The organism is Brachybacterium sp. UMB0905 (assembly GCF_002871795.1).
Taxonomy (GTDB): domain Bacteria; phylum Actinomycetota; class Actinomycetes; order Actinomycetales; family Dermabacteraceae; genus Brachybacterium.
Genome location: NZ_PNHL01000002.1, coordinates 231934 through 289604 on the forward strand (window position 1 = coordinate 231934; position 57671 = coordinate 289604).

The following is a 57671-nucleotide window of genomic DNA, read 5'->3' on the forward strand; positions in this document are numbered from 1 at the left end:
TTGGGCACCCACTGGCCCTCCTCGCGCGAGTAGTCCAGGTACAGCATCGAGGCCACCGCATCCACGCGCAGCCCGTCCACATGGAACTCCTCGAGCCAGTAGCAAGCGTTGGCCACCAGGAAGTTGCGCACCTCATTGCGGCCGGTGTCGAAGATGTATGTGCCCCAGTCAGGGTGCTCACCGCGCCGCGGATCCGCATGCTCGTACAACGGGGTGCCGTCGAAGCGGCCCAGCGCCCACTCGTCCTTCGGGAAGTGGGCGGGAACCCAGTCCATGATCACGCCGATGCCGGCCTCATGCAGCGTGTTGATGAGGTGCCGCAGCTCATCGGGGGAGCCCAGACGGGAGGTGGGGGCGTAGTAGCCGGTGACCTGGTATCCCCAGGAGCCGCCGAAGGGATGCTCCGCCAGCGGCATGAACTCCACATGCGTGAAGCCCATCTCGCGCACATAGTCGGTCAGCTCCGTGGCGAGCTCGCGGTAGGACAGCCCCGGCCGCCAGCTGGGCAGATGCACCTCGTAGATCGACATGCGGGAGGAGACCGCCTCGCTCGCGGCGCGCTCGGCGAGCCAGTGGTCATCGGTCCACTCGAAGTCACTGGCGGTGACCACGGAGCCGGTGGCCGGCGGCACCTCGGCCAGGCGCGCCATCGGATCGGCCTTCTCCCGCCAGGTCCCATCGGCCGCGAGAATCCGGAACTTGTAGACGGCACCGGCGCCGACTCCGGGGATGAACAGCTCCCACACCCCGGAGGACCCGAGCGAGCGCATGGCGTGCCCGCGGCCGTCCCAGCCGTTGAAGGAGCCGATCACCTGGACGGCGCGCGCATTGGGCGCCCACACCGTGAAGGAGGTGCCGGTGACCGCCTGCGGGCCCTCACCCAGGGTGCGCACATGCGCCCCGAGCGCCGTCCACAGCTCCTCGTGACGGCCCTCGCGGATCAGGTGCAGATCGAGCTCGCCGATGGTGGGCCAGAAACGGTAGGGCTCCTCGAGATCCACCGACTCCTCACCCTCAGCCCAGGTCACGCGCAGCCGATAGGCGGGTACGCGCTCCAGCTCGAGGGTGGTCGCCCAGATGCCGTCGTGCTCATGCTCCATCGGCACCTCGGTGCCGTCCTCGAGCAGCACGGCGACGGCGCGGGCGAAGGGCTTGAGGGTGCGCACGGTCAGGCCGCCGTCATACTCGTGGGCCCCCAGCACTGCATGGGGATCATGGTGGCTACCGGTGGCGGTGCCGCCCAGCTCATGCAGCCCCAGCGGCATCACCGCGGGCCGCGAGGAGACCGGCCCCGGCGCATCCGGCGGCGGGACCGTGCGCGGCATGCGCGGAACGTCGTCGTCACGGGTAGGGGTCATGTCAGTCCTCCTCGGGATGGATGATCCGCAGGATGTGCGCGGGGCGATGCTCGGGATCCAGGATCACGAAGGGGTCCCGGCCCCAGGTCCAGCGCTCGCCGGTCAGCAGGTCCTCCACGTCGAACACCTCACCGGCACCGAAGGCCGCGGGATCCAGGTGAAGGGTGCTTGAGCTGCCGCGATCATGCGCGGTCAGCGACACCACCAGCACCGAGTCCGTCGCGGCGGTGGGGGAGTCCGCGGCGTCCAGGTGCTTGGAGTACACCAGCAGCTGCGGGTCATCCGACCCATGGAAGCGGATCGTGGTGAGGGTCTGCAGAGCCGGATGCTCACGGCGGATCCGGTTCAGGTCCGTGAGCAGCCCCTGCAGGCTCTCGCCGCGCTCGAGCGCTCCGGCGAAGTCCCGCGGCTTGTACTCGTACTTCTCATTGTCGATCTGCTCCTGCGCCCCGGGCCGCGGCACATCCTCCACCAGCTCGTAGCCGGAGTAGATGCCCCAGGTGGGCACGAGGGTGGCGGCGAGGATCGCACGCAGCACGAAGGCGCGACGGCCCCCCGAGGTCATGAACGGGGTGAGGATGTCATGGGTGGTGGGCCAGAAGCTGGGGCGCATGTACGGCGCCGCCTCCACCAGCTCCTCCATGTACGCGCGCAGCTCCTCGGGGCTGTGGCGCCACGTGAAGTACGTGTAGGACTGGTGGTAGCCCACCTTGCCCAGCGTGTGCATCATCGTCGGGCGCGTGAACGCCTCGGCCAGGAAGATCACCTCGGGGTGCTTCTCGGCGAACTCCGCCAGCAGCTCCTCCCAGAACCGCACCGGCTTGGTATGCGGATTGTCCACCCTGAACAGCGTCACGCCGTGGGAGACCCACAGCTCGAGCATGTCGCGGATCGCCGCGTACAGCCCCTCGTAGTCGGTGTCGAAGCTCAGCGGGTAGATGTCCTGGTACTTCTTGGGCGGGTTCTCGGCGTAGGCGATGGTGCCATCGGCCCGCACCTCGAACCACTCGGGATGCTCACGCACCCACGGATGGTCCGGAGAGCACTGCAGGGCGATGTCCATCGCCACCTCAAGCCCCAGCTCCCGCGCGCGGGCCACGAAGGCGTCGAAGTCCTCCATCGTCCCGAGGTCCGGGTGGATCGCATCGTGCCCGCCATCCGGTGAGCCGATCGCATACGGGGATCCGGGGTCCCCGGGCCGCGTCTCGAGCGTGTTGTTGCGGCCCTTGCGGAAGGTGGTGCCGATGGGGTGGATCGGCGTGAGGTAGGCGACGTCGAAACCCATGTCGGCGATGCGGTCCAGCTCGCCCATCGCGCTGCGCAGCGTTCCGGAGGTCCAGCCGCGCTCCGGGTCAAAGCGGGCCCCCGCGGAGCGCGGGAAGAACTCGTACCACGAGCCGTACAGGGCGCGCGGCCGCTGTACCACCAGCTCATAGGTGGGGGATGCGGTCACGCCATCGCGCAGGGGGCGCTCCGCCAGCACCCCACGCAGATCCGCCCCGAGCGCCCGCGCGACGCGCACGTCGGCCGGGCGCGACCCATCGCGCAGATCCGCGATCGCGGCGGCGGCCAGCTCCCCATCGGTCACCGGGCGCTCACCGGAGCGGGACTGCTCGCAGATGCGCTCAAGCACCCGCACGCCCTCAGCGCACACCAGGTCCTCATCGAGCCCAGCGGGGATCTTCACCTCCGCGATATGGGCCCAGGTGTCATACGGCGCGGAATAGGCCTTGATGCGGAAGGACCAGCGGCCCTCCGTCTCTGGCCGGATCGTGCTCTCCCACAGGTCCAGACCCGGGTTCGTGCAGTGCAAGGCCTGCCGACGCGCGGCGCCGTCGGGGGCGGTGAGCACCAGCTGCACACCCATCGCATCGTGCCCCTCGCGGAAGGCGTTGACGCGCACCGGGACCCGCTCCCCGGCGACGCACCGGGCGGGAAAGCGGCCAGCGTCCACGACGGGCTGGACATCCATGATGGGGATGCGCCCCACCCCGGCCCCGGATCGCGTGCGTTCGGTGGTCTCGGACATCGTCTCTCCTACCTGAGCGCTGGTGGTCCGCGTGCGGCCGACGGCGGACGCGGTGACGGCTCTCACGATAGCCGCTGCGAGGCACCTTCCCAGTCCGCGGAGATCCCGATCACCACCACGCTGCCGGGCTGCACCGTCACGGTGCGGTCCGCGATGGGCGCGCCGCTGAGCTCGGCAGGGGATTCCAGGGCCGTATCGAGCAGCACGCGGGCGGTGCCCTGCGGCCACGGCGCAGCGGGCAGGCGCACCTGCCAGGGGTCCGGTTCGGTGGAGTGGATGATCAGCAGATGATCGGAGCCGTCGCGCCCGTGCACCCCGGGTCGCAGCATCACCAGCAGGTGGCGCCGGGCGTCCATCCACTCGGCGTGATCCATCGGCTCGCCGTTCTGCGTGAACCAGGCGATCTGCCCGGCATCCAGGGCCTGAGGATCGGCGGGGCGCAGGAAGTGCGGGGCGCGCAGCTGTGGGTGCTCGGACCGCAGCCGCAGCAGCTGCACGACGGTCTCCTGCACCGCTTCGGCGTGGGGGTCGGGTGTCCAGTCCACCCAGGAGATCTCGTTGTCCTGGCAGTAGGCGTTGTTGTTGCCGCGCTGGGTGCGCAGGCGCTCATCCCCGGCGGTGAGCATCGGGGTGCCCGAGGCCAGCAGCAGCGTGGCGAGGATCGAGCGGGCGGTGCGGCGGCGCATCCGCTCGATCTGCCCGGCAGCTTCCGCCGTGAGCTCCGCGTCGATGCTCAGCTCGCCCTCGTAGCCGTGGTTGAAGGAGCGGTTGTTCGTGGTGCCGTCGCGGTTGTCCTCGCCATTGGCTTCATTGCGCTTGGTCTCATACACGGTCAGGTCGCGCAGAGTGAAGCCGTCATGGGCGGTGACGTAGTTGATCGACGCCCAGGGGGAGCGCAGAGAGCGGCCCGCGGGCAGATGCGGCGGATCATGCTGGGTGAACAGATCGCTTGAGCCGGCTAGGCGTGTGGCGAGATCCCGCACCCCGCCAACGGCGTCATCGCCGCTGCGCTCCCGGTGCCCGCGATCGGCCAGCCAGAAGTCACGCACATCATCGCGGAAGGCGTCGTTCCACTCGGTGAACGGGACGGGGAAGGCGCCGGTCTGCCAGCCGCCGGTGCCCACATCCCAGGGTTCGGCGATCAGCTTGACCTGCCGCAGCACGGGGTCGGTGGCGATCGCGCGCAGCAGCGGGTGATCGGGCCTGAACCCCCGGTCATCCCGGCCCAGCGTCGCGGCGAGATCGAAGCGGAAGCCGTCCACGTGGACCTCCTGCACCCAGTAGCGCAGGGAGGCGAGGATCAGGTCCATCACGTGCACGCTGCGCGGGTCGAAGGTCGCGCCGGTGCCGGTGACATCGAGGATCCGCCCGTGGTCGTTCCAGTAGTACTCCAGCGAGTCCAGGCCGCGGAAGGACAGCGCGGGACCGTCGGCCCCACCTTCGGCGGTGTGGTTGTACACCACATCCAGCACCACCTCGAAGCCGGCGGCGTGCAGGTCGCGCACCATCGTCTTGACCTCGTCGAGCACCGCTTGCGCCCCGCGGCGCTGTGCCGCCGTGGTGGCCAGTGACGGTTCGGGGGCGAAGAAGCCCATCGTGGAGTAGCCCCAGTAGTTGCTCAGCCCCAGGCGCGTCAGGTGCGGTTCATCCATCGCCGCGTGGATGGGCAGCAGCTCCAGGGTCGTCACCCCGAGAGAGCGCAGATAGGAGGTGACCGACGGGTGGGCGAGCCCGGCGTAGGTGCCGCGCAGCTCGGGCGGCAGATCCGGGAACAGCTGCGTGAAGCCCTTGACGTGCAGCTCGTACAGGACGGTGGAATCCCAGTCCACCATCGGCCGCAGATCGTCCTGCCAGTCGAAGCGGTCGCTGACCACCTCGGACCACACGGCCTCATGCCCGTTGTCATGATCCGACGGGGTCGGGTGCTGCTCGATCGGGCGCAGCATCGCATCCACCTCGAAGGGGAAGAAGGAGCTCAGCAGCGACGAGGAATGGGAGATGCCGCGGCCCCAGGGGTCCTGCAGCAGCTTGGCGGGGTTGCACCATAGCCCCGAGGCGGGATCCCAGGGGCCGGAGACTCGCAGTCCGTAGCGGGTGCCGGGCGTCATGCCGGTCACCTCATCCCAGCGCAGACCGCCGTCGAAGTGCCGCAGACGCTGGGTGCGCTCGGCGCCGCCCTGACGGATCACGAGGTCCACCGCCTCGGCACGGGGGGCGGCGACGGCGAAGGTGCCGCGGCCCTGGGCGTCCACGGACAGGCCCGGGGAGGTGGGGGCGAGCGGGGGTGTCGCACGGTCGAATCGGTCTGGCTGCACCGCGATATCCTCGCACCTTCTGACTGCTCAGTAGCAATAAACGCGCCCGCGGGTGCGCCCGATGGGGCTATCGTCACTCCTGCCGTAGGATCGGCACAGCGGTCACGTTCGGATGGCCGCCGACGCACCCGGCTCGTGCCGAGACGCGGCCCGGGGACCACAGCAGTAGACCGCCAGACGGGGGAGTCGCAGCGCATGAGCATTCCAGCCAGCCCGCAGCAGGGCAGCAGCCGAGGCCCGCAGTCCCCGCCCAGCGGGCCCGCCCCGCAGGGCCCCGGAGGCGGCCGCGCGCCGCAGGGCCCCGGAGGCGGCCGCGCGCCGCAGGGCCCCGGAGGCGGCCGCGCGCCGCAGGGCGGATCCCCGCGCCGGGGGACGAGCTTCACCCCGGCCCAGCGGGCGATCTCCGAGCAGGACATGGAGCGCAGCACGCAGATCGTCCGCACCATCACCGGGGTGTTCCAGTCCCGCGTGGTGGGCCAGGAGAACCTGCGCCTGACGCTGCTGGCGGCGCTCGCCGCGGGCGGCCACGTGCTGCTGGAATCCGTGCCGGGCCTGGCCAAGACCACGGCCGCAAGCGCCCTGGCCTCCGCGATCACGGGCTCCTTCGCGCGTATCCAGTGCACCCCGGACCTGATGCCCAACGACATCATCGGCACCCAGATCTTCAACTACGGCTCGGGCACCTTCACCACCCAGCTCGGTCCCGTGCACGCCAATGTGGTGCTGCTCGATGAGATCAACCGTTCGAGCGCGAAGACGCAGTCCGCGATGCTCGAGGCGATGCAGGAGAAGCAGACCTCGATCGGTGGCGAGGTGTACAAGCTGCCCGAGCCGTTCATGGTGCTGGCCACCCAGAACCCCATCGAGGAAGAGGGCACCTACGTGCTGCCCGAGGCCCAGATGGACCGCTTCCTCATGAAGGAGATCCTCACCTATCCGCGGCCCGCGGAGGAGCACGAGATCCTGGATCGCTCCACCGCCGGCAGCCTCACCGGTCCGCGCGAGCCCTCCGGCACGGTGACCCTCGAGGACGTGCGGTTCCTGCAGGCCATGGTGGATCAGGTGTACGTGGACCCGGTGGTCAAGCGCTACATCATCGACGTCGTCTTCACCACCCGCGGCTCCGGCCCCAACCCGGTGGCGAATCTGACGCAGTCCGTGCGCGTGGGGGCGAGCCCCCGTGGCTCTCTCGCGCTGATGCGGGTGGGGCAGGCGCACGCCCTGCTGCACGGTCGCGACTACGTCACCCCGGATGATGTGCGCGCGATGCGCCACGGGGTGCTGCGCCACCGTCTGGTGCTCACCTTCGATGCGCTGGCCAGCGGTATCAAGCCCGAGCAGATCATCGACGCGGTGTTCCACGCCGTGCCGATGCCCTGATCGACCGGGAAGCTCAAGCGCATGGCGACCTCGCTGATGACCCGGGTCAAGGCCCGGGTGGACCTCTACACCTCGAACCGGGCGCGCGGCCTGATCCAGGGCCGCGGCCGCTCGCTGTTCAAGGGCAGCGGCGAGGACTTCGATGACCTGAAGTACTACCAGCCCGGGGACAAGATCTCCGATATCGACTGGAAGGCGACGGCACGATCGGGCGAGCCGCTGATCCGGCAGTTCAACGAGGAGCGGGTGCGGCACCTGTCGATCGTGGCGGATACCTCCGCCGGAATGTCGGCGACCGCGGCCGATGGCACCTCGAAGCGGGAGGCGATGATCCTCGCCGCGGGGATGATCTGCTTCCTGGCCCAGAAGAACGGCGACCTGGTGGGTCTGGTGGCCGGCAGCGAGCAGCATCCGGTGCAGCTGCCGGCCCGCTCGAGCGACGGTCACCTGGAGCTGCTGCTGCGCAGCATCCAGCAGGGCACCACCACCGCCTCCGGCCCGGCCCGCAGCGACTGGCTTCTGGAGCGTGCCTTCCGCGTGACCGCCCGCCCCACGCTGATGACGATCATCACCGATGAGGCACATCCGACGGTGGATGACTTCTCAGCGCTGCGACGCCTGACCACGCGGCATGACGTCATGGTGGTCCGCATCGCCGATGGGGATCCGCTGCAGGCCACAGCGATGGACATGGATGTGGTGGATGTGGATGACCCGCGGGAGGTGGGCTCGCTGGCTCGCACCTCGAAGCGAGTGGCCCAGGATGTGGCGGCGTATCGTCGGGCCCGAGGGGAGGGGATCTCCGAGATGCTGGAGCGGCTGCATATCTCGCATGTGCTCACGCGCGGGGAGACCACCGTGGTCGATGACATGATCGCCATGCTGCGTTCGAGGGAGTACCGACATGGTCCGCACTGAGGTGATGGCGGTGGGGGATCTGGCGGTGCGCACCGAGTTGGCTGCGGTCCGGGAGGTGCTGCCTGCGGCCCGGGAGGTGCTGCTTGCGCAGCCGCAGGGCCCGACGATCATCGATCCGCCGCAGTATTCGATCGCCTGGCCGATCCTGGCGCTGCTGTGTCTGCTGGTGATCTTCGCGCTGGTGTTCGCCACGCTGCGCATCACCCGGCGGATCGAGGAGCGCGCCGCGTACCGTCGGCGCCCCGCGGAGACAGAGACGCTCAAGGCCGAGTTCCTGCGCGCCGTCAACGACATCGCCGACCGGCACGAGGCGGGGGAGCTGGAGGCGCGCGCCGGGCATCACGAGCTCACCGGGGTGATGCGCCGTTTCGTACGTCGTACCACGGGACATGACGTGACCAGCCAGGATGTGCACACGCTGCTGGCCGATCCGCGCACCCACGATGTCGGGCGCCTGATTGGCGATCTGTACGAACCGGACTTCGCACCCTCCTCTGACCGGGAGCTTAAGGAGTCGGTACGCCGCGCACGAGGGGTGATCCGCGCATGGTCATGACGTTCTGGTGGGTGACAGCTCTGCTGCTACTGGCCGCGATCGCGGTGTGGGCGATCGCGTTCTGGAACCGCCGCGCGATGCGACGCTCTCCCGTGCTGGTGGCCAACTCCCAGTACCTGGAGCGCATTCCGAGCTTCCGCCGCGCCCAGAACCTCGCGCGCGTGCTGCGGGTCGCGCAGGTGGCGATCGCCGTGCTCGCGGTCATCTTCGCCTCGGTGCTCTCGGGGCGCATCGCCACCGAGCGGATCGAGACCCCGGAGTTCGCCTCCCGCGACATCGTGCTGTGCCTGGACGTGTCCGGTTCGATGTACGAATACGACGCGGAGATCCTGGACACCTTCGCGCAGATGGTGGACACCTTCGAGGGGGAACGGATCGCGCTGTCGATCTTCAACTCCACCTCCCGCACCGTGTTCCCGCTGACCAACGACTACGACCTGGTGCGGCGGGAGCTCGAGAACGGCGCGGAAGCGATCGACTTCGACGAATTCGGGTATCGCCTGGGCATGCGGGACTACTCCGATGAAAAGGTCCGTCAGTACGTGGACTTCGTGGACGGCACTCGCGGCATCCCCGATCAGGCATCGGTCGTGCCCGACGGGCTGGCTTCGTGCGCGCAGATCTTCGATCAGGCGGAGAAGGACCGTTCGCGCTCGATCATCTTCGCGACCGACAACGAGGTCAACGGCTCCCCGATCTTCACGCTGCAGGAGGCGACAGAAGCGGTCGCCTCGCGGGACATCGACCTGTACACCTTCTACCCGGGCGCCTATGAGTGCGGTCCGGCCTGTTTCGAGGAGCTCGAGCAGGCCACCAAGGATCAGGACGGGGAGCTGTATGAGTCCTCGGATCCCGATGCGATCCCGGCGATCATCCAACAGATCCAGAAATCGCAGGCAGAGATCCTGGGTGCGACCCCCACGGTGCTGCGCACCGATCATCCCGGGGTGGCATTCACGCTGACGTTCCTCAGCCTGGTGGCGATCATCGTGCTGGGATGGGGGGCGCGCCGATGAGCATCCATCCGCTGCTGCCGCTGTGGCTGCTGATCCCCCTGTTCCTGCTGGTGGCGACCGCGTGCGCGGTGCCGCTGGTGCTGCGTCCGCGCGAGCGCGTGGCGTGGGGCCGCCGCCTGCTGATGGTGCTGCTGCTCGCGGCCGTGGCGATCCGCCCGGTGACGCCCCTGGATGGCGAGCAGGTCCAGCGCATGAATGCGAACGTGTTCTTCGTGGTGGACCGCACCGGCTCGATGAACGCCGAGGACTACGCCGATGGCCAGCCGCGGCTGGAGGGCGTGAAGGCGGACATGCTGCGGATCATGGAGATGACCGAAGGGGCGCGCTACGCGATCATCGGCTTCGACTCCACCGCCACCCAGCAGCTGCCGCTGAGCACCGATGCGGGCGCCGCCCGCGCGTGGGTGGAAACGCTGACCACAGAACCCACCGCCTATTCGCAGGGCTCGAACGTGGATCGTCCCCTGCGCACGCTCATGACGGAGATCACCGAGGCGCACAATGACGACCCGGACTCCTCCGTGCTCGTCTACTTCCTCTCCGACGGGGAGAACACCGACGGCCGTGAGGCGGAGGCGTTCTCCGAACTCGCCGGATTCGTGGACGGCGGCGGGGTCCTCGGGTACGGCACCGCTGAGGGCGGCCCGATGAAGGCCCAGGGCGGCCCGGAGGACGGGAAGTACATCACCACCTCCGATGGCCAGCAGGGCATCTCCACGATCGATGAGGAGCAGCTGCAGACGATCGCCGGGCAGATGGGGGTGCCGTATCTGCACCGCACCGATCCCGAAGAGCCGATCGAGGGCACGATGGAGGATGTGACGCTGCGGCCCATCCCGATGGACACCGACGCGTCCGCCACGAGCTTCGATGACTGGTACTGGGTGGCGTCGATCCCCTTGACAGCCCTGCTGATCTGGGAGCTCGGGGAGATGACCTACCGCCTGCCGCGCCGACTGGACCGCTACGACATTGCGGGAGCGAACCGATGAGCACCTCTGTGGCACCCCACCCTAAGTCCCCGCAGGCCACGCCGCCGGGCACGGCCGGACAGCCCGCTGGGCAGAGCATCCCGCCGTCCCTGCGCCAGCGGGAGAAGGGCCGTGACCGGGACTTCGGGTTGGATACGGCCCGGCTGCGTCGGGTGCGGCTGATCGTGTTCGCGCTGCTGTCTCCGCTGCTGATCCTGCTGGCGCTGCTGGCGATCCGTTTCGTCTCTATGCCGATCACCCAGGCGATGCACCTGGATGCGTACGGCTCGCAGAACTATCCGACGGCGATCGAACGGCTATGGCCGGTGCAGCGCCTGAACTTCTTCGAGCCCTACCTGCCGCACCTGTCGAAGGGCACGGCCCTGCTCCAGCAGGGGGAGGACGCCGCCGCGGAGGAGGAGCTGCGCACAGCGCTCGCGGAATGGGACGCGCACGAAGATCTCAATGCCCCGCTGCACGCCGAGTGCAAGATCCGCAACAACCTGGCGATCTCGATCGAGCGCCAGGCGGAGCAGATCGACGATGCGGCCGAGCGCGCCGACCGGCTCTATGAGGCCGAGGAGATCATCGCCCCCTGCGCCGGAGGCGGCGGTGGCGGCGACGGCGAGGGCGGCGAAGGCGGCGAAGGCGGCGGCGAGGGCGAGCCGCAGGAGGGCCAGGGCAACGAGGACTCCGAGACCACGGAGGACAACGGCGAGCGGGTCCGCGAGAAGCGCCGCGAAGCTGATGAGGAGGCCGGCAACGACCCTGATGCCCGTGGCACCGAGCAGGACAAGCAGGAGGGCGAGGACCCGGGGGAGGATCCGCAGCAGAAGGATCCGGGCGATCCCCGTCGCGAGGACGACGAGGGCGAGGGTCCGCAGGAGGAAGCCCCCGATGAGGGGGACTCCGAGCAGAAGAGCAAGGACGATGAGCTGGAGCAGCGCAACCGCGATGCCCAGAACGGCGACGACGGTGAGGACACCGGCGGCTCGAACACGAATCCGGACAAGCCATGGTGACCGCCCCGCACGACACCAGGACGGCCGACGCCCCGCGCCGCGCCTATCTTGATCATGCGGCCACCACGGTGCTGCGCCCAGCCGCCCGCCAGGCCCTTCTTGAGGCGAGCGCCGTGGCAGGAAACCCGTCGTCGGTCCACACATCGGGACGGCGTGCCCGCGCGGTGCTCGATGATGCGCTGGAGGAGATCGCGGCGCTGCTGGGGGTGCCGCGCAGCTGGCTGATCATGACCAGCGGCGGTACCGAGGCCGACAACCTGGCGCTGCGCGCGGTGCCCCTCGGCGTGGCGGCGGCCGATCCCTCCCGCGGCGCCGTCGCCGTCGCGGCGACGGACCATCCCGCGGTGCTCGCGACCGCCCGCTCCCTGGCTCCCGGAGCAACAGCGGCACCCGGGTCCGCACCGATCCAGGTGCGAGAGCTCGCCGTCGACGCGCGCGGGGCGCTGATCAAGGATGGGGTGCGCGAGGCGCTCGCGGATCGCGCCGTGAGCGTGCTCAGCGCGGCGCTCGTGAACAACGAGACCGGGGCGGTGCAGGACATCGCGGGGCTGTCGGCGATGGCGCGTGAGCACGGCACGTTGCTGCACACCGATGCGGTGCAGGCGGTGGGGAATGTGCCGCTGCCCGCGCCCGGCACGGTCGATCTGATGTCCCTGTCGGGCCACAAGATCGGTGCCCCGGTCGGGGTGGGAGTGCTGGTCGCGGATCCCGATGTTCCCTTCGCAGCGACCTCCACGGGCGGCGGACAGCAGCGCGGTGTCCGCTCGGGCACGCTGGATCTGCTCCACGCCGCGGCGTTCGCCGCTGCGCTGCGGGAGACCCTGACCGAGGCTGAGCGCAAACGCGAGCAGACCGCGCAGCTCGCCGCGGAGCTGCGCGAGGGCATCGCCCGGATCGTGCCCGATGCCCGCTTCACCCTGCCGGAGGGGGCGATGCGCGCCGAGCACATCGTGCATGTGGTGCTGCCGGGCGCGGATTCCGATGCGCTGCTGTTCCTGCTCGATGAGCGCGGCGTGGACTGCTCGGCGGGATCGGCCTGCTCGGCCGGGGTGCATCGGGCGAGCTCGGTGCTGGCGGCGATGGGGATCAGCGACGCCGATGCTCGGGGCGCGCTGCGCCTGTCGCTGGGCTGGACCAGCACCCGTGAGGACGTCCAGATGCTGCTGGCAGCTCTGCCGGACGCCGTGGAGCGTGCCCGTGCCGTGGGCGCTCTGGCCCTGCCGCACTGACCGGGGCCCGCAGCACTGACTCTGCCGGGCGGGACGTGAGCCGGGCGGGACTTGATGAGCCTCACGTCCGATCGGTGAGGATCACGCGCGCCCGACGAGACCGGCACGCCGGTGATCCGTAGACTGGCTGGTTGGAGATCCCGGGGCGGTCCCGGGCGCAGACCTGGGGAGAGGCTTGACGTGAAGGTGCTGGCAGCGATGAGCGGCGGGGTGGATTCCGCGGTCGCTGCGGCCCGCGCCGTCGAGGCCGGCCATGACGTGGTGGGCGTGCACATGGCCCTGTCGGCCAGCAGCGATCAGCGCCGCACAGGCTCGCGCGGCTGCTGCACTGTGGAGGATGCGCAGGACGCGCGACGCGCCGCGGAGCGCATCGGCATCCCCTTCTACGTGTGGGACCTGGCCGGGGACTTCCACGACCTGGTGGTCGAGGACTTCCTGTCCGAGTACGCCGCCGGGCGCACCCCGAACCCCTGCGTGCGCTGCAATGAGCGCATCAAGTTCGCTTCCCTGCTGGAGCGCGCCACGGTGCTGGGCTTCGATGCGGTGTGCACCGGGCACTACGCCTCCCTGCGCACCGAGGGACCGGACGGGGCGATCTCCCTGCACCGTTCGCGCTATCTCGCCAAGGATCAGTCCTATGTGCTCGCGGTGATGGGCCCGGAGGCGGCCGCCCGCTCTCTGTTCCCGCTCGGGGACATGGAGAGCAAGGATGCGGTGCGTGCGGAGGCCCGTGAGCGCAAGCTCGGCGTCTCCACCAAGCCGGACAGCTACGACATCTGCTTTATCGCCGATGGTGACACTCGGGGCTTCCTCGAGCGTCACCTGGGGGAGGCCCCCGGTGAGGTGGTGGATGCCGACGGGCAGGTGCTCGGCACCCACCGCGGCACTCACGGCTTCACCATCGGCCAGCGGCGCGGGCTCGGCATCGAGCGCCCTGCCCCCGATGGCGCTCCCCGCTATGTGGTGGACATCGATCCGGGGACCCGGCAGGTTGTGATCGGGGCGGCGGAGCTGCTGTCCACCCGCGAGCTGGTGGCTACTGATCTTGTCAGCTTCGAGCCGATCGAACCCGGCAGGCGGGTGCACGCCCAGATCCGGGCCCATGGCGAGGCGGTTCCCGGCATCGTCACCGCGATTCCGGACGGCGAGGAGCTGCTGCGGGTGCAGCTGGGTGTTCCGCTGCGCGGGGTCGCGCCGGGCCAGACCCTCGTGCTGTACGACGGGGACCGCGTCCTCGCCTCTGCGACGTTGGAACGCCGCGCATGAGCCCCGACACCACCCTGGTCACCCTCACGGGCGATGGCACCTTCCGCGTGCCGGACCCCGCGCAGCGCGCCCGACTGAACCTGCCGGATGACCCGTACCTCGCGGCGCTGCTGCGCCTGCGCGCCCTGCTGGGCGATGACCTGGACTCCCAGATTGCGACCCGGCTGTATCTGCCCTCGGCGCTCGGCCAGGATCCGACCGACCACGTGCTGCCCGCGACCCTCGCCATGCTGGGAGACACGACCGGGGACCTGGCGAGCTACGGGTGGCGGCTCGGCACCGGGGCGGGTCAGGCGTGGCGGCGCGCTCATGAGCAGTGGGAGCGGATGCTCGGGGCGGCGCGCATCGCGCTGCACGGCTATGAAGGACCGCTCATGACCACGGCCCTGGGCCCGGCCACGCTCACGGCCTCGACGTTCCTGCAGTCCGGGGAGCGGACCCTGGGGGATCCGGGAGCGGTGCGTGACCTGCCTATCCTGCTCGCAGAAGGTCTGGTGGAGCACCTGGAGCGGGTGCGCGACCACGTGCCGGGCGCGAAACAGCATGTGCTGCTGCGCGAGGACGCCGTGGCCGCGGTGCATGAGGGCCGCATTCCCACACCCTCGGGCCGGCGCCGCTACGACCCGGTGCCCGCGGATGTGATCGGCCGACTGTGGCGCCGCCTGGTGGTCTCGCTCGAGGACTTCGGGCTCAGCGCCGATGAGATCACGCTGGGCATCGGCGCGAATATCGAGCTGCTGCGCGCTGCCCGCGATGCCGGGGTGCGGCGCCTGGCGATGGGCCCGCGGCGCATGCCGGACCTGTCCACCCCGGCGGGCCGCACCCTGTGGGAGGCCGTTGCGGAGGAGGTAGACCGCGGGGCGGTACTCGAGCTGATCGTGGACCCGCGGCCCGGTGGAATGCTGGGCCCGGAGCTCGAGCGCATGCTGGACACCTGGCGGTGCCTGGGCCACACCGACGCCGACGCCGCGGGCGTGGCGGTCATCGCCCACACCGGGATCGCCCACGAAGTCGACCAGGGCAAGCGCGACCCCGCTCTGCAGCCCGACGCATCGTCGCTGCTGGATGAGCCCGCGATCACGGACATGCTGCGCATCGCCCCCCAGTGGGCCGAGCGCCTGGTGCCGTGAGGCGTTGCTGGGCGGCCCCGACGAAGCCCACGCGCCCCTCGATCACGTTCTCGGGTGCTCCGTGCTGAGCCTGGTACGCAGCCCCCGAGAACGTGCAAGGGAAGTGGCGCTGGCCAGCGCCCCACCGTCGTCACCCCTATGCGCGACAATGACCTGGTGACTGACAAGCAGAGCACCGCGTCCGATGCCACCGATGCCCAGCAGCGCATCGCCGAGCTGACCGCCGCGATCGAGCAGGCGCGCGAGGACTACTACGTCCACGACGCCCCCACGATGGCCGATGCCGAGTACGACCAGCTCGAGCAGGAGCTGCGTGCCCTCGAGGCGGAGAACCCGCAGCTGGCCAGCGCCGATTCGCCGACGCAGACCGTCGGCGGTTCGGTCGCCCAGGGGTTCGCCCCGGTGGAGCACCTTGAGCGGATGATGAGCCTGGACAACGCCTTCACTCTCGAGGAGATCGACGAGTGGTCCGCGCGGGCACGCGAGGGTCTGGCCGGGGCGGAGGTCTGCTACCTCACCGAGCTGAAGATCGACGGGCTCGCCATCGACCTCATCTACCGCGACGGCACCCTCGAGCGCGCTGCTACCCGCGGCGATGGCCGCGTCGGCGAGGACGTCACCGCCAACGTCCGCACCATTGCGAGTGTCCCGCACCAGCTGAGCGGTGAGAACATCCCTACCCTGCTGGAGGTACGCGGCGAGGTGTTCTACCCCGTCGCTGCCTTCGAGGAGCTGAACGCTGAGCGCCGCGAAGCGGGTCTGGCGGAGTTCGCGAATCCCCGCAACACTGCCGCCGGGTCCCTGCGGCAGAAGGATCCGCGGGTCACCGCCTCCCGCGAGCTCGCCGTGTACGTCCACGGCATCGGCGCCCGCGAGGGCGGCTCTGAGCTGGACAGCCAGTCCGGCAGCTATGAGCAGCTGGCTGCCTGGGGGCTGCCCACCTCGCCCCACACCCGCGTGCTCGACACTCTCGAGGACGTGCGCGCCTACATCGCTGAGCACGGCGAGGATCGCCACGGCACCGAGCATGAGATCGACGGGATCGTCATCAAGGTCGACTCCTTCGCTCACCAGCGGGCGCTCGGCTCCACCTCCCGCGCGCCGCGCTGGGCGATCGCCTACAAGTACCCGCCCGAAGAGGTCACCACCGAGCTCCTGGACATCCAGGTGGATGTGGGCCGCACCGGCCGCGTCACCCCGTTCGCGGTGATGGAGCCGGTGAAGGTCGCCGGATCCACCGTCGCGCGGGCCACCTTGCACAACCAGTTCGAGGTGGAGCGTAAGGGCGTGCTCATCGGCGACACTGTCATCCTGCGCAAGGCCGGGGACGTGATCCCCGAAGTGCTCGGCCCCGTCGAGGCGCTGCGCGACGGCACCGAGCGCGCCTTCGTCATGCCACGGGACTGCCCGTCCTGCGGCACCGAGATCCGGCCCGCGAAGGAGGGGGACAAGGACTGGCGGTGCCCCAACACCCGCACCTGTCCCGCCCAGGTGGTGGGCCGCATCGCCCACGCCGCCTCCCGCGGCGCCTTCGACATCGAAGCCCTCGGCGATGAATCCGCGATCGCGCTCGCCGACCCCGACAAGCGCCGTCCCGAGGCCCTCGCCGCCGTGGAGGCCGGGCACGCCCTCTACCTGCCGATCCGCAGCGACGACGACCTCGACAGCCCCGCCTTCGTGGTGCTGAAGAACGGTGAGGAATCCGCCCCCGGGGACGGCGGGGTGCCCATGCTGCGCATCACCGACCCTGCCGATCCCGCGATCCCTGCCCTGCAGGATCCTGCCATCACGGAGGGCGGCACCCTGTTCGATCTCACCGCCGAGGATCTGCGCGAGGTGTTCGTCTTCCAGCCCGTGCGGCGCGACGGCGAGGAGACCGGCGACTGGCGCATCACCCCGGCGTTCTGGACCTCCGCCGCCTGGCGCTACTACAAGCGAGAGGCCCGCTGGAAGCAGACCAAGGACGCCGCCGCCGGCAAGACCACCGAGCTGCTGCTCAGCGAGCTGGAGAAGGCGAAGACGCAGCCGCTATGGCGGGTGCTGGTCGCGCTGTCCATCCGGCATGTGGGGCCGACGGCCGCCCGGGCGCTCGCCGCCGCCTATGGCTCCATGGATGCGATCCGCGAGGCCAGCACCGAGCAGCTCGCCGAGACCGACGGAGTGGGCGGCATCATCGCCGACTCTGTGCGGGACTGGTTCGCCGTCGACTGGCATGAGGCGATCGTGGACGGCTGGGAGAAAAGCGGCGTGCGGATGGCCGACGAGGTCGAGGACGGCTTCGTGAAGACCCTCGAGGGCCTGACCGTCGTGGTCACCGGGGGCCTGGAGGGCTTCACCCGGGACGGTGCCAAGGAGGCGATCATCGCCCGCGGCGGCAAGGCCGCCGGTTCCGTCTCGAAGAAGACCGACTACGTGGTGGTGGGGGAGAATGCCGGGTCGAAGGCCGATAAGGCCCGCGAACTAGGCCTGACCATCCTCGACGAGGCCGGGTTCGTGGAGCTGCTGGAGAACGGTCCCGCCGCCGAGGAGTGACGCGCCAGGCCGCCCGCCCGGTGTCCGCTCAGCCGGTCTGCGCGAGCGCGAGCGGCAGCACCGGCCCCGAGCCGGCCCGCCGCAGCGCCCGGCCGGCGAGCGTCATCGTCCAGCGCGAGTCGATCTCGTCATCCACCAGCAGCACCGGCGCCCCGGCGAGCGCGGCGAGCTGCGTGGCGAGCTCCTCGCCGACGTGGAAGCGGTCCGCGAGGGCGGCGACGCGAAAGGCGCTGTTGCGCGCCCCGTGCAGCACCCGGGCATCCGGCGCCAGATCCAGCGACCCGAGGTCCTGCATCCGCCCCACCCGGGCGAGGCCCTCGGCGATCTGCCGCACCAGGCGCGGGCGGGTCAGCGAGGGCACCGACACCACCGCGGCCGGGCGCTCCTCCCACTCCCAGGCGGCGAGCACCTGGATGATGCGCTGTGCAATCGCTGGGGTGAGCTCAGCATCCATCGGCCGCCCGTCCTCGTCCCGGGCCAGCAGCTCCCGCAGCGGCACCGCCCAGCCCAGATCCGACATCCGCGCCACCACACGCCCCTCAGCCACCTGCTCCGACGGCGGGATCCGGCCGCGCAGGGCGATGCCCAGCCGGTCCAGTCCCGTCGGCCAGGCCTTGCGTGGCGCGACGGGCACCCCGACACGGTCCAGCACCCGGGAGACCGCGGCCATCGGATCCTCCGCGCTGACGACAGCACCCGCCCCGGCACCGTCGCCATCAGCCCCGACCACTCCGTCCGCTGCGCGGGGCTGATCCGGCGCTGGATACCAGGGGCCGGCGCACACGTCGCAGCGCCCGCATGGCACCGCCGTCGCATCATCCAGCTGCTGGGCGAGGAACAGCATCCGGCACTGCGCGGGATCGCCGATCTGCAGCGCCTCATAGGCGAGCATTGCCTCCTGCTCCATGCATCGCGCCTGCGCCACCTGCGCATACCGGTCTGCGTCGTACACCCACCGCTGGCCGGTCGGCACCCAGCCTCCGGTCACCGCCTGCACCGCCCCATCGACCGCGAGTACCTTCAGCAGCAGATCCAGCGCCGTGCGGCGCACATCCACCCGGGCCTCCAACGCCGGCGTGGACAGCGGCCTATCGGCCCCCTGCAGAGCATCCAGCACCTGCTGCGCCGCCTCGGGGGAAGGCATCGAGGACGTCGCGAAGTACTCCCAGATCGCGCGGTCCTCCGCGCCCGGCAGCAGCAGCACATCGGCGCTGTCGGTGGCGCGGCCCGCACGGCCCACCTGCTGGTAGTACGCCACGGGGGAGCTCGGCGCCCCCATATGCACCACGAACCCCAGATCCGGTTTGTCGAACCCCATCCCCAGCGCGCTCGTGGCCGCGAGGGCCTTGACCCGGTTCTCCTTGAGGTCCTGCTCGAGCTCAGCCCGCTCCTGCTCATCGGTCGCGCCGGTGTACGCCCGCACCGGGGCGCCGGGCCGATCCAGCACCTGCGCGAGATCCTGCGCGGCCGAGACTGTGAGGGTGTAGATGATCCCCGAGCCCGGCAGAGTGTGCAGATGCCGCGCCAGATACTCCAAGCGCGCCCGATCATCGGGCAGGCGCAGGCACCCCAGGCGCAGCGAATCTCGGGTGAGCGGCCCCCGCAGGGTCAGCACCTCCCGTCCGTCGCCGCCCAGCTGCTCGGCGACATCGGCCACCACACGGGAGTTCGCCGTCGCCGTAGTGGCGAGCACCGGCACGTCATCGCCGAGGGCCGCCACGAGGTCACGCAGCCGCCGATAGTCGGGGCGGAAGTCATGCCCCCAGTCGGAGATGCAGTGCGCCTCATCGATCACCAGTAGCCCGCAGCGCTCCACCAGCGCCGGTAGCTGCTCCCGAAACCGCGGGTTCACCAGGCGCTCCGGGGAGATCAGCAGCACGTCCACCGCATCGGCGGCCAGATCCTGCTCCACGTCCTCCCACTCCAGGCGGTTCGCCGAGGAGATCGTCGCCGCCCGGACCTCGGCCCGCGCCGCCGCCTGCACCTGGTCACGCATCAAAGCGATGAGCGGCGAGACGATGAGTGCCGGCCCCGCGCCGCGCCGCCGCTGCAGCAGCGCCGCCAGGAAGTACACCGCCGACTTGCCCCAGCCGGTGCGCTGCACCACCAGAACTCGGCGCCGCTGCTCCACGAGCGCCGTGATCGCCTCAAGCTGTCCGTCGCGGAACTGGGCATCCGCCCGCCCGGTGAGGTCCCGCAGCGCGGCGAGCGCTTCCGTGGCGAGATCTGCGGGTGGCGGGCTCGGCGGAGCATCAGACTCGGTGTTCATGCCTCTACCGTCCCACGCCTGGCGCATGTGAGACCTCTCTCATCCACACCTCATCCACAGCCCGGGCGGTCTCATCGACCCTGCGTACTCTCCGGGCATGAGTCCTCGCCCCCGCCCTCTCGGCGCTTCGCTGCCCGACACTCCCGCCACGCGCACCATCGCCGGCGTGCTGACCGCCGCGCTGCTGGGCTCGATCCTGGCGCCGGCCCGCAAGCTCGGCCCCGACCAGGGCCGCGTACGCGACTCCTTCCCCTTCAGCCACTACCCGATGTTCTCCGCCCGCCGCAAAGACCACTACTGGGTCACCCATCTGCTCGGAATCACGGCCGATGGGCAGCAGCGCCCGCTGCACTACTCCTACGCGGGCACGGGCGGGCTGAACGCCGTCCGGCGCCAATTGCGTCGGCGCGTCAACGACGGTGAAGGCAAGCGCCTGGCTCGCCGGGCCGCCCGCCGCCTCGCTTCCCGTGAGCACGCCGAGGACCGCGACATCGTGGAGGTGCATGTGGTCAAGGGCCGGTACCTCATCGAGCCGTTCATGCGCGGGGCGGGCGAGGAGGAGTTCACCTCGCGTCTGCGTGTGAAGGGACGCGCCGCCGTGCCCGGCCGTGGTGATGCGTCCGGTCGTGGTGATGTGCCCGGCCGTGGTGATGCGTCCAGTCGCTCCGCGGATGAGGAGGTGGCCCGATAAGCCGCCTGCTCTCCGCCCTCCAGAGCCTCGCCCGGGAAACATCGCGACGCCTCGCGCCGACGGCCGCGCCCACCGTTCCGGCGGTGCTGCGCATCGCCGTGGGCGCCTACCACCTGTGGCATGCGGGCTCTAAGCGCAAGCTCTACCGCGGCGTGCACCGCACCGATGCGGCGAGTTTCGACCCCGTGGGCGTGGCGCGGGTGCTGCGTCGGCCGCTGCCGCCCGTCCTCGCCGACCGCCTGGTGGACGCGTCGCTGGTCACGGGAGCGCTGTTCACCGCCGGGGTGGGGCACCGCGTGATCGGCCCGCTGCATGCAGCGCTGCAGACCTGGAACTTCTCTTACCGCAACTCCTTTTCCATGGTGTTCCACCACGAGAACGCCCTGGTGCTGCACACCATGGTGCTCGCAGTCGCACCGGCCGCGGACGCACTGTCCCTCGACGCCCTGGCGCGTGATCGCTGCCTGATCCCGCGACGACGCTCGTGGATGTACGGGGCCACGCCCACGGTCATGAACACCGCCATGGCTGGCACGTACCTGCTGGCGGGGCTCGCGAAGTTCACCGGAGAGGACGGTGCCGGTTGGGTCGACGGGGCGAGCATGCGCCAGCAGGTCGCCGTGGATGCGCTGCGCAAGGACCGGCTGGGGGAGGGCACGAACGAGCTCGCCCAGCTGCTCTACCCCCGTCGGCTCCTGTTCACCCTCATGGCCGCCGGGGCGATCATCATCGAGATCGGTGCGCCGCTGGCCGTGCTGGACCGGCGCCTGGGCAGGCTGTTCGGCATCGGCGCGTGCTCTATGCACTGGGGGATCAAGGCGATCATGCGCATCACGTTCCCCTACCACCTCTCCGGGGTGCTCTACCTGCCGCTGTGGCTCATGCCGCCGCCTCAGCGGTGAGGCCTCAGCGGGTGGGCCGATGCGGGCAGAGGCGGCCGATGGGGCCGTGCGGCTCCGCTCGAATCAGCAGACGCAGGTCAGGCGGCGCAGATCAGGAGTGCATAGATCAGGAGCGCGCAGCTCAAGAGGCGGAGTCGTCCTGGGACGCGTCGCCCTCACGGGACTGCCGCGCAGCGTGCTCACGGTCGATCCGCGCCATCCGCTCCGCGGAGGTCTCGGTGTCCCGCAGCGGATTCTCCTTCGTGGCCAGCGCCCGGCGCATCCGCGCTTCGAACTTCTGGACCTCCCGAATGCGCGGGTCATCGGAGAGCTGCTCGCTGTCCTCGGGATCATGCGAGGTGTAGTCGATGTTGGGGTCGACGGACATGTGCGGGACCTCCCGGTCGAGATGGACATCGGGCCCCGGGCGGAGACCGATCACGGCCGATACTGTACCGGGGCTCGGTGGGCATCCCATGCGTCCAACGGCCCTCGAGCGCTGTCCACACCACCTCCGCAGCGAGCCGCACCACCATCGGCAGGTCCTAGACTGTCCGCATGCCTTCGATCGGACGAGACGACGTTGCACGCCTCGCCGACCTCGCACGGATCCAGCTCACCGATGACGAGATCTCCCGCTACGCCGGCGAGTTCGACGCCATCATGGACGCTGTGGCCTCCGTGTCCGAGGTCGCGACCGCGGATGTGCCCGCCACCAGCCACCCCATCGCCATGACCAATGTGCTGCGCGCAGATGTGGTCACCGAGACCCTCACGCAGGAGCAGGCCCTCTCCGGCGCTCCCGCGCAGGAAGACGGCCGCTTCGCCGTGCCGCAGATCCTGGGGGAGGAGTGAGATGACCGAGCTGATCCGCCTCAGCGCTGCCGCCCAGGCCGAGTCCCTGACCAGCGGCACCACGAGCTCCGAAGAGCTCACCCGCGCCCACCTGGACCGCATCACCGCCGTGGACGGCACCCTGAACTCCTTCCTCCACGTCGATGAGGACGGTGCCCTCGCTGCGGCCCGCGCCGCCGATGAGCGCCGCCGCGCCGGCGAGGACGTGCACCCGCTGACCGGTGTACCGATCGCCGTGAAGGACGTCGTGGTCACCGAGGGGCTGCCCACCACCGCCGGGTCGACAATGCTCGAGGGCTGGGTCCCGCCATACGACGCGACCCTCGTGACCCTGCTCAAGCAGGCCGGCCTGCCGATCCTCGGAAAGACCAACATGGACGAGTTCGCCATGGGCTCCTCCACCGAGACCAGCGCCTTCGGCCCCACCCGCAACCCCTGGGACACGAGTCGCATCCCCGGCGGCTCGGGCGGTGGCTCCGCCGCCGCGGTCGCCGCATTCGAGGCGCCGCTTGCGATCGGCACCGACACCGGCGGCTCCATCCGCCAGCCCGGCGCCGTCACCGGCACCGTCGGCGTCAAGCCCACCTACGGCAGCGTCTCCCGCTACGGCCTGATCGCCATGGCCTCCTCCCTCGACCAGGCCGGGCCGGTCACCCGCACCGTCGAGGACTCGGCGCTGCTGCACCAGCTCATCGGCCAGTACGACCCGAAGGACTCCACGTCGCTCGACGGCGGCTTCGGCGACTTCGTGGCAGAGGCGCGACGCCAGGATGTGAAGGGCCTGCGCGTGGGCGTCATCGAGGAGCTCGAGGGCGAGGGCTTCGCCCCCGAGGTCCGCGCCCGCTTCACCGAATCCCTCGAGCTGCTCGAGCAGGCCGGAGCGGAGATCATCCGCCTCTCCTGCCCGAACTTCGAGTACGCGCTGGGCGCCTACTACCTGATCATGCCCTCCGAGGCCAGCAGCAACCTCGCCAAGTTCGACGGCATGCGCTACGGCCTGCGCGTCATCCCCGAGGGCAATGCCACCGCCGAGGCCGTCATGAAGGCCACCCGCGGCGAAGGCTTCGGCGCCGAGGTCAAGCGCCGCATCCTGCTGGGCACCTACGCCCTCTCGGCCGGCTACTACGACGCCTACTACGGCAGCGCGCAGAAGGTCCGCACCCTCGTGCAGCGTGACTTCGCCGCCGCCTACGACAAGGTCGACGTGCTGGCCTCGCCCACCGCCCCCACCGTCGCCTTCCGCTTCGGTGAGAAGACCGATGACCCGCTGGCGATGTATCTCAACGACATCGCCACCATCCCCGCCAACCTCGCGGGCGTGCCCGGCATCTCCCTGCCCAGCGGCCTCGCCGAGGACGGCCTGCCAGCCGGCATCCAGTTCCTGGCCCCCGCCCGTGGCGATGACCGCCTCTACCGGGTGGGCGGCGCCCTGGAGGCCCTGCTGGAGGACCGCTGGGGCGGACCGCTGCTGGAGAAGGCCCCCGAGCTCGCCGGAGGTGCGAACCGATGACCACCGAGACCATCGTCGACTACGACGAGGCCACCGACCGCTACGACCCGGTGCTCGGCATCGAGGTGCACGTGGAGCTCGGCACCGCCACCAAGATGTTCGACGGCGCCCCCAACGTGTTCGCCGCCGAGCCCAACACCGCGATCACCCCGGTGTCCCTGGGCCTGCCCGGCGCGCTGCCGGTGGTCAACCGCTCCGCGGTCGAGTACGCGATCAAGATCGGTCTGGCGCTGAACTGCTCCATTGCCGAGATGTGCCGCTTCGCCCGCAAGCAGTACTTCTACCCGGACCTGACCAAGAACTTCCAGACCTCCCAGTACGACGAGCCCATCGCCTTCGACGGCTGGGTCGATGTCGAGCTCGAGGACGGCGAGGTGGTGCGCGTAGAGATCGAGCGCGCCCACATGGAAGAGGACGCGGGGAAGAACACCCACATCGGCGGCGCCGCCGGACGCATCCAGGGCGCCGAATACTCCCTGGTCGACTACAACCGTGCCGGGGTGCCGCTGGTGGAGATCGTCACCCGGCCCATCCCCGGCACCGGCAAGCGTGCCGCGGAGGTCGCCGCCGCCTACGTGAAGACCCTGCGGGACATCTTCCGGGCGCTGGACGTCTCCGAGGCTCGCATGGAGCGCGGCAATGTGCGCGCCGACATCAACGTCTCCCTGCGGGAGAACCCCGAGGCGCCGCTCGGCACCCGCACCGAGACGAAGAACGTCAACTCCTTCCGTGCGATCGAGCGGGCCGTGCGCTTCGAGGTGGGCCGCCAGGCCGGGATCCTCGATGACGGTGGCAGCGTCATCCAGGAGACCCGCCACTTCCACGAGGACACCGGGGAGACCTCCTCGGGCCGCGTGAAGTCCGACGCCGAGGACTACCGCTACTTCCCCGAGCCGGACCTCGTGCCCGTGGCCCCCAGCCGCGAATGGGTCGAGGAGATCCGTGCCGCTCTGCCTGAGCTGCCCGCCGCGCGGCGCCGCCGCCTGCTGGGGGAGTGGGGCTACAGCGAGCTGGAGATGCGCGACGTCATCAACGCCGGGGCGCTCGACCTCATCGAGCAGACCGTAGCCGGGGGCGCTTCTGCCGCCACCGCCCGCAAGTGGTGGATGGGTGAGCTGTCCCGCGTGGCCAAGGATCGCGAGGTCGAGCTCGAGGAACTTCCGGTGACCCCGGCGCAGATCGTCGAGCTGCAGGCCCTGATCGACGACGGGAAGATCAACGACAAGATCGCCCGGAAGGTCCTGACCGCCGTGCTCGAGGGCAAGGGCGACCCCGCCGGGATCGTGGAGGCCGAGGGCCTCGAGGTGGTCTCCGACGACGGCGCCCTCACCGCGGCCGTGCAGCAGGCCATCGCCGATAACCCCGATGTGGTCGAGAAGATCAAGGGCGGGAAGATGCAGGCCATCGGCGCCCTGATCGGCCCGGTCATGAAGGCCACGCGGGGCCAGGCCGACGCCGGAAAGGTCCGCGAGATCATCATGTCCACGCTCGGCGTGGGGTGAGCGCGCTCGCGACGAGCTGAGCATCGGCCCGGTCCCCGCACGGGGACCGGGCCGATGCTGTGCCGTGTGCGGAGCGGACGAGCTCCCGGATCAGCGCGAGGTGCGCGCAGCCGCGATGACGACGTCCGTGCCCTCCGGAGAGATGAGCACGGTGTATGTGGCCGACGGATCTTCCGGGTTCGAGCCGTTGAGGTAGCGCGCGCCCTCGTGCACTTCCTCGGGGGAGAAGCGCTGGGAGATCGTCCCTCCGTCGGAAGACACCAGCAGTCCCTCAGAACCGTTGAATGACTCTGACACCCAGTCCGCGATCGCCTCGGAAGAGTCGGAGAAGGATACGCGCACGCTCCATTCGTCCAGATCGGAGACGACGATCCCCTCGGAGACGGTGAGCTCGGCATCGGGGACGATGATGCCCACGCTGCGCAGCGCCTCTTCTGCGGTCGGCTGGTCATCGGTCATGGTGGGGTTCTCCTTCGGGCTGTGCCTGATGGTGCATCCGCTGACCGGGAGCAGCGCGGCGATCGCGCCCAGACCCGCAGTGAGCAGGACCGCTCGTCGGCTGGTCATGGCCCCGACACCTGCCGCGTGGTGCTGCCATGGAGCAAAAACTCCATGGCAAGTCCCGCGCGGTGGAGCTCGGCGAGCTGCTGGTCGGTGATTGTGGGGTCGAAGGGACCAGGAAGATCGATCGTGGTCCTCTTCCCGCCGTCCCAGTCGTACTGGTCCCGAACCGCTTTCGCGAAGGTGCGCAGTGACGCGGTGTCGGCCCCCATGAACTCTCCGGACATGTACCCCCCGGTAGTTGTCGGTTGAAGGCCAAGGTACCAGCAGCAGTCTCAACGGTGCGCGTTTCAGGCCGGCCGAGCGGGAGGCGCATCAGGTGGCGCCGCACGTCTATCGCTCCTGCTCTCCCGGTGCAAGGAGGCTGCGAGGATGTCGGGATCACCTCACACTGCCGGTCACGACTTCATCACACCGACGCGACCGGGATTGTCGGACAATCCGCACCGAAAGTTACCGGCAGGTCTCCCCTGACCTGCAGTGATATTGCGATCTGGCGGCGCGCGTTAGTCGTGGAGGCCCTGCACAGGCTCTGTACAGTTTTGCTGACCCGAGTGCGAACCAGGGTGCCCGGCGCCCCGAGACGCACTAGCCCATGCCATCCAGGGCGGGATAGCCCGCCGAAGGAGAAGCACGCCCGTGAACGGGATCGACGCAGCGATCGAAGCGATCTTCGGACCGATAGCCACTTTCCTCAGCGACGTCGTCTTCTACGAGGTTGACGTCTTCGGAGGCATTCCGATCATCGTCGTGTGGCTGATGGCCGCCGCGATCTTCCTCACCGTGTGGCTGCGCTTCCAGCCCATCACGGGCATGAAGCACTCCATCAACGTCATCCGCGGCAAGTTCACCGCCAAGACCGACCCCGGTGAAGTCTCCAGCTTCCAGGCCCTGGCCACCGAGCTGTCAGGCACCGTGGGCCTGGGCAACATCGCCGGTGTGGCCGTCGCGATCAGCTGGGGCGGTCCCGGCGCCGCCCTGTGGATTGCGATCTTCGGCTTCTTCGCCATGAGCGTGAAGATGGCTGAGGCGACGCTGGGCGTCATGTTCCGCAAGGTCAACCCCGACGGCACCACCGAGGGTGGTCCCATGCACTACCTGCGGGAGGGCATGGCACAGATCGGCTTCAAAACCACCGGCCGCGTGCTCGCCGTCATGTATGCGATCTTCGCGCTGGTGGGTGTGTTCGGCGCAGGCAACCTGTTCCAGGCCAACCAGGTCGCCATGATCGTCTCCGGGGCCACCGGCAGTGAGTTCCTGCAGTCCAACGGCTGGCTCATCGGCGTGGTCATGGCGATCTTCGCGGGCCTGGTGATCCTCGGCGGCGTGAAGTCCATCGCCCGCTGGACCTCTGCACTGACCCCCGCGATGGCCGTGCTGTACACCCTGTGCGTGCTGCTCATCCTGGTCATGAACATCACCCAGGTCCCCGCGGCCTTCGGGCTCATCGTCACCAGCGCCTTCACTGCCGGCGGTGTCGAGGGCGGTGTCATCGGCGTGGCCGTGATCGGCATCCAGCGTGCCCTGTTCTCCAACGCCGCGGGCGTGGGCTCGGCCGGCATGGCGCACAGCGCCTCCAAGACCAAGGAGCCTGCCACCGAGGGCTTCACCGCCATGTGGGAGCCGCTCGTGGACTCCATCGGCATCTGCATGCTCACCGCCCTGGCCATCGTGGTCACCGGCGTGTACACCACCGGCAGCGAGGACGGCGTGGCCCTGACCGCCTCCGCCTTCGCCACCGTGGCCAGCTGGTTCCCGATCCTGCTGACCGTGGCCGTGGCGCTGTTCGGCTTCTCCACCGTGCTGGCCTACGAGTACTACGGCGAGCTGAACGCCATGTACCTCTTCGGCTCCAACAACGGCGTGAAGATGGGCTTCCGCGTCATCTGGGTGCTGGCCGTGATCGTCGGCGCCGCGATCTCCCTGGACTCCGTGGTCGCATTCTCCGACGCCATGTTCTTCCTGATGTCGATCCCGAACCTGCTGGGCATCTACTTCCTGGCGCGGACCGTGCGGCTGGAGATCCTGCGCCACAAGTACCGCGTGAACGTCGGCGCGCTCACCGAGGTGCCCCCCGAGCTGCAGGTTGGCATGGGCTCCCATGAGCCCACCGAGGAGCAGGTCCGCACCGAGCGCGAGCGCACCTACACCGAGGAGATGCGCCTGGAGGAGCTGCACCGCAAGCTCGCCGAGGACCCTGGCTTCCCGGTGCGCGCCGACCATCACGACGAGACGCTCTCCTCGCCGATGGGCGACCCCGACCATGAGCGATGGACTGCTCCGGCCGCCGATGGGCCGGCCGATGCGGTCCCGGAGACCGCGGCCGATGGCACTGTCGGCGGGGCCTCCGATGGTGACGTGCCCCCGGCGCGCAGCTGATCCTCTGTGGGGCGGCGGTGAACCCCACCGCCGCCCCGCTTCTCTCTCACCGCCCGCCCCTTCTCTCAGCACGGATGATCCCCATGTCAGGTCTTGACGCCGCTATCGAAGCTGTCTTCGCACCGATCGCCGGTGTGCTCTCCGCGATCGTGTTCTTCGAACTGCCGATCTTCGGCGGCATCCCCGTGGTGGTCATCTGGCTCGCCGCGAGCGCCGTGTTCTTCACCGTGTGGCTGCGCTTCCAGCCCATCACCGGAGCGAAGCACTCTCTGGCCGTGATCCGCGGGCGCTTCGCCGCCAAGACCGACCCCGGTGAGGTCTCGAGTTTCCAGGCCCTGGCCACCGAGCTGTCCGGCACCGTGGGGCTGGGCAATATCGCGGGGGTGGCCATCGGCATTACCGTCGGCGGCCCCGGCGCGGCGCTGTGGATCGCTCTGTTCGGCATCTTCGCGATGAGCGTCAAGATGGCTGAGGCGGTGCTCGGCAACAAGTACCGCACCGTGCTCGAGGACGGCAGCACTGTTGGCGGCCCGATGTACATGCTGCGCGAGGGCTTCGCCGAGATCGGCTGGAAGAAGCTCGGAATCGCGATGGGCGCGGTGTATGCGGTGCTCGCGCTGATCGGCATGCTTGGCGGCGGCAACATGTTCCAGGCCAACCAGGTCACCATGATCATCTCCGACGCCTTCGGGGAGGAATCCTTCCTGGCGCAGAACAACTGGGTGGTGGGCGTGGTGCTGGCCGCCATGGTCGCGGTGGTGGTGCTGGGCGGCGTCACCTCTATCGCCCGCTGGACCTCGCGGATCACGCCGTACATGGCGATCGCCTACATCCTGTGCGTGCTCGTGATCGTCGCGGTGAACCTGCCGCAGATCCCCGCAGCGCTCGGAGAGATCATCGTCGGCGCCTTCAACCCCCAGGGCGTGACGGGAGGCGCGGTGGGCGTGGCCGTCGTCGGGATCCAGCGTGCCCTGTTCTCCAACGCTGCCGGGGTGGGCACCGCCGCCATGAGCTTCTCCGCCACCAAGACCCGGCACACCGCCTCCGACGGCTACACCGCCATGTGGGGTCCGCTGATCGACTCTGTCGTGGTATGCATGCTCACCGCCGTGGCGATCGTGGTCACCGGCGTGCACACCGTGGAGGACGCCGAGGACGGCGTGGTGCTGACCGCCTCGGCCTTCGGGACGGTCGCGGACTGGTTCCCGGTGCTGCTGACGATCATCGTGTTCCTGTTCGGCTTCTCCACGCTGCTGAGCTACTCGTTCTTCTGCGAGATGCTCGCGACCTACCTGTTCGGCCCCACCCGCGCGGTGCGGATGACCTTGCGCGTGGTGTACGTGCTGCTCGTGGTGGTGGGGGCCTCGATCTCCATGACCTCGATGGTGGCCTTCGCCGATGCGACGACGTTCCTGGTCACGATCCCGAACCTCATCGGCCTGTACGTGCTGGCGAAGGTGGTGCGCCTGGAGGTGCTGCGCTACCGCTACCGCGTCGAGACCGGCGTCATCGAGGAGATCGAGGACGAAGACCTGCGGGTGGGCATGGGCGATCACGAGCCCACCGAGGAGCAGGTCCGCACCGAGCGGGAGCGCACCCGCACCGAGGAGATGCGGCTGGAGGAGCTGCACCGGAGGCTCGAGGCGGACCCGGAGTGGCCCCACAGCTACAACAAGGACTGACCGCGCCGACTGAGGTGGGCAGGGCCCCGCACGAGACGCGGCGCCTATCTCGGGCACATCGGCCCATCGCCCGCGGTTCCGCGCTATCCACCGCGAGGGAGTCATTCTGAGCCAGAAAGTGGCTCAGAATGACTCCCTCGCGAGCGGGGTCGAGCGGCTTAGGCTGACGATCGTGCCCCTCCTAGCGCACCTGCCCGTCGGCGTCAGAAGCCTTCGGAGCAGTTCTGGTGGCAGCACTGATGTCCATGTTTGCGGGGAGCGGAGCGCGGGCGCAGGGGTGCCGGGCTGCGGGGCCCTCAGTCCATCCCGCATGATGACATCGCGGTCCCGAATCGCGGACGCCGCGTAGGATCAGCTCATGCCTCAGCTCCGTTCTCGCACCTCAACCCACGGCCGCAACATGGCGGGGGCCCGCGCCCTGTGGCGCGCCACCGGCATGGAGACCTCTGACTTCGGCAAGCCCATCGTTGCGATCGCGAACTCCTACACTCAGTTCGTCCCCGGCCACGTGCACCTGAAGAACATGGGCGACCTCGTGGCCGGCGCCGTCAAGGAGGCCGGGGGCATCGCCCGCGAGTTCAACACCATCGCGGTAGACGACGGCATCGCCATGGGCCACGGCGGGATGCTCTACTCCCTGCCCAGTCGCGACATCATCGCCGACAGCGTCGAGTACATGGTCAACGCCCATTGCGCCGACGCGCTCGTGTGCATCTCAAACTGCGACAAGATCACCCCCGGCATGCTCATGGCCGCGATGCGCCTGAACATCCCGGTCATCTTCGTCTCCGGCGGGCCGATGGAATCCGGCAAGCCCGTCGACGGGGTCGTCGAGCATCGCTTGGACCTCATCGACGCGATCATCCACAGCGCCGATGACACCGTCACCGACGCCGAGCTCGCCGATATCGAGGACAGCGCCTGCCCCACCTGCGGCTCCTGCTCCGGCATGTTCACTGCGAACTCCATGAACTGCCTGACCGAGGCGCTCGGCCTCTCCCTGCCCGGAAACGGCACCACCCTCGCCACGCATGCCTTCCGCAAGCAGCTGTTCCTCGACGCCGGCACCAAGATCGTCGAGCTCGCCAAGCGCTGGTACGACGAGGACGATGACTCCGTGCTGCCGCGCAGTATCGCCACGAAGGCCGCGTTCACGAACGCCATGGCACTGGACGTGGCGATGGGCGGCTCCACCAACACCGTGCTGCATATCCTCGCCGCCGCGATCGAGGGGGAGGTGGACTTCGGGCTGGAGGACATCGACCGGCTCTCCCGCTCCGTGCCCTGTCTGTCCAAGGTCGCGCCGAACGGCACCGCGCACGTCGAGGACGTCCACCGCGCCGGGGGGATCCCTGCGATCCTCGGCGAGCTGGATCGCGCCGGGCTGCTGGACCACACGGTCCACGCCGTGCACTCCCCGGACCTCGCGACCTGGCTGAAGGACTGGGACATCCGCGGTGGCTCCCCGACGAAGGAGGCCGAGGCGCTCTTCCATGCCGCTCCCGGCGGGGTGCGCACCACCCAGGCGTTCTCCACCACCAACACCTGGGAGTCCTTGGACACCGACGGGGAAGGCGGCGTGATCCGCGCCGTGCCGCATGCCCACACCAAGGATGGCGGGCTGTGTGTGCTCACGGGCAACCTCGCCGAGGACGGCTGCGTCATCAAGACCGCCGGCATCACCGAGGACCTCTTCCACTTCGAAGGCACCGCCGTGGTGTGCGATTCGCAGGAAGAAGCGGTCCAAAAGATCCTGGACAAGACCGTGAAGGCCGGGGATGTGGTGGTGATCCGCTATGAGGGACCGCAGGGCGGGCCCGGCATGCAGGAGATGCTCTACCCGACGTCATTCCTCAAGGGTCGGGGCCTGGGCAAGGACTGCGCGCTCATCACCGACGGCCGCTTCTCCGGCGGCACCAGCGGCGTGTCCATCGGCCACATCTCCCCGGAAGCTGCCGAAGGCGGGCTCATCGGCCTCATCGAGGACGGCGACCGGATCGTCATCGACGTGGACAAGCGCCTGTTGGAGCTGCGGGTCGACGACGAGGAGATCGCCCGGCGGCGCGAGGCCAAGGGCCCGCTGCCGTGGCGTCCGGAGCAGCGTGAGCGTCACGTCTCTCAGGCGCTCAAGGTCTACGCCCACCTGGTGCGCTCGGCGACCTACGGCGCAACCCGTCGGCCGCTGGACTGACCTGCGCACACACCGCGGCGCCCGCCCCATGGCCCCGGGCCTGACCGTGGCGCCCGTCGGTCGCTGTCCTTACCCCGGTTTCGCGGGTCGATTCGGCCGGTTTGTTCCACCAGCGGGAGCAGAACGGCGGAGTCGCTGGTACAGAATCGCGGTGTTGCTGACGAGGGCGCCCCATCCGTGTATCACGGGTGATACGGTGTCGGCATGAGCGCCGTCACTATCCGGGATCTTCGCAACCGCAGTGCTGATGTCCTGCGGCGGGTCGATGACGGTGAACGCCTCATCGTCACGCGCGACGGCGAGCCTGTGGCATCGCTCGGCCAGGTACCCCGGCGGCCGCTCTCGGTAGAGCAACTCCGTGAGCGTCGGCGCCACCTGCCGCGAGTCGATGCAGCTGCTCTGCAGTCCGACCTCGACGACCTGATCGATCCAGCTCTGTGAACGGCCCCCGAGGAGTGGAAGACCGCGCGTCGGAAGGCATCATCGACACCTCAGTTCTGATCGATCTGATGGAGTGCGACGCCCAGACGTTGCCACATCGGCCTCACATCACAGCGATCACCCTTGCTGAGCTTTCGGTGGGGCCGCTCGTGGCGAGAACTGACGCCGAACGGGCACATCGGCAGGCCCACCTGCAGCAGGCGGAAGCGGATTTCGAACCGTTGCCCTTCGATGCCGCGGCTGCGCGTGCGTTCGGCCGCGTCGCGTCGTCGCTCCGCAGCGTTGGCCGAAAACCTCAGGCCCGTGCGTACGACGCCTTGATCGCTGCCATTGCACTCTCCCAGGATCTGCCCCTGTATACCGCGAATCCTGCGGACTTCGACGGCATTGAAGGCCTCGACGTGCGCACCGTACGCCGCTGACCCGGCCACAGGGCGGACAGTCCGTTCCCACCGCATCGAATCGGCTCTTTTGTTTCACCTGAGGGAACAGAACAGCGGAGTCGCTGGTACAGAGTCGCGGATCCGAGGGGGTGGGGCTGACGGAGCGTGGCGCGGGCCGACGGAGCGAAGGGGCCAGCGGACCGATAGGGCCGTCGGGGGAGCGGCGCGGCCGTCGGGGGAGCGGCGCCCCGTGGCCCGGCCCCTGGGCTGCCCCGCACACGCCGCGGCGCCCCATGGTCCGGCCCCTGGGCTGACCCCTGACCCTGCAGACACCGAGGCGCCCGCCGGAGGATCCGACGGGCGCCGCAGTGCGTCAGCGGTGCTGATCAGCCGTTCTTCTTGCCCTTCTCCCAGCCCACGGTGGACCAGTCGGTGGAGAGGAACAGCTTGGGCCCGAAGTTCGCCAGGCCCTCCTTGTACGCCATGATCGACGGGCCGTTCCACAGCGGCATCATCGCGCACAGCTCCTGGAACTTCTTCTCGCACTCATTGGCGATCTTCGCGCGCTCCTCGATCTCCGGGGAGACCGAGGCCTGCGGGACCAGCTCATCGATCTCATCGGAGCCGGTACCGGTCATGTTCGAGGTGGACTCCGAGTCGAAGAACTGCTTGACCACGCCCGTCGGATCCGATCCCACGGTGTAGCCCATCATCACCAGCTGGAACGCCTGATCGGCCATCACCTGGCCGAAGTCGCCCGAGCCGCGCGCATCGATCTCGGCGTTGAACCCGATGTTCTGCAGCTGTTTCTGCAGGGTCTGGACGATCGCGTTCGTGATCGGATCATCACCGAAGGTCGTGATCGTCATGTCCAGCGTCTCACCGTCCTTGCTGCGCGGGCCATCGCCCTCTGCCACCCAGCCGGCATCCTCCAGGGTCTTCTTCGCCGCCTCGACGTCATGCTCGAACGGGTAGTTGTCCTGGTAGTGGGGGCTGAACGGCATGAGCATCCACGAGCCCGGGGTCTCCTCGGACCAGTCGATGCCGTTGAAACGGATGGACGCGAGCTCCTCGCGGTTCACGCCCTGGTAGATCGCCTTGCGAACCTCGATGTCGCTGAGGTGCCCCTTGGTGGTGTTGAAGTTGATGCCGGAGATCGACATGGTCTGGGAGCGCCGGATGTCGATCCCCTCCATGTCCTTGACCTGCTCGAAGCGGTTCGCGTTCCCCACCGCGGTGCCGTCGATCTCACCGTTCTTGAACGCCGGGATCGTGGCGCTGGACTCCATCTGAACCCACACGATCTTGTCCAGCTTCGGCTTCTCGCCCCACCAGTTCTCATTGGGCACGAGGGTCACGCGCTTCTGCACGGTGTCCAGCTTCTCCAGCGTGAACGGGCCGATCATCCACTCCGGGTGCAGATCATCCACGAACCCGTCGTTGAACAGCTCGGGCGTGTTGATCGCGGGGTGGAAGGTGCCGGAGAACAGGTCCTGCCACGGCTGGTAGGGCTCGCGCATGGTGACCACAGCCTGGAAGTCATCCTCCCCGGCCTCGACCTTCTCGATGCGGTCATAGCCCTCGGTGGAGACGGCGTCGATGGTCTTGTCCTCGCCGTTCATCATCTTCCACTGGTTCTCGAACACCTTCCAGTCGTAGGGGGTGCCGTCGTTGAACTTCGCCTCGGGATTCAGGGTGTACGTGATGACGTGCTTCTCCCCGGAGTCGTCGTACTGCGCATCGGTGCAGAACTCCTCACGCAGCACGGGGGTGCCGTCGGCCTCGTACTTCCACACGCCGGAGACATCCATGGCGGCGTAGATGTTGGAGTTGTCCACGTTGTTGCCGGAGTTGTTCCAGCCGAAGTAGTTCGGGCCCAGGGCGCCGATGGTCAGGGTCAGCGTGCCGCCCTGCTCCAGCTCGGAGACGTCCTTGGGGTTATGGGCCATGAGCTCCTCGAGGTTGCTGTCCGCGGTGGCCGCGGTGCCGCCGCCATCGGAGCCGCCGCCACCGGAGGTGGTGTCGCGCTCCTGGGAGCACGCCGCCAGCGCGGTCGCGGCCAGGGCCGACGCGCCCACCAGGCCGGCGCGGCGAGAGAAGCGGAAGGTCACGGGGTGGATCATCAGAGGGTCCTTTCCTCGAGGGGGGAGTGTGCAACTAGGGATTCAGAGGGGAACAGACATGCGGAGGAATGGTCATCGGCGACCTCCACCAGAGGTGGTTCCGCCTCCCGACACCGGGCACGCGCCTCCTCCGGCAGCTGCGCATACAGCGGGCAGCGGGAGGAGAAGGAACAGCCGGAGGGAGTCTGCAGGGGCGAGGGCAGATCGCCGGAGAGGATGATCCTCTGGCGCCGCTCCTCAACCACGGGATCAGGCACCGGGATCGCGGAGATCAGTGCCTTGGTGTACGGGTGCGAGGGGGCATCGAAGATCTTGTCCACCTGCCCGTATTCGACGATCTTGCCCAGGTACATCACGGCTACGCGGTCGGCGATGTGCCGGACGACGGACAGGTCGTGCGCCACCAGCATGTAGCTGAGCCCGAGACGGTTGCGCAGGTCATCGAGCATGTTCAGCACGCCCGCCTGGATCGAGACGTCCAGGGCGGAGACCGGCTCGTCCAGCACGATCAGCTTGGGGTTGATCGCCAGTGCCCGGGCGATCGCGATGCGCTGACGCTGACCGCCGGAGAACTGCACGGGGAAGCGGTTGGCGTGATCGGGTTGCAGCCCCACCAGGCGCAGCAGCTCGAATACCCGCTCCCGCACCCGCTTGTGGTCCCAGCCCATGATCTCCAGCGGCTCCGAGATCACCTCGAACACGGTGAAGCGAGGATCCAGGGAGCTGAGCGGATCCTGGAACACCATCTGCACGGTCTTGCGGACCTCGCGGGTGAACTTCTCCCCGCTGCCGTCATCGGACCGCTTGTTAGAGGCCCCGTTGATGGTGATGCGACCGGGCTGTTGGCGGTTCATCTCCATGATCTCCAGCAGCGTGGTGGTCTTGCCGGAGCCGGATTCGCCAACGAGCGCCAGGCATTCGCCCTCGCGGATGTCGAAGCTGACACCGTCCACCGCGCGCACCGTACCGATCCGCCGCTTGACCAGCGCTCCCTCGGTGAGCGGGAAGTGCTTCTTCACGTCCTCGACGCTGAGCACGGTGGTCCGCTGCTCACGCTCGGCACGGTCGATCTGCTCATGCTCGGTGGTGTCCGCCGCGAACAGCTCGGTGGTGTCGACCGCTCCGGAGACCAGCTCGTCGCTGCGTACGCACGCGGCCAGGTGCCGGTCGCTCACCTCGCGCAGGTCCGGCTCGCCGTCGGTGCAGGCCTCGGTGGCCAGCGGGCAACGGGGTGCGAAGGTGCAGCCCGTCGGTTCGGTCAGCAGGTTCGGCGGCTGGCCGTCGATCGTGGCCAGCGGTCCATTGGCGTACCGGTCCACGCGCGGCACCGAGCGGATCAGGCCGATCGTGTAGGGCATGCGAGGGGTGGCGAACAGCTCATGGGTCTCGGCGTACTCCACGGGCCGACCGCCGTACATGACCAGCACATTGTCCGCGAACCCGGCGATCACGCCGAGGTCGTGGGTGATCATGATGACGGCGCAGCCGGTGAGCTCATTGGCCTGCCGCAGCACCTCCAGGATCTGCGCCTGGATCGTGACATCCAAGGCAGTGGTGGGCTCATCGCAGATCAGGACGCTGGGCTCATTGGCCATCGCGATCGCGATGAGCACACGCTGACGCATCCCACCAGAGAACTGGTGCGGGTAGGCCTTCAGCCGATCCTCGGGCGAGGGGATGCCCACCTTGGTCAGCAGTTCCACCGCGCGTTCGCGTCGGCGGGCCTTGGACCAGGAGGGGTTGTGGATGCGGATCGCATCGTCCAGCTGTCGGCCGATGGTGTACACCGGCGTCAGGGAGCTCAGCGGGTCCTGGAACACCATCGACAGCTCGCTGCCGCGGTAGGCGCACATCTGCTTGTCCGACAGGGTCACGAGGTTCTGATCCTGGAACCGCACCTCGCCGCGCACCGTCGCGGTAGGCGCCAGCAGCCCCATGATCGCCATCGAGGTCACGGACTTGCCGGACCCGGATTCCCCCACGATTCCGAGCACCTCGCCGGGGCGCAGATCGAAGTTCACGCCCCGCACTGCGTGGACGGTGCCGTTCTCGCTGTTGAAGCTGACGTGGAGGTCCCGCACGGACAGCACCGGGTCCGCATCGTGGTCGTAGCGGTGGCGGCGAGGCGCGGTGAACACCCCGGCAGTGCCGTCCCGCGTGACGTGATCCGCCTGGATCAGCTCCTGATCGGAGTCGGGCTCGAGCACATCCTTGCTGGCGCCGAGGGGGTTGCCGATGGTCGGGAAGGGGGAGTGTTCGGTCATGAGGCGGTACCTGCGGAGAGGGAGGCGGGATCCAGGGCATCGCGCAGGCCGTCGTTGATCAGCGCGAGCGGGATCGTGATGAAGAAGAGGGTGACCACGGGGGCCCAGAACAGCCACCACTGGGTCTCGAGCATGGTGGAGGCCTGCGCGATCATCAGCCCCAGCGAGGTGTCGGGGATCTTCACGCCGATCCCGATGAAGGAGTAGGCGACCTCGGAGAGGATCGCGCCCCAGATGCCCATGGTCACGTTGAGCACCACCAGGGAGGCGATGTTCGGCACGAGGTGGCGGCGGATGATCCGGGCGGGGTGGATGCCCATGTAGCGGGCGGCGCGCACGTAGTCCAGCTGGACCAGCGACATCGACAGGCCGCGGATCAGGCGGGCGGTGCCCATCCAGCCGAAGACGATCAGCAGCACCGCCAGGGTGAACCAGCCGCCGCCGCGCCCGTTCATGAGGATCGCCACCAGGATCAGCACCGGCATCATGATCAGCGTCTCGAGGACGAACAGGATGATCTTGTCCACCCAGCCGCCGAAGTAGGCCATCGTGGTGCCGATCAGCGCGGCCAGGATCGGGGTGATCACCCCGACCAGGAATCCGATCATGAGGGACTTCTGCAGGCCGCGCACCAGCAGCGCGTACACATCGGCCCCGGCGACGTTGGTGCCGAACCAGTGGACGGCGCTGGGAGCCTCACCGCCGGCCGCGAAGGGGTCCAGATCGTCGTAGGACCACTTGTTGGGGAGGTTCCCGAAGATCGCGAACAGCACCACGAGGCTGAGGATGATCAGGCCGATGGTGGCCGGCTTGTTGCGGAAGAACCGCTTGACGATGATACGGCGCTTGTTGAGGTAGACGGAGGCTCCGTCGGGCGTGCACTCGGATGCCGCGGGGGAGGCAGGGGTGGTGGTCTGGGTGCTCATGCAAGCCTCACTCGGGGATCGACCAGCACGATCGCGAAGTCCGCGAGGATCGCGCCGATGGCGAAGATGACAGCGCCGTAGGCGGTCATCGCCACAGCGACGTTGACGTCCTGGTTGGCGATGGCCTGGATGGACCACACGCCCAGGCCCGGCCAGTTGAAGATCGTCTCGGCGAAGAAGGAGCCGGTGAAGATCGCGGGGATCGTGAAGGCGATCGACTGGGCGACAGGGATGAAGGAGACCTTCAGCGCGTGGCGACTGATGGCCTGGGCGCGCGTGAGGCCGGTGGCTCGGGCAGTGCGCACGAAGTCCGCATTGATGTTGTCCAGCAGGTACTGGCGCTGGGAGACCTGGTAACCGGCCCAGCCCAGCACCGTCATGGCGAACGTGGGCACGGCATAGTGCGCCGCGAGATCCAGCAGCACCGGCCAAAAACCCTGCACGCCGTCGCTCGAGATGCCGGTGACGAAGAAGATCCGCTGCCCGGCGGCCTTGTTGATCATGATCGCCCCCAGCTGCACCACGAGGTACGCGACCGGTGCGGGGACCACGAAGGTGAAGTACGAGTAGCCGGTGATCACGCGATCGCCGATGGAGTACTGCCGGGTGGCCGTCCAGACACCGAGCGCGACGCCGATGATCAGGGTGAGGACGATCGTGGCAAGGGTCAGCGAGGAGGAGACCAGCACGCGGGCGCCGAACTCGGCGTTGACGTAGCTGGAGTTGGGCGAACGGCCCCAGTCCCAGTGCAGCAGCACATTGCCGAGCCAATCGATGTACCGCTCGAGGGCGGATTTCTCGGGGTCCAGCCCCAGGTAGCGCAGACGCTCGGTGATCTGCTCCTCGGTCAGAGGAGGGGTCTGCTGTTCGAACTGCCGCCCTGGGCGAAGGAAGGTGACCGCCAGAAAATAGGCGGCCGTGGTCGCGGCGAACACCATGGCGATGTAGACCGCGATCCTCTTGGCGAGGTACCTGACCATGCACTGCTCCGTGCTGCTGTGATGTGGATCGCTTTATCGGGAGGGTAGACCCCTCCGGGACCTTCGTCTGACGAAAAGCACTTGACAGATGTCGGATTCGTCAGCTGCACCTCCCGCTCAGCGGAAGTTAACCCAGGTCATAGGAGGTTTTCAGGGCTTGGTTGCCGGAAGGTCACGAAGTTGTCACAAGTCGGGGCGTCGTGAATTGGGCGGTCGATAAGACGTCGATGCAAGGCGAAGAGGGTGTGGATATGGTGATCGGGACCGCGCTCGGCGGAACGCACGATGCCTGGCGCGTCCATCCCGACCCCGGAAGGAACCCCGCGTGCCGCCCATCGACCAGATGATCGAATCCGTCGTCGGTCCTGTCGCCGATGTCCTGTCCGCCATCGTCTTCTACGAGCTGCCGATCTTCGGCGGTGTCCCCGTGATCGTCCTGTGGCTGATGGCCGCGGCGCTGTTCCTCACCGTCTGGCTGCGCTTCCAGCCCATCACGGGATTCAAGACCTCGATCGGCGTGATCCGCGGCCGCTTCACCCGCAAGACCGACCCCGGTGAGGTCTCAAGCTTTCAGGCCCTGGCCACCGAGCTGTCCGGCACCGTGGGTCTGGGGAACATCGCGGGCGTGGCCGTGGCGGTCTCTGTCGGCGGCCCCGGCGCAGCGCTGTGGATCGCGATCTTCGGCGTGCTCGGCATGAGCGTGAAGATGGCCGAGGCGACGCTGGGCTCGAAGTACCGCAAGGTCACCGAGGACGGACGTGTCATCGGCGGCCCCATGCACTACCTGCGCGACGGCCTGCGGGACGTCGGCTGGCCCCGTCTGGGCGCGGCGCTCGCCGTGCTGTACGCGATCTTCACGCTGCTGGGCGTGTACGGCGCTGACCTGTTCCAGTCCAACCAGGTCGCCGCGATCGTCGCCGACTCCTCGGGCAGCACGTTCCTGCAGGACAACAACTGGGTGATCGGCCTGGTGATCGCCGTACTGGTGGGCATCGTGATCCTCGGCGGCGTGCGCTCAATCGCCACGTGGACCTCGCGCATCACCCCCGCCATGGCGCTGCTGTACTTCCTGTCGGTCCTGGCCGTGTGCCTGGTGAACATCGCCGATGTCCCCGCGGCGCTCGGCTCCATGGTCAGCGGCATGGTGACCGGCCAGGGAGTCGCCGGAGGCATCATCGGCGTGGCCGTCATCGGCATCCAGCGGTCCCTGTTCTCGAACGCCGCTGGTGTGGGCACCGCCGGCTTCGCCCATGCGGCCTCCAAGACCAAGCACCCCGCGACCGAGGGGTACACCGCCATGTGGGAGCCGCTGATCGACTCGGTGGTCGTCTGCATGCTTACCGCCACCGCGATCGTGGTCACCGGTTCGCACACCGCCGGTGCCACCGACAATGCCGAGGGCGTGGCGATCACCGCTGCCGCCTTCGGCACCGTCGCCAGCTGGTTCCCGTACCTGCTGGCGGTGGCCGTGGCTATGTTCGGCTTCTCCACCGTTCTCGCCTACGCCTACTACGGCGAGCAGGCGCTCGTGTACCTGCTGGGGGACAAGGGCTGGGTGCGGAACCTGTTCCGCATCGTGTGGGTGATCGGCCCCATCCTGGGTGCGTCTGCGACGCTGGATGCGGTGATCGCCTTCGCCGATGCGTCCTTCTTCCTCATGGCGATCCCGAACCTGCTGGGCATCTACTTCCTGGCGCGCGTGCTGCGCCTGGAGATCCTGCGCTTCGGCTACCGCACTGACACCGGCGCGATCCCCGTGATCGAGGACCCGGATCTGCGGGTGGGCATGGGCTCGCATGACCCCACCGAGGAGCAGGTCGCAGCCGCACGCGCCGAGGAAGAGGCGGAGCGGGAGCGTCTGGCGGACCTGCACCGTCGGCTCAACGAGGATCCGGACTGGCGCCGGTCTCACTGAGCAGGCGGCGCGGGCCGGGCGGCGCGGGGCTTCTGCGCGGTGGGAGCTCAGGCGCCGACAGCGGCGTCGTAGCGGTCCAGCACGAGCTGCGTGATCAGCGGGTGATCGCCCAGCGGTGCCGCCACCACATCCGCCCCCGCGCTTTCGAGCCGGGACTGGAAATGTCCGAGGGAGAGCAGGTAGCTCGCGAGTGCCACCCGACCCGATGGTGACGCGGCCCGCGCAGACGCCACCGCCTCGACGACCGACGGGTCTGCTGCGGCGATGAAAGCGGTGATCACATCGCGGCCCAGCTCGGCAGCGAGCAGCTGCGCCATCTGCCGGGCCATGTCCTGGCCCGCAGCATCCCGCGTCCCGGCCGCCGCCATCACCACGGCGTCCTCCTCGCGGGCCCCTGCCTCGGTGAGCCGCTCGGCCATGACCTGGGCCAAGCGCGGATCCGGTCCCAGCGGCCCGGTGGAGCACGCCGCCTGACCTGCGACGGCCGCCGCAATGTCGCAGCCCACGTGATAACCCGTGGATAACAGCAGCGGCACCACCACGGCGCGCGGCATCGCATCGTCGCGAGTGCGTGGATCAGCATCCGGACCGGCCCAGCGGGCCACGGCGTCCTCCACCGCAGGTTCCTGCACATCCACATAGGCCTCGCGCACCGGCACATCGGGACGGGCCGCGGCGACGCGCTGCAGCATCGCGCGGACCACGTCGCGGCCCTCGCGGGAGCGGGTGCCGTGTGCGCAGCCGATCAGCACCGGCGGCAGTCCTGCAGCGGTGCGAACCCCGTCGGCCCCGGTGGCGCCATCCGCCCCCGTCGCGCCATCCTCGCTGAGGGCCCGGTCATCTCCGGCGGCGAGGGCCTGCCGTCCAGAACCCTGCAGCTCCCCACCCTCCGCGGTGCCCTCCTCCGCCGCGGCAGGGGAGAGGAACCCGTTGACGGCCGTGCGGCCGACCACGATCACCGCCGGATGTCCGATGCCGGAGGCCTGGACGCGCTGCACGATAGTGCCGAGCGTGCCGCGCACCTCACGCTGCTCAGGCAACGTGGCGTTCTGCACCACCGCCACCGGGGTCGCCGGGTCGATGCCGTTCAGCTGTGTCTGTGCCACCAGGCGCGGCAGCCATGCCACGCCCATCAGGAGCACGGTCGTGGTTCCCGGATCGCGCAGGGCCGCGAGATCCGCGGGCCCCAGATCGCCGTGGGCATTGACCACATGCACCGCCACCGCCGTGCCGCGATGAGTCACCGGGATCCCCGCGGCGGCCGGTCCTGCGATGGCGGACGTCACCCCGGGCACCACCTGGACGGGCACGTCCGCGGCCTGGCAGGCCATGACCTCCTCGCCGCCGCGGCCCAGCACGAACGGGTCCCCGCCCTTGAGGCGCACCACGCGGTGCCCGGCACGGGCCTTCTGCACGAGCAGCTCTCCGATGCCCTCCTGGGAGAGGGAGTGCGCCCCCGGGGCCTTGCCCACGCCGATCACCTCGACGTGCTGCTCGAGCAGCTCCGTGATCCCCGCGGGTCCCAGGCGGTCGACGACCACCACATCGGCCTGCTGCAGCAGCGCAAGGCCGCGCACGGTGAGCAGATCCCAAGCCCCGGGCCCCCCGCCGATGAGGGCGACGGACCCGGGCTCTAGGCGGATATCGGTGAGGGCCTCGGCGTTCAGGCGCGGCATCAGGCGGCGGAGCCCGGCAGGGGGCGCGGAGCCGTGGCCACGTGAATCACGCCGTCACGGACCTCGGTGTCGAACACGCGGATCGGGTGCTTCTGAGCGCCCGCGGCATCGAGCACCTCGCCGGTCTCGAGGTTCCAGGTCTGCTTGTACATGGGGGAGGCGAGAGTGGGGATTTCGTGCGCCTCGTCCTCGACAGTGATCCGGCGGGTGCCCACCAGGCCGCGGGAGAGGATGTTCGTCTCCGAGTACGGGTCGTACTGCTGGACGGCGTGCACGGAGCCGTCGTCCAGCAGGAACACGCCGATCTGCGTCCCATCGGGCAGCAGGGCAGCGGCGCCGCGCTCCACGCTCAGCGCCTGCACGGCGCAGATCTCGATCATCTCGCCACTCGTGGCGGTGGTGTCGGTGCTCATCGCAGGTCTCCTTCAGTCCGTCGCTCGCGCGCCGCTCAGATGTCCAGCTCGGCCTCGGCCGTGCCGGGATGGGCCATGGCGTGCTCGCGGGCCGCGAGCGGGGTGGGGTAGGTGTCCGTCTCGCCCTCCATCGCCGGGCGGGCCTGGCCACGCTCGATGACGTACCGCAGATTCGGATCCGACTTCTCGGGGGCGTTGACGAAGGAGACGAACTTCGCGCGGCGCTCCGGGTCGTTCACGGCCTCCGCCCACTCATCGACATAGGAGTCCACGTGACGCTGCATGGCCTCCTCGAGCTGCTCTCCGATCCCGAGCGAATCGTCCACGATCACGCGGCGCAGCTCCTCGATGCCGCCCTCGTACTCCTCGACCCAGCGGGCGGTGCGCTGCAGCTTGTCGGCCTCCCGCACGTACAGCATGAGGAAGCGGTCGATGCAGCGCACCAGGCGCTCGTCGTCCAGATCCTCCACCAGCAGTTTGCCGTGCGCGGGGTTCATGCCGCCGTTGCCGCCCACGTACAGGTTCCAGCCCTTCGTGGTGGCGATGACACCGACGTCCTTGGCCTGCGCCTCCGCGCACTCGCGGGCGCAGCCGGAGACGGAGATCTTCAGCTTGTGCGGGGAGCGCAGACCCCGGTAGCGCTTCTCGAGCGCGACGGCGAGGGTGGTGGAGTCCTGCACGCCGAAGCGGCACCAATTGGTGCCCAGGCACGCCTTGACCATGCGCAGCGACTTGCCGTATGCGTGGCCGGACTGGAATCCAGCGGCGACCAGACGCTCCCAGATCTCCGGCAGCTGCTCGAGGCGCGCGCCGAACATGCCGATGCGCTGGGCGCCGTTGAGCTTGACGTACAGCCCGTAGTCCTTGGCCACCTGGGCGATGACCATGAGGCCCTCGGGGGTGACCTCACCGGCGGGCATCGCGGGGATCACCGAGTAGGTGCCGTCCTTCTGGATGTTCGCCATCACGAAGTCGTTGGTGTCCTGGATGGCGCCCAGCTGGCGGCCGACGGGGTTGTGGCGCCGGCCCGTGATCGCGCCCAGGGTGGACAGGATCGAGGCGACCACGGGGCGGCACACCGCGCAGCCGCGCCCGCCGTTGCCGTGGGCGGCGATGACATCGCTGAAGGTGTCCTCGCCGCCGGCCTCGACGAGCTTGAACAGCTCGGCGCGGGAGTGGTCGAAGTGCTCGCACAGGGCGTGGGAGACCTCGATGCCGGACTTCGCCAGCTCCTGGTTCAGCAGCTTCGTCAGGGTGGGCACGCAGGAGCCGCACACGGTGCCGGCCGTGGTGCATTCCTTGATCGCGCCCAGGGTGTGGCAGCCCTGCTCGGTGACGGCCCGTCGCACAGTGCCGGCGTCCACGTTGTTGCACGAGCACACGGTCGCGTCGTCCGGCAGCTCCGCCCCAGCCATCGCGTCACCGCCGCCGTCGGGGGCGATCACGGCCGATGGGTCAGCGCCGAGCTTGCGCCCCACGAGTGGGCGCAGCTGGGAGAACAGCTCGATGTCGCCGACGAATACACCGCCCAGCAGCACCTGGGCGTCATCGCTCATGACGAGCTTGCGGTACATGCGGTGCACGGGGTCCACGAAGGAGACCTCGAGCGCGCCGGGGGAGAGGGCGTTGACGTCACCGAAGGCGGCGGCGTCCACGCCCACGCCCTTGAGCTTGGTGCCGTCGTCCTTGCGCTGGTGGGTGCGCTTGCGGCCCAGCAGCGTCTCGACGACGACGTCGGCCATGTCATTGCCGGGGGCGATGAGGCCTGCGCACACGCCGTCGAAGGAGGCGCATTCGCCGATCGCCCAGATGGCGGGATCGGAGGTCTGGCAGGTCTCGCCGACGACGACACCGCCGCGCTCGCCGATGGCCAGGCCCGCCTCACGGGCGACCTTGTCGCGCGGGCGGATGCCGGTGGAGAACACGACCACGTCGGCGTCCAGCTGCGAGTCATCGGACAGGTGCGCGGCGCCCAGCGCCCCATCGGCCGCGGGGGTGAAGGCGGTCGCGCCCACGCCGGTGCGCACGTGGATGCCGAGGTCCTCGATGAGCAGACGCAGCATCTCGCCGCCGCCCTGGTCCAGCTGCACGGCCATGACGCGGTCGGCGAACTCCACGACGGTGGTGTCCACGTCCATGCCCTTGAGCGCTGCGGCGGCCTCGAGCCCGAGCACCCCGCCGCCGACGACCACGCCCTTCAGCGGGCGACCGACGATCTCGCCGCGGGAGGTGACCCAGGCGGCGAGGTCCTCGACATCCTGCACGGTGCGGTAGTCGAAGATGCCCTCGAGCTCCTTGCCCTCCGCCCGCGGCGACCACGCCCAGGAACCGGTGGCGAGCACCAGGTGGTCGTACTCGTGCACCGTGCCCGAGGCGGTGGTGACCTTCTGGCCGTCACGGTCGATGCTCTCGGCCGCGTCCCCGGTGACCAGGGTGATCCGCGCATCGTCCCAGACGGTGGGGTCCAGGGCCAGCAGATCAGCGTTGCGTGAGCCGAACCAGTTCGACAGGTGTACGCGGTCGTAGGGGCGCTGCGGCTCCTCGCCGATCACAGTGAGCGTCCAGGTGCCCTCCGGATCCATCGACTGCAGCCGTGCGGCGAAGCGGTGCCCGGTCATGCCGCCGCCGATGACGAGCAGGCGCGCCCCGTCCAGCGGGCGATGCTCGGAGGTGGGGGCGAGGGGGGAGTGGCCAGGGGTGCTCATGGGCGGTCTACCTCTCGACGAGCCGTGTGACGTCGTGTATACGGTACGCAGAGAGCCTGCGAGGTGCCAGGACCTCTGTCCGGACCAGGCCGACCATCATCGTGGCGAGGCCTGCCGTCATCGTGGCGAGCTTCGTGACGAAACGGCATCTCGCCATGCGGACGGCTGGATCGTGGGGGATCGGCTGACCTAGAGTGACCGCATGCACACGATGATTCTTGTACTCCCCGAGCGCGGCTGACGCCCGTTCGTCGAGACGAGACGTCGCCGCGCCCCTCCCCGAGTCCCTGGTGGAGGGGCTTTTCCATGTCCCGGACGGGGTGCGGCGCAAGGCGCGACAATCCCGGGCCCACCGCCCATCGACCGAGACGACCCAGGAGCATCGATGACCTCAGAGCAGATGACCGGCGCCAAGGCGTTGGTCGAATCCCTCGAGCACGCCGGGGCCGAGGTCGTCTTCGGCCTCCCCGGCGGTGCGATCCTGCCCACCTATGACCCGCTGCTGGACGCGAAGAAGCTGCGCCACGTGCTGGTGCGCCATGAGCAGGGCGCCGGCCACGCCGCAAGCGGCTACGCGCACGCCACCGGCAAGGTGGGCGTGTGCCTGGCCACCTCCGGCCCGGGCGCCACGAACCTCATCACCCCCATCGCGGATGCGCAGATGGACTCCATCCCGCTGGTGGCGATCACCGGACAGGTGGGCTCCTCCTTCATCGGCACCGACGCCTTCCAGGAAGCGGACATCGTGGGCATGACCATGCCCGTGACCAAGCACAACTTCCTGGTCAAGGACGCCGACGAGATCCCGCGAGTGATCAAGCAGGCCTTCCATATCGCCTCGACCGGTCGGCCCGGCGCGGTGCTCGTGGACGTCACCAAGGACGCCCAGCAGGCCATGACGAACTTCTCCTGGCCGGAGGGCATGGATCTGCCCGGCTACCGGCCAGATCCCCGCCCCCATGGCAAGCAGATCCGCGAAGCGGCCTCCCTGCTGCTGCAGGCCAAGCGGCCCGTGTTCCTTCTGGGCGGCGGCGTGATCCGCGGCAATGCCACCGAGGTGGTGCGCGAGCTCGTGGACCTCTCCGGCGCCCCGTTCGTCACCACGCTCATGGCCCGTGGCGCCCTGCCGGACTCTCACCCGCAGCACCTGGGGATGCCGGGGATGCACGGCACCGTCTCGGCGGTCTCCGCCCTGCAGCGCGCGGATCTCATCATCGCCATCGGCGCCCGTTTCGATGACCGCGTGACCGGGCGCTTGGACTCCTTCGCCCCGCATGCGACCGTCGTCCACGCCGATATCGACGCCGCCGAGATCTCCAAGAACGTCGCCGCGGACGTCCCGATCGTCGGTCAGGCGGCCGATGTCGCCCGCGCTCTGGCCGCGGAACTGCGCGCCCGCCTGGAGGACTCTGACCCGCGGGACTATGAGGCCTGGTGGGGGACGCTGTCGATGCTGCGCGACACCTACCCGCTGGGCTGGACCGAGACTGCTGATGGCTTCACCGCCCCGCAGAAGGTCATCTCCCGGCTCTCGGAGATCTCCGGGCCGGAGTCGGTGTACGTGGCCGGGGTGGGGCAGCACCAGATGTGGTCCAGCCAGTTCGTGCGCTATGAGCACCCGCGCACCTGGATCAACTCCGGGGGTCTGGGCACCATGGGCTACTCGGTCCCCGCGGCGATGGGCGCCAAGGTGGGGCAGCCCGAGAGGACCGTGTGGGCGATCGACGGCGACGGCTGCTTCCAGATGACCAACCAGGAGCTCGCGACCTGCGTCATCAATGACATCCCGATCAAGGTGGCGCTGATCAACAACTCTTCGCTGGGCATGGTGCGCCAGTGGCAGAACCTGTTCTACGACCAGCGCTACTCGCACACCGAGCTGAACACCGGCCACAACTCGCGGCGCGTGCCCGATTTCGTGAAGCTCGCCGAGGCCTACGGCTGCGCGGGGTTGCGCTGCGAGCAGGAAGAGGACATCGACGCCACCATCGAGCGGGCGATGGAGATCAACGACCGGCCCGTGGTCGTGGACTTCCAGGTCAGCGCCGACGCCATGGTGTGGCCCATGGTGCCGGCCGGGGTCTCCAATGACGAGATCCAGATCGCGCAGGGCATGAGCCCCGAGTGGGAGAGGGAGATCTGAGATGAGCATCCATGGCAACGCCCCGAGCACTTCGACGAGCACGCGTGCCTCCTCCACGACGGACACCGTCATGCGGCCCGGCAGTCAGACGCTGTCGGTGCTGGTGGAGAACAAGCCTGGCGCCCTCACGCGCGTCACCGGCCTGTTCTCCCGGCGCGGCTACAACATCTCCTCGCTGGCCGTCGGTCCCACCGAGCATCCGGAGATCTCCCGCATCACCGTGGTGGTCGATGTGGATCAGCACCGGCTCGAGCAGATCACCAAGCAGCTGAACAAGCTTGTGAACGTGCTGAAGATCGTGCAGTTCGATCCGCGCACCACGGTGCAGCGCGAGCTGATCCTCATCAAGGTCACGGCCGACAACTCGACCCGTACCTCGGTGCTGGAGATCGTGCAGATGTTCCGCGCCAAGGTGGTCGATGCCGCCGCGGACGCGGTGACCATCGAGGCCACCGGCACCCAGGACAAGCTCACCGCCCTGCTGGGCATGCTCGAGGAGTTCGGCATCCGGGAAATCGTGAAGTCCGGTGAGGTGGCCATCGGCCGCGGTGCCCGGGCCATGACCGACCGTGCCCTGCTGCACTGACCCGCGCGATCACATCGCGAGATCCCCTCTCAGACCGTAAGACGATGGGCGGTAGGATCGATCCGTCGCCCCCACACCATCGAAGGAGCACTCCGTGGCAGAGATCTTTTACGACGACGACGCCGACCTCTCGATCATCCAGTCCAAAAAGGTTGCGATCATCGGCTTCGGCTCGCAGGGCCACGCCCACGCGCTGAACCTGCGCGACAGCGGCGTCGAGGTCCGGGTGGGCCTGCGTGAGGGCTCGAAGTCCACGCAGAAGGCCCAGGATGAGGGCCTGACCGTCGGCACCGTCGCCGAGGTCTCCCAGTGGGCGGATCTCATCATGATCCTCACCCCCGACCAGGACCAGCGGAAGGTCTTCGCCGAGTCGATCAAGCCGCACCTGAGTGAGGGCAAGGCGCTCGCCTTCGCCCACGGCTTCAACATCCGCTTCGGCTACATCGAAGCCCCCGACGGCGTGGACGTGCTGCTCATCGCCCCCAAGGCTCCCGGCCACACCGTGCGCCGCGAGTTCGTGGCCGGCCGCGGCATCCCGGACATCGTCGCCGTGGAGCAGGACGCCTCCGGCAGTGCCTGGGACCTGGCCCTGTCCTACGCCAAGGGCATCGGCGGCACCCGCGCCGCGGTCATCAAGACGACCTTCACCGAGGAGACCGAGACCGACCTCTTCGGCGAGCAGGCGGTGCTGTGCGGCGGCATGAGCCACCTGGTGCAGGCCGGCTTCGAGACCCTCACCGCCGCCGGCTACCAGCCGGAGATCGCCTACTTCGAGGTCCTCCACGAGATGAAGCTCATCGTGGACCTCATGGTCGAGGGCGGCATCTCCAAGCAGCGCTGGTCCATCTCCGACACCGCGGAGTTCGGCGACTACGTCTCTGGTCCCCGCGTGATCGACGACCACGTGAAGCAGTCCATGCAGGGCATCCTCGCCGACATCCAGGACGGCACCTTCGCAAAGCGCTTCATCGAGGACCAGGACGCCGGGCGCACCGAGTTCACGCAGCTGCGCGAGCAGGAGGCCGGGCACGAGATCGAGAAGGTCGGCAAGGGCCTGCGCGCCATGTTCTCCTGGAGCGCCGAGCAGCTGGACTCCGATTACACCGAGGGCAGCGCCGCACGCTGAGCGCAGCGCTCTCGCGCACGCCGCAGGGTGCGCGCCCCAGACCGGATGGACGGCGGGTCCCCACCAGGGCCCGCCGTCCTCTATCGTGCTCGGGTGGTTCCAGCGTGGAGCCGACAGCACACGGGGATGGGGGAGACGCCGCATGATGCGCAGCGCACGAGACACCGCACGCACGATGACCACGCGCCGCACCGCCCTGGCGGGTCTGGGGACGCTCGGCGTGGTGAGCGCCGCAAGCGCCTGCTCGCTGCTACCGGGCCTCGGCGGGGAGAAGGACCCCGTGCCGTCCGGTGGGGGGAAGGACCAGCCCGAGCCCAGCGACGGCGGCGAGGAAACGACGCCGGCGGATCCGTTCGTGGACTGGGCGACGATCGCGGACCTCGAGAGCGTCGAGGTGGACCTCGTTGCCGCGGATGAGCGATACGGCACGACGACGGGGACCCTTGAGCGCAAGGACCGCTTCGGCAGCTGGACGAGCCTCGGCTTCCCCGAGGACAGCCCGATGCGCACCGACACGCCGCGGGCGGTGGATCCCGCGGCGCTCGAGGTCGATGATGAGAAGACCCTGAACGGCTTTTCCTCGAACGCCCTGCGGACCAATGCCGTGGTCCTGCTGGATACCCCTCTGCTGTTCGAGGCGGACAACGGGCGGTACGAGGAGGTCGCCCCCGCGGTGCTCGAGCCCCTGGGCCTCGCCGACGTGGTGGACCCGGCCAACTTCCACCAGCTCTTCGAGAATTCGCCGGTCTCCGCCTCCCCGGATCCCGAGCAGGGGCTCCCCGAGCTGTTCGGCATCGAGCCGGCACCGTACGACCCGGAGGCGGTGCGCATGCATGTGCTCTCCCACGGCATGGTGGTCGACCGTAACTCCCCCCAGTTCGAGGGGAACCGCTATATCTCCACGGTGCTCGGAGCCACCCCGGTCACCCTGGATGGGGAGGAGCGGATCCTCTACCGCACGAGCACGTTCATGGCCGGGATCGATGATCCCGGCAGCATGCTTTACCTCGGCATCGGCATCGGGTACACCGTGGGGCCGGTCCTCGAGGATCCGCTGGTGCTCCCGGTGCTGGCGGCGAGCGAGGTGCCCTCCGACTGGGTCGAGCACACCAAGGATCAGCTGACCATGCGTTTGCCTGCAGACCTGGGGGATCCGGAGGATGTCGAGGTCACCCTGCACTTCGGCGGGAAGGGCGCCTCGAACTTCGTCATGCATCACCGGATCGGAGCGACCTCGCCCTATCCACTCTCAGACGGTACGCATGCTGTGCGCGGTGAGGTCGACGGTGCGGAGCTGGCGGTCGTCGCCGCGCAAACTATGCACGATGGCTCTACCGGCCTGTGGTTCACGATCCATGGCCCCGAGGACACCTACTGGCTGCGCATCACCGATCTCACCGAGGACGAGGCGGCGACCCTCGCTCCGCAGATTCTCGGCGGCTTGCGTCTTACATCGTGATCCAAGTGCCCGCATGGCGGACGCGGCGATAGTCTGAGCGCGGCCATGGCGGCAGGCGGACCGCCTGCTGCCACCCCTGATCTGAAAGGCGCCCCTATGACTCCCGTCGTGCTGCTCGCCGAGGAGCTCTCGCCCGCCACCCTCGAAGCCCTCGGCGAGGGAGTCGAGATCCGCCACGTGGACGGCACCGACCGGCCCGCCCTGCTGGCGGCCGCCGCCCAGGCCGACGCTCTCCTCATTCGCTCCGCCACCCAGGTGGATGCTGAGCTGCTCGCCGCGGCCCCGTCCCTCAAGGTCGTCGCCCGCGCCGGCGTGGGCCTCGACAATGTGGACGTCCCCGCCGCGACCGCTGCCGGGGTCATGGTCATCAACGCCCCCACCTCCAACATCACCTCCGCTGCTGAGCTCGCGATCGCCCTGATCCTCGCCTCCCTGCGGAACCTGGGCCGCGCCGATGCCTCCGTCAAGGCCGGCAAGTGGGAGCGCAAGCAGCTCACCGGCGTGGAACTGCTGGGCAAGACCGTCGGCATCGTGGGCTTCGGCCGCATTGGCCAGCTGGTCGCCGAGCGTCTCGCTCCCTTCGGCGTGCAGCTGCTCGCCCACGACCCCTACGTCAACCACACTCGCGCCGCCGAGCTCGGCGCCCGCGTGGTGGAGCTCGACGAGCTCATGCGCAGCGCCGACGTCATCACCGTCCATATGCCGAAGACCCCTGAGACCACCGGGATGATCGGCGCTGAGCAGCTGGCGCTCGCCAAGCCCGGCCTGCACCTGGTCAATGCCGCCCGCGGCGGGCTCATCGATGAACAGGCCCTCTACGACGCGCTGTCGACCGGCCGGATCGCCGGGGCGGCCCTGGATGTGTATTCGAGCGAGCCCCCCAGCCAGAGCCCCACTGCCGCACAGCTGCTGGAGCTGCCGAACCTCACCCTCACCCCGCATCTGGGTGCCTCCACCGCCGAGGCACAGGAGAAAGCCGGTGTGGCCGTGGCCCGCTCGGTGCGGCTGGCGCTCGCCGGAGAGCTCGTGCCCGATGCCGTGAACGTCGCCGGTGGGGCGATCGATGACCTGGTGCGCCCCGGCGTGGCGCTCGCCGACCGGCTCGGCCAGCTGTTCACCGCCCTCGCCGGTGAGGCCCCCGAGCTGCTGGACATCGAGGTGCGCGGCGAGATCGCAAGCCGGGACGTGACCGCCCTGAAGCTCTCCGCCCTGCGCGGCATGTTCCGCTCCGTGGTCACCGAACAGGTCAGCTACGTCAACGCCCCGGTCCTCGCCGAAGAGCGCGGCATCACCGTGCAGCTCGTGACCGACGAGACCGCCGAACGCTTCCGGAATGTGGTGGGGTTGCGCGGCACCCTGCGCAACGGAGAGGTCATCCACGTGGCCGGCACCCTCTCCGGGGTCGATCAGGCCCAGAAGATCGTGCAGATCGGCGAGCACGCCATGGACGTGCCGCTCAGCGACCATCTGCTGCTGATCCGCTACGACGACGGCCCCGGCCTGATCGGCCGCTACGGCGCGCTGCTGGGCGAGGCCGATGTCAACATCGCTGGCATGCAGGTCTCCCGCGCCGGCGACCACGTCGGCTCCGAGGCGCTCGTGGTGCTGAACCTCGACTCGAGCGTCGAGCGCGAGGTCGCCGAGCAGATCGGTGCGGAGATCGGCGCCCACTCCATCCACGCTGTCGATCTCGTCTACTGACCACACCTGCTGCGAGACCACCCCTGCTGCGAAGGACACCCATGACTGCCCCCACCTCACAGAACCCCACCTCGACCCTGCGCCTGGCCGTCATCGCCGGTGACGGCATCGGCCAGGAGGTCGTCCCACAGGGACTGCGTGCCCTGCGCGCGGCCCTCGAGCCCGTCGGCGTGCAGGTCGAGACCACCGAGGTGGACCTCGGCGCCGGCCGCTGGCACCGCACCGGGGAGACCCTCACGGATCAGGACATGGCCCAGCTGGCTGAGCACGATGCGATCCTGCTGGGAGCCGTGGGCGATCCCGGGGTGCCCTCCGGGGTGCTCGAGCGCGGCCTGCTGCTCAAGCTGCGCTTCGGCTTCGAGCACTACGTGAACCTGCGGCCCACTGTGTTGAGCGCCGGGGTGCCCTCCCCGCTCGCCGAGCCCGGTGAGGTGGATTTCCTCGTGGTGCGGGAAGGGACCGAGGGGCCGTACGTCGGCAACGGCGGCACCCTGCGCGAGGGCACCGACCTCGAGGTCGCCACCGAGGTCTCTCTGAACACCGCCGTGGGCGTGGAGCGCGTGGTGCGCTACGCCTTCGAGCAGGCCCAGCGCCGTCGCGGTCACCTCACCCTCGTGCACAAGCACAATGTGCTGGTCCACGCCGGTCGCCTGTGGCAGCGGATCGTCGACCGCGTCGCCGAGGAGCACCCGGAGGTCACCGTGGACTACGCCCACGTGGATGCGGCGACGATCTACATGGTCACCGACCCCTCCCGTTTCGACGTCATCGTCACCGACAACCTCTTCGGCGATATCCTCACCGACCTCGCCGCGGCGATCGGCGGTGGCATCGGCCTGGCTGCGAGCGGGAACATCAACCCCACCGGTGACTTCCCCTCGATGTTCGAGCCCGTCCACGGCTCGGCCCCGGACATCGCCGGACAGGACCTCGCCGACCCCACCGCGACCGTGCTGTCCGTGGCGCTCATGCTCGACCACCTGGGGCACGTCGAACCGGCTGCCGCCGTTCGGGCCGCCGTCGCGAACGACCTCGCCGCCCGCGGCACCGACCCCGAGCTCGCCTCCCGCGGAACCCGCGCGATCGGCGATGCCCTGGTCCAGGCCATCACCGCGCGCTGAGCGACGGATCCGCGCCGGATCTGCGAGACAATGACCCCACCCCCACGCAGCGAGGAGACCACTGTGAGCACGCTCGACTTCACCCCCACCTCCACCACCCGTCGCATCGCCGACGACGAGCGTGCCCGCATCCTCGCCGCCCCCGGCTTCGGCACCCACTTCACGGACTTCATGGCCCACGCCCGGTGGACGAAGGAGGGCGGCTGGGCCGATGCCGCCCTCGTGCCCTTCGGTCCGATCCAGCTGTCCCCGGCCGCAGCCGTCCTCCACTACGGGCAGGAGGTCTTCGAGGGCCTCAAGGCCTTCCGCCACGCCGACGGGTCCGTGTGGACCTTCCGCCCGGGGGCCAACGCCGAGCGGATGCGGCGCTCCGCCCGCCGCCTGGCCCTGCCCGAGCTGCCCACCGAGGCGTTCGTCGCCTCCCTGCGCGCTGTCGTGCAGGCCGATGAGCCCTGGGTGCCGGAGGCCACGAGCGAGGAGTCGCTGTACCTGCGGCCCTTCATGATCGCCAGCGAGGAGTTCCTCGGGGTGCGCGCCTCCCACTGCGTGGACTATTACGTCATCGCATCCCCGGCCGGCCCCTACTTCCCGCGCGGTGTGCAGCCGCTGGTGGTGTGGATCACCGACGAGTACGCGCGCGCGGGCGCTGGCGGTACGGGTGCCGCCAAGTGCGGCGGCAACTATGCCTCCTCCCTGCTGGGCAAGGTGGAGGCTAGCGAGCAGGGGGCCGATGAGGTCCTGTTCCTGGACTCCGAGACCCACACCGCGATCGATGAGCTCTCCGGCATGAACGTCTTCGCCCTGACCGATGACGGCCGCCTGCTGACGCCGCGGCTGACCGGCTCGATCCTCGAGGGCGTCACCCGCGCCTCGATCCTGCGCCTGGCCGCTGAGCGCGGCCTCGAGGTCGCCGAAGAGCGCCTGATCATGTCCGATGTGCTGGACCGCATCGCCGCCGGGACGATCACCGAGATGTTCGCCTGCGGCACCGCCGCGGTCATCAACCCCATCGGCGAGTTCCGCTCCCGCGACGGCTCCTGGACCATCGGCGACGGTGGCTCCGGGGAGATGACTCTCGCCCTGCGGCAGGAGCTCACCGACATCCAGTACGGCCGCATCCCGGATCGGCATGGCTGGCTGACCCAGCTGGTGTGAGGCCGCGATGACCAGCATGCCCACGTCCGTCACGCCCACGCCCGTCGCTCCCCGCGAGGGCTTCCACCTGTACGACACCACCTTGCGCGATGGCTCCCAGCAGGAGGGCCTCACGCTCTCGGTCGCCGACAAGCTCGCCGTCGCACGCCTGCTCGATGAGCTGGGCGTGACCTATATCGAAGGCGGCTGGCCCGGGGCGATCCCGCGGGACACCGAATTCTTCGCCCGCGCCGCCGCCGGGGAACTCGAGCTCGCCCACGCCCGGCTCGCCGCCTTCGGCGCAACCCGCAAAGCCGGCGTGTCCGTCACCGAGGATCCGCAGGTTGCCGCGCTGCTCGACTCCCAGGCGCCGACGGTGACGCTGGTCGCGAAGTCCGATCTGCGCCATGTCACCCAGGCCCTGCGCACCACCGGCGAGGAGAACCTCGCCATGGTCCGCGACACGGTCGCCCACCTGGTGGCCGCAGGCCGCGAGGTGTTCGTCGACGCCGAGCACTTCTTCGACGGGTACCGTCACGACGCCGACTACACCACCAGCGTGCTGCTGGCCGCCCACGAGGCGGGCGCCGCGGGCCTCGTCCTGTGCGACACCAATGGCGGGATGCTCCCGCACCAGGTCACCGAGGTCATCACCGACCTCACCGCACGCCTGACTGCCGCTGGGGCGGGGCAGGCGCGGCTCGGCGCCCACACCCACGACGACACCGGCTGCGCGGTCGCCAACGCCCTCGCCGCCGTGCACGCCGGGATCACCCACGTACAGGGCTGTGTGAACGGCTACGGGGAGCGCACCGGCAACGCGAACCTCATCACCCTGATGGCGGACCTGCAGCTCAAGATGGATCTGCCGCTCGTGCCGGAGGAGACCCTGGCCGACTCGACCCGCATCGCTCAGACGATCGGCGAGATCGTGAACCTTCCGGTGAATTCTCGCGCCCCGTACGCGGGCACGAGCGCCTTCGCCCATAAGGCCGGGCTGCACGCGAGCGCGATCCGCGTGGACCCGGACCTGTACCAGCACATCGACCCGCGGGTCGTCGGCAATGACATGCGCATGATCATCTCCGACATGGCCGGTCGCGCGTCGATCGAGCTGAAGGGCCGAGAGCTGGGCTTCGACCTGCAGGCCGAGCCGGAACTGCTCACCCGTCTGGCCGCGACCGTCAAGCAGCGCGAGGCCGTCGGCTACTCCTATGAGGCGGCCGACGCATCCTTCGAGCTGCTGCTGCTGGACGAGCTGGGCCGGGTGCCCAGCTACTCTCGCGTGGAATCCTGGCGGGCCACCAGCCAGCTGGGCCGCGACGGTCAACTGGAGACCGAGGCGACGGTGAAGCTCGTGCCTCAGGATCGTGACGGCACCGTGCTGCCGAGCGCCCGGCAGGTCGCGATCGCCGAGGGCAACGGCCCGGTGCACGCCCTGGACCTCGCCCTGCGCGGCGCGCTGCGGCAGGCCCACCCGGAGGTCGACGACTTCGAGCTGCAGGACTTCAAGGTCCGCATCCTCGACTCCCAGCACGGCACCGACGCGACCACCCGGGTGCTCGTGCGCACTGCCGGGCGCGGACTTGAGTTCCAGACCGTCGGCGTCGGCCCCAATGTCATCGAAGCGTCCTGGGAGGCGATCTACGACGCCTACACCTACGGGCTGCATAAGTCCGGAGTCTGAGCCGCCCTCGCCCTGGCACGTTCGTGCCGGTCCGAAAAGCCAGCATTGCTCCGACCTGCGGGGGAGTAGGCCTGAATTCGGCACCTCCTGCTCATGGCGTGATGTGGGACACCCCTTTTAGCGTTGCCGCACGGCCAATCGGCCGCACCATTTCCCCCATCACGGAAGGATCCCCAGCCGTGCTCAGCGACGATCACGTCACCTCTCCCACCCGCAGCCGCCTCATGGCCCGTCTCGGTCGTGCCTCGGGCGGCCTTGCCGTCGCCGCGATGCTCAGCATCGGTGGAGCGGGACTCGCCACTGCCGACGGCGGCGGTGACGACCTCGAGACCACGAGCTTCAGCCAGTCCGCGCAGGAGGACACTGAGGCGTACTGGACCCCCGAGCGGATGGAGGCTGCCATCCCCGCCGATGAGCTGGTGGCCGATGCAGCTCCGGCTGATGGTGCCGTGGAGACCTCCGCCACCACCACGATCCCGGGCGCCCAGGCCTCGCCGAAGGCTCAGGGCGGCAACGGGAAGGACCTGAAGAATGAGGATGGCTGGCCCGGCGAGGATGACCCCATCGCCACCGGCGACACCGACCACATCGGCAAGGTGTTCTTCACCGTGAACGGCCAGGACTACGTGTGCTCCGGCAACTCCG

The 57671-nt window shown here is 69.2% G+C and carries 44 protein-coding genes (2 of these 44 only partly in view); 30 read left to right on the forward strand and 14 right to left on the reverse strand.

Features of this window, described 5'->3' with window-relative positions:
- From glgB to glgX, 3 genes are all read right to left on the reverse strand, one after another.
- Positions 1-1325, reverse strand: the 5' portion of a protein-coding gene (glgB, locus tag CJ197_RS02585) for a 1,4-alpha-glucan branching protein GlgB (protein WP_102235274.1). It extends 916 nt beyond the left edge of the window; only the first 1325 of its 2241 coding nucleotides appear in the window; its start codon is at positions 1323-1325; the stop codon falls past the left edge of the window.
- A 34-nt stretch (positions 1326-1359) separates the two neighbouring features.
- On the reverse strand, positions 1360-3387 hold the full coding sequence (locus CJ197_RS02590; RefSeq protein WP_102235185.1) for an alpha-1,4-glucan--maltose-1-phosphate maltosyltransferase: 2028 nt from the start codon (positions 3385-3387) through the stop codon (positions 1360-1362).
- A 62-nt stretch (positions 3388-3449) separates the two neighbouring features.
- The gene (glgX, locus tag CJ197_RS02595) at positions 3450-5702 is read right to left on the reverse strand and encodes a glycogen debranching protein GlgX (protein WP_102235186.1); all 2253 of its coding nucleotides are present in this window, start codon (positions 5700-5702) and stop codon (positions 3450-3452) included.
- A 195-nt stretch (positions 5703-5897) separates the two neighbouring features.
- Between glgX and CJ197_RS02600 the strand changes: the two genes are divergently transcribed.
- The 10 genes from CJ197_RS02600 to ligA all read left to right on the forward strand — a co-directional run bounded on the left by CJ197_RS02600 (position 5898) and on the right by ligA (position 17722).
- Complete coding sequence (locus CJ197_RS02600; RefSeq protein ID WP_233190605.1) at positions 5898-7082, forward strand: MoxR family ATPase; 1185 nt, start codon at positions 5898-5900, stop codon at positions 7080-7082.
- Positions 7083-7103: 21 nt separating this feature from the next.
- Complete coding sequence (locus tag CJ197_RS02605) at positions 7104-8000, forward strand: DUF58 domain-containing protein (protein ID WP_102235188.1); 897 nt, start codon at positions 7104-7106, stop codon at positions 7998-8000.
- On the forward strand, positions 7987-8556 hold the full coding sequence (locus CJ197_RS02610; RefSeq protein WP_233190606.1) for a hypothetical protein: 570 nt from the start codon (positions 7987-7989) through the stop codon (positions 8554-8556). Before CJ197_RS02605 ends, CJ197_RS02610 begins: the two co-directional genes overlap by 14 nt.
- Positions 8547-9572 carry a VWA domain-containing protein gene (locus CJ197_RS02615; protein WP_102235189.1) on the forward strand — a complete coding sequence of 342 codons (1026 nt, stop codon included), beginning with the start codon at positions 8547-8549 and terminating at the stop codon, positions 9570-9572. The genes CJ197_RS02610 and CJ197_RS02615 overlap by 10 nt, the downstream gene beginning before the upstream one ends.
- Complete coding sequence (locus CJ197_RS02620; RefSeq protein ID WP_102235275.1) at positions 9569-10564, forward strand: VWA domain-containing protein; 996 nt, start codon at positions 9569-9571, stop codon at positions 10562-10564. Before CJ197_RS02615 ends, CJ197_RS02620 begins: the two co-directional genes overlap by 4 nt.
- Complete coding sequence (locus CJ197_RS02625; protein WP_102235190.1) at positions 10561-11565, forward strand: hypothetical protein; 1005 nt, start codon at positions 10561-10563, stop codon at positions 11563-11565. Before CJ197_RS02620 ends, CJ197_RS02625 begins: the two co-directional genes overlap by 4 nt.
- The gene (locus tag CJ197_RS02630) at positions 11559-12794 is read left to right on the forward strand and encodes a cysteine desulfurase family protein (protein WP_102235191.1); all 1236 of its coding nucleotides are present in this window, start codon (positions 11559-11561) and stop codon (positions 12792-12794) included. The genes CJ197_RS02625 and CJ197_RS02630 overlap by 7 nt, the downstream gene beginning before the upstream one ends.
- 180 nt (positions 12795-12974) lie before the next feature.
- On the forward strand, positions 12975-14060 hold the full coding sequence (gene mnmA, locus CJ197_RS02635; RefSeq protein WP_102235192.1) for a tRNA 2-thiouridine(34) synthase MnmA: 1086 nt from the start codon (positions 12975-12977) through the stop codon (positions 14058-14060).
- Entirely contained in the window at positions 14057-15190 is a 1134-nt protein-coding gene (locus tag CJ197_RS02640; RefSeq protein WP_102235193.1) for a hypothetical protein, read from the forward strand. Before mnmA ends, CJ197_RS02640 begins: the two co-directional genes overlap by 4 nt.
- Before the next feature lie 138 nt (positions 15191-15328).
- Positions 15329-17722, forward strand: a complete 2394-nt coding sequence (ligA, locus tag CJ197_RS02645; RefSeq protein WP_102235194.1) for an NAD-dependent DNA ligase LigA — start codon at positions 15329-15331, stop codon at positions 17720-17722.
- A gap of 28 nt (positions 17723-17750) precedes the next feature.
- On the opposite strand, the gene CJ197_RS02650 is transcribed toward ligA, so the two are convergent.
- Complete coding sequence (locus CJ197_RS02650; protein WP_102235195.1) at positions 17751-19991, reverse strand: RecQ family ATP-dependent DNA helicase; 2241 nt, start codon at positions 19989-19991, stop codon at positions 17751-17753.
- Between the two features lie 97 nt (positions 19992-20088).
- On the opposite strand from CJ197_RS02650, the gene CJ197_RS02655 reads away from it, so the two are divergent.
- Together CJ197_RS02655 and CJ197_RS02660 are read left to right on the forward strand one after the other, a co-directional pair.
- Positions 20089-20682: a hypothetical protein gene (locus tag CJ197_RS02655; protein WP_102235196.1), complete on the forward strand. Its 594-nt coding sequence runs from the start codon at positions 20089-20091 to the stop codon at positions 20680-20682.
- Between the two features lie 83 nt (positions 20683-20765).
- A complete protein-coding gene (locus CJ197_RS02660) occupies positions 20766-21584 on the forward strand; it encodes a hypothetical protein (RefSeq protein WP_233190607.1) in 819 nt (272 codons plus the stop codon).
- Positions 21585-21705: 121 nt separating this feature from the next.
- Here CJ197_RS02660 and CJ197_RS02665 read toward each other — a convergent pair whose 3' ends face one another.
- Complete coding sequence (locus CJ197_RS02665) at positions 21706-21951, reverse strand: hypothetical protein (protein WP_102235198.1); 246 nt, start codon at positions 21949-21951, stop codon at positions 21706-21708.
- Between the two features lie 170 nt (positions 21952-22121).
- On the opposite strand from CJ197_RS02665, the gene gatC reads away from it, so the two are divergent.
- The 3 genes from gatC to gatB are packed head-to-tail and all read left to right on the forward strand — an operon-like array spanning position 22122 to position 25430.
- Complete coding sequence (gene gatC / locus CJ197_RS02670) at positions 22122-22418, forward strand: Asp-tRNA(Asn)/Glu-tRNA(Gln) amidotransferase subunit GatC (RefSeq protein WP_102235199.1); 297 nt, start codon at positions 22122-22124, stop codon at positions 22416-22418.
- Between the two features lies 1 nt (position 22419).
- The gene (gatA, locus tag CJ197_RS02675; protein WP_102235200.1) at positions 22420-23928 is read left to right on the forward strand and encodes an Asp-tRNA(Asn)/Glu-tRNA(Gln) amidotransferase subunit GatA; all 1509 of its coding nucleotides are present in this window, start codon (positions 22420-22422) and stop codon (positions 23926-23928) included.
- Entirely contained in the window at positions 23925-25430 is a 1506-nt protein-coding gene (gatB, locus tag CJ197_RS02680) for an Asp-tRNA(Asn)/Glu-tRNA(Gln) amidotransferase subunit GatB (RefSeq protein ID WP_102235201.1), read from the forward strand. Before gatA ends, gatB begins: the two co-directional genes overlap by 4 nt.
- 90 nt (positions 25431-25520) lie before the next feature.
- Here the strand turns inward: gatB and CJ197_RS02685 are convergent, their stop codons facing one another.
- Both CJ197_RS02685 and CJ197_RS02690 read right to left on the reverse strand, forming a co-directional pair.
- Positions 25521-25997 carry a hypothetical protein gene (locus CJ197_RS02685; RefSeq protein WP_102235202.1) on the reverse strand — a complete coding sequence of 159 codons (477 nt, stop codon included), beginning with the start codon at positions 25995-25997 and terminating at the stop codon, positions 25521-25523.
- The gene (locus CJ197_RS02690) at positions 25994-26218 is read right to left on the reverse strand and encodes a hypothetical protein (protein WP_146007689.1); all 225 of its coding nucleotides are present in this window, start codon (positions 26216-26218) and stop codon (positions 25994-25996) included. The genes CJ197_RS02685 and CJ197_RS02690 overlap by 4 nt, the downstream gene beginning before the upstream one ends.
- Before the next feature lie 412 nt (positions 26219-26630).
- On the opposite strand from CJ197_RS02690, the gene CJ197_RS02695 reads away from it, so the two are divergent.
- The 5 genes from CJ197_RS02695 to CJ197_RS02715 all read left to right on the forward strand — a co-directional run bounded on the left by CJ197_RS02695 (position 26631) and on the right by CJ197_RS02715 (position 33106).
- On the forward strand, positions 26631-28370 hold the full coding sequence (locus CJ197_RS02695) for a sodium:alanine symporter family protein (RefSeq protein WP_102235204.1): 1740 nt from the start codon (positions 26631-26633) through the stop codon (positions 28368-28370).
- Between the two features lie 83 nt (positions 28371-28453).
- Entirely contained in the window at positions 28454-30052 is a 1599-nt protein-coding gene (locus tag CJ197_RS02700; protein WP_102235205.1) for a sodium:alanine symporter family protein, read from the forward strand.
- 358 nt (positions 30053-30410) lie between these two features.
- Positions 30411-32243: a dihydroxy-acid dehydratase gene (gene ilvD, locus CJ197_RS02705; RefSeq protein ID WP_102235206.1), complete on the forward strand. Its 1833-nt coding sequence runs from the start codon at positions 30411-30413 to the stop codon at positions 32241-32243.
- 204 nt (positions 32244-32447) lie between these two features.
- Entirely contained in the window at positions 32448-32684 is a 237-nt protein-coding gene (locus CJ197_RS02710) for a type II toxin-antitoxin system Phd/YefM family antitoxin (protein WP_233190608.1), read from the forward strand.
- Entirely contained in the window at positions 32681-33106 is a 426-nt protein-coding gene (locus CJ197_RS02715) for a type II toxin-antitoxin system VapC family toxin (protein ID WP_233190609.1), read from the forward strand. Before CJ197_RS02710 ends, CJ197_RS02715 begins: the two co-directional genes overlap by 4 nt.
- 347 nt (positions 33107-33453) lie before the next feature.
- Here CJ197_RS02715 and CJ197_RS02720 read toward each other — a convergent pair whose 3' ends face one another.
- From CJ197_RS02720 to CJ197_RS02735, 4 genes are read right to left on the reverse strand one after another with little or no spacing between them, the layout of a single operon-like run.
- Positions 33454-35190, reverse strand: coding sequence for an ABC transporter family substrate-binding protein (locus tag CJ197_RS02720; RefSeq protein ID WP_102235207.1), 1737 nt, complete (start codon positions 35188-35190; stop codon positions 33454-33456).
- Complete coding sequence (locus CJ197_RS02725; RefSeq protein WP_102235208.1) at positions 35190-37454, reverse strand: ABC transporter ATP-binding protein; 2265 nt, start codon at positions 37452-37454, stop codon at positions 35190-35192. Before CJ197_RS02725 ends, CJ197_RS02720 begins: the two co-directional genes overlap by 1 nt.
- Positions 37451-38380: an ABC transporter permease gene (locus CJ197_RS02730; RefSeq protein WP_102235209.1), complete on the reverse strand. Its 930-nt coding sequence runs from the start codon at positions 38378-38380 to the stop codon at positions 37451-37453. Before CJ197_RS02730 ends, CJ197_RS02725 begins: the two co-directional genes overlap by 4 nt.
- Positions 38377-39360: an ABC transporter permease gene (locus CJ197_RS02735; protein WP_102235210.1), complete on the reverse strand. Its 984-nt coding sequence runs from the start codon at positions 39358-39360 to the stop codon at positions 38377-38379. The genes CJ197_RS02730 and CJ197_RS02735 overlap by 4 nt, the downstream gene beginning before the upstream one ends.
- Positions 39361-39685: 325 nt before the next feature.
- Between CJ197_RS02735 and CJ197_RS02740 the strand changes: the two genes are divergently transcribed.
- A complete protein-coding gene (locus tag CJ197_RS02740; protein WP_369801463.1) occupies positions 39686-41275 on the forward strand; it encodes an alanine/glycine:cation symporter family protein in 1590 nt (529 codons plus the stop codon).
- A gap of 47 nt (positions 41276-41322) precedes the next feature.
- Here CJ197_RS02740 and cobA read toward each other — a convergent pair whose 3' ends face one another.
- Genes cobA through nirB form a run of 3 tightly spaced genes read right to left on the reverse strand, consistent with a single transcriptional unit; the run spans position 41323 to position 46069 of the window.
- Entirely contained in the window at positions 41323-42951 is a 1629-nt protein-coding gene (gene cobA, locus CJ197_RS02745) for a uroporphyrinogen-III C-methyltransferase (RefSeq protein ID WP_102235211.1), read from the reverse strand.
- Positions 42951-43364 carry a nitrite reductase (NAD(P)H) small subunit gene (locus CJ197_RS02750; protein ID WP_102235212.1) on the reverse strand — a complete coding sequence of 138 codons (414 nt, stop codon included), beginning with the start codon at positions 43362-43364 and terminating at the stop codon, positions 42951-42953. The genes cobA and CJ197_RS02750 overlap by 1 nt, the downstream gene beginning before the upstream one ends.
- Before the next feature lie 35 nt (positions 43365-43399).
- Entirely contained in the window at positions 43400-46069 is a 2670-nt protein-coding gene (nirB, locus tag CJ197_RS02755; protein ID WP_102235213.1) for a nitrite reductase large subunit NirB, read from the reverse strand.
- 385 nt (positions 46070-46454) lie between these two features.
- Between nirB and CJ197_RS02760 the strand changes: the two genes are divergently transcribed.
- The 9 genes from CJ197_RS02760 to CJ197_RS02800 all read left to right on the forward strand — a co-directional run.
- Positions 46455-48212: an acetolactate synthase large subunit gene (locus CJ197_RS02760; protein ID WP_102235214.1), complete on the forward strand. Its 1758-nt coding sequence runs from the start codon at positions 46455-46457 to the stop codon at positions 48210-48212.
- A 70-nt stretch (positions 48213-48282) separates the two neighbouring features.
- The gene (gene ilvN / locus CJ197_RS02765) at positions 48283-48798 is read left to right on the forward strand and encodes an acetolactate synthase small subunit (RefSeq protein ID WP_102235280.1); all 516 of its coding nucleotides are present in this window, start codon (positions 48283-48285) and stop codon (positions 48796-48798) included.
- Positions 48799-48892: 94 nt separating this feature from the next.
- Positions 48893-49924 (forward strand): ketol-acid reductoisomerase, encoded by a 1032-nt coding sequence (gene ilvC, locus CJ197_RS02770; protein WP_102235215.1) that lies wholly within the window; start codon positions 48893-48895, stop codon positions 49922-49924.
- 142 nt (positions 49925-50066) lie between these two features.
- Entirely contained in the window at positions 50067-51383 is a 1317-nt protein-coding gene (locus CJ197_RS02775) for a hypothetical protein (RefSeq protein WP_102235216.1), read from the forward strand.
- A gap of 96 nt (positions 51384-51479) precedes the next feature.
- Complete coding sequence (gene serA, locus CJ197_RS02780) at positions 51480-53084, forward strand: phosphoglycerate dehydrogenase (protein ID WP_102235217.1); 1605 nt, start codon at positions 51480-51482, stop codon at positions 53082-53084.
- A 41-nt stretch (positions 53085-53125) separates the two neighbouring features.
- Complete coding sequence (locus tag CJ197_RS02785) at positions 53126-54205, forward strand: 3-isopropylmalate dehydrogenase (protein WP_102235218.1); 1080 nt, start codon at positions 53126-53128, stop codon at positions 54203-54205.
- A gap of 63 nt (positions 54206-54268) precedes the next feature.
- Complete coding sequence (locus tag CJ197_RS02790; RefSeq protein WP_102235219.1) at positions 54269-55360, forward strand: branched-chain amino acid aminotransferase; 1092 nt, start codon at positions 54269-54271, stop codon at positions 55358-55360.
- A 16-nt stretch (positions 55361-55376) separates the two neighbouring features.
- Positions 55377-57026, forward strand: a complete 1650-nt coding sequence (gene cimA, locus CJ197_RS02795; RefSeq protein WP_102235281.1) for a citramalate synthase — start codon at positions 55377-55379, stop codon at positions 57024-57026.
- A gap of 179 nt (positions 57027-57205) precedes the next feature.
- Positions 57206-57671 carry the 5' portion of a serine protease gene (locus tag CJ197_RS02800; protein WP_233190611.1) on the forward strand. The gene runs 569 nt beyond the window's last position, so the window shows 466 of its 1035 coding nt (coding positions 1-466); it begins with the start codon at positions 57206-57208; the stop codon falls past the right edge of the window.

Excerpts from the sequence above, each read along its gene's own strand:
- CJ197_RS02775 (WP_102235216.1), top strand. The coding sequence starts at position 50,067 with ATGATGCGCAGCGCACGAGACACCGCACGCACGATGACCACGCGCCGC.
- CJ197_RS02720 (WP_102235207.1), bottom strand. The coding sequence starts at position 35,190 with ATGATCCACCCCGTGACCTTCCGCTTCTCTCGCCGCGCCGGCCTGGTG.
- ilvD (WP_102235206.1), top strand. The coding sequence starts at position 30,411 with ATGCCTCAGCTCCGTTCTCGCACCTCAACCCACGGCCGCAACATGGCG.
- CJ197_RS02725 (WP_102235208.1), bottom strand. The coding sequence starts at position 37,454 with ATGACCGAACACTCCCCCTTCCCGACCATCGGCAACCCCCTCGGCGCC.
- gatC (WP_102235199.1), top strand. The coding sequence starts at position 22,122 with ATGCCTTCGATCGGACGAGACGACGTTGCACGCCTCGCCGACCTCGCA.
- CJ197_RS02620 (WP_102235275.1), top strand. The coding sequence starts at position 9,569 with ATGAGCATCCATCCGCTGCTGCCGCTGTGGCTGCTGATCCCCCTGTTC.
- CJ197_RS02600 (WP_233190605.1), top strand. The coding sequence starts at position 5,898 with ATGAGCATTCCAGCCAGCCCGCAGCAGGGCAGCAGCCGAGGCCCGCAG.
- CJ197_RS02700 (WP_102235205.1), top strand. The coding sequence starts at position 28,454 with ATGTCAGGTCTTGACGCCGCTATCGAAGCTGTCTTCGCACCGATCGCC.
- ligA (WP_102235194.1), top strand. The coding sequence starts at position 15,329 with ATGCGCGACAATGACCTGGTGACTGACAAGCAGAGCACCGCGTCCGAT.
- gatA (WP_102235200.1), top strand. The coding sequence starts at position 22,420 with ATGACCGAGCTGATCCGCCTCAGCGCTGCCGCCCAGGCCGAGTCCCTG.
- CJ197_RS02750 (WP_102235212.1), bottom strand. The coding sequence starts at position 43,364 with ATGAGCACCGACACCACCGCCACGAGTGGCGAGATGATCGAGATCTGC.
- CJ197_RS02710 (WP_233190608.1), top strand. The coding sequence starts at position 32,448 with ATGAGCGCCGTCACTATCCGGGATCTTCGCAACCGCAGTGCTGATGTC.
- cimA (WP_102235281.1), top strand. The coding sequence starts at position 55,377 with ATGCCCACGTCCGTCACGCCCACGCCCGTCGCTCCCCGCGAGGGCTTC.
- CJ197_RS02760 (WP_102235214.1), top strand. The coding sequence starts at position 46,455 with ATGACCTCAGAGCAGATGACCGGCGCCAAGGCGTTGGTCGAATCCCTC.
- CJ197_RS02690 (WP_146007689.1), bottom strand. The coding sequence starts at position 26,218 with ATGTCCGGAGAGTTCATGGGGGCCGACACCGCGTCACTGCGCACCTTC.
- CJ197_RS02730 (WP_102235209.1), bottom strand. The coding sequence starts at position 38,380 with ATGAGCACCCAGACCACCACCCCTGCCTCCCCCGCGGCATCCGAGTGC.
- cobA (WP_102235211.1), bottom strand. The coding sequence starts at position 42,951 with ATGCCGCGCCTGAACGCCGAGGCCCTCACCGATATCCGCCTAGAGCCC.
- gatB (WP_102235201.1), top strand. The coding sequence starts at position 23,925 with ATGACCACCGAGACCATCGTCGACTACGACGAGGCCACCGACCGCTAC.
- ilvN (WP_102235280.1), top strand. The coding sequence starts at position 48,283 with ATGCGGCCCGGCAGTCAGACGCTGTCGGTGCTGGTGGAGAACAAGCCT.
- CJ197_RS02785 (WP_102235218.1), top strand. The coding sequence starts at position 53,126 with ATGACTGCCCCCACCTCACAGAACCCCACCTCGACCCTGCGCCTGGCC.
- CJ197_RS02655 (WP_102235196.1), top strand. The coding sequence starts at position 20,089 with ATGAGTCCTCGCCCCCGCCCTCTCGGCGCTTCGCTGCCCGACACTCCC.
- CJ197_RS02735 (WP_102235210.1), bottom strand. The coding sequence starts at position 39,360 with ATGGTCAGGTACCTCGCCAAGAGGATCGCGGTCTACATCGCCATGGTG.
- CJ197_RS02610 (WP_233190606.1), top strand. The coding sequence starts at position 7,987 with ATGGTCCGCACTGAGGTGATGGCGGTGGGGGATCTGGCGGTGCGCACC.
- CJ197_RS02640 (WP_102235193.1), top strand. The coding sequence starts at position 14,057 with ATGAGCCCCGACACCACCCTGGTCACCCTCACGGGCGATGGCACCTTC.
- CJ197_RS02590 (WP_102235185.1), bottom strand. The coding sequence starts at position 3,387 with ATGTCCGAGACCACCGAACGCACGCGATCCGGGGCCGGGGTGGGGCGC.
- CJ197_RS02685 (WP_102235202.1), bottom strand. The coding sequence starts at position 25,997 with ATGACCAGCCGACGAGCGGTCCTGCTCACTGCGGGTCTGGGCGCGATC.
- nirB (WP_102235213.1), bottom strand. The coding sequence starts at position 46,069 with ATGAGCACCCCTGGCCACTCCCCCCTCGCCCCCACCTCCGAGCATCGC.
- CJ197_RS02615 (WP_102235189.1), top strand. The coding sequence starts at position 8,547 with ATGGTCATGACGTTCTGGTGGGTGACAGCTCTGCTGCTACTGGCCGCG.
- CJ197_RS02630 (WP_102235191.1), top strand. The coding sequence starts at position 11,559 with ATGGTGACCGCCCCGCACGACACCAGGACGGCCGACGCCCCGCGCCGC.
- CJ197_RS02625 (WP_102235190.1), top strand. The coding sequence starts at position 10,561 with ATGAGCACCTCTGTGGCACCCCACCCTAAGTCCCCGCAGGCCACGCCG.
- CJ197_RS02650 (WP_102235195.1), bottom strand. The coding sequence starts at position 19,991 with ATGAACACCGAGTCTGATGCTCCGCCGAGCCCGCCACCCGCAGATCTC.
- CJ197_RS02605 (WP_102235188.1), top strand. The coding sequence starts at position 7,104 with ATGGCGACCTCGCTGATGACCCGGGTCAAGGCCCGGGTGGACCTCTAC.
- CJ197_RS02665 (WP_102235198.1), bottom strand. The coding sequence starts at position 21,951 with ATGTCCGTCGACCCCAACATCGACTACACCTCGCATGATCCCGAGGAC.
- serA (WP_102235217.1), top strand. The coding sequence starts at position 51,480 with ATGACTCCCGTCGTGCTGCTCGCCGAGGAGCTCTCGCCCGCCACCCTC.